Annotated in this window: 42 protein-coding genes and 1 pseudogene (2 of these 43 running past the window's edge); 21 read left to right on the top strand and 22 right to left on the bottom strand. The window is 54.3% G+C overall.

Going from position 1 to position 57,671, the window contains the following annotated elements; all coding sequences use genetic code 11:
• A protein-coding gene (locus ACUZ79_RS15450) for a sensor domain-containing diguanylate cyclase (RefSeq protein WP_449252131.1) crosses the window boundary here: on the bottom strand, nt 1-383 show its 5' end (the start). It extends 925 nt beyond the left edge of the window; only the first 383 of its 1,308 coding nucleotides appear in the window; it begins with the start codon at nt 381-383; its stop codon lies off the left edge, out of view.
• A 268-nt stretch (nt 384-651) separates the two neighbouring features.
• Between ACUZ79_RS15450 and ACUZ79_RS15445 the strand changes: the two genes are divergently transcribed.
• From ACUZ79_RS15445 to ACUZ79_RS15435, 3 genes are read left to right on the top strand one after another with little or no spacing between them, the layout of a single operon-like run.
• Nucleotides 652-1,908, top strand: coding sequence for an EAL and HDOD domain-containing protein (locus ACUZ79_RS15445; RefSeq protein WP_449252130.1), 1,257 nt, complete (start codon nt 652-654; stop codon nt 1,906-1,908).
• Nucleotides 1,854-2,822, top strand: coding sequence for an IS30 family transposase (locus ACUZ79_RS15440; protein WP_096152589.1), 969 nt, complete (start codon nt 1,854-1,856; stop codon nt 2,820-2,822). The genes ACUZ79_RS15445 and ACUZ79_RS15440 overlap by 55 nt, the downstream gene beginning before the upstream one ends.
• A gap of 32 nt (nt 2,823-2,854) precedes the next feature.
• Complete coding sequence (locus ACUZ79_RS15435; protein WP_449252129.1) at nt 2,855-4,294, top strand: sodium:proton antiporter; 1,440 nt, start codon at nt 2,855-2,857, stop codon at nt 4,292-4,294.
• A gap of 115 nt (nt 4,295-4,409) precedes the next feature.
• Here ACUZ79_RS15435 and ACUZ79_RS15430 read toward each other — a convergent pair whose 3' ends face one another.
• Entirely contained in the window at nt 4,410-5,801 is a 1,392-nt protein-coding gene (locus ACUZ79_RS15430; protein ID WP_449252128.1) for a radical SAM protein, read from the bottom strand.
• A gap of 482 nt (nt 5,802-6,283) precedes the next feature.
• Here ACUZ79_RS15430 and ACUZ79_RS15425 point away from each other — a divergent pair, with 482 nt between their 5' ends.
• From ACUZ79_RS15425 to ACUZ79_RS15400, 6 genes are all read left to right on the top strand, one after another.
• Nucleotides 6,284-7,369, top strand: coding sequence for a BMP family lipoprotein (locus ACUZ79_RS15425; protein ID WP_449252127.1), 1,086 nt, complete (start codon nt 6,284-6,286; stop codon nt 7,367-7,369).
• A 191-nt stretch (nt 7,370-7,560) separates the two neighbouring features.
• A complete protein-coding gene (gene ald, locus ACUZ79_RS15420; protein WP_449252126.1) occupies nt 7,561-8,679 on the top strand; it encodes an alanine dehydrogenase in 1,119 nt (372 codons plus the stop codon).
• A gap of 689 nt (nt 8,680-9,368) precedes the next feature.
• Complete coding sequence (locus ACUZ79_RS15415; protein WP_449252125.1) at nt 9,369-10,010, top strand: GTPase family protein; 642 nt, start codon at nt 9,369-9,371, stop codon at nt 10,008-10,010.
• Complete coding sequence (locus ACUZ79_RS15410) at nt 9,956-10,924, top strand: IS30 family transposase (protein ID WP_449252124.1); 969 nt, start codon at nt 9,956-9,958, stop codon at nt 10,922-10,924. Before ACUZ79_RS15415 ends, ACUZ79_RS15410 begins: the two co-directional genes overlap by 55 nt.
• Before the next feature lie 39 nt (nt 10,925-10,963).
• The gene (locus tag ACUZ79_RS15405; protein WP_449252123.1) at nt 10,964-11,443 is read left to right on the top strand and encodes a hypothetical protein; all 480 of its coding nucleotides are present in this window, start codon (nt 10,964-10,966) and stop codon (nt 11,441-11,443) included.
• 66 nt (nt 11,444-11,509) lie between these two features.
• The gene (locus ACUZ79_RS15400; protein WP_449252122.1) at nt 11,510-12,193 is read left to right on the top strand and encodes a GTPase family protein; all 684 of its coding nucleotides are present in this window, start codon (nt 11,510-11,512) and stop codon (nt 12,191-12,193) included.
• A 389-nt stretch (nt 12,194-12,582) separates the two neighbouring features.
• Here ACUZ79_RS15400 and ACUZ79_RS15395 read toward each other — a convergent pair whose 3' ends face one another.
• Entirely contained in the window at nt 12,583-14,760 is a 2,178-nt protein-coding gene (locus ACUZ79_RS15395) for a putative bifunctional diguanylate cyclase/phosphodiesterase (protein ID WP_449252121.1), read from the bottom strand.
• A 35-nt stretch (nt 14,761-14,795) separates the two neighbouring features.
• Here ACUZ79_RS15395 and ACUZ79_RS15390 point away from each other — a divergent pair.
• A protein-coding gene (locus ACUZ79_RS15390) for an IS3 family transposase (protein ID WP_449250966.1) occupies nt 14,796-15,928 on the top strand; the annotation gives its coding sequence in 2 pieces (ribosomal slippage) (nt 14,796-15,048 and nt 15,048-15,928; 1,134 coding nt in all).
• Nucleotides 15,929-16,306: 378 nt separating this feature from the next.
• Nucleotides 16,307-17,548: an ISL3 family transposase gene (locus ACUZ79_RS15385; RefSeq protein ID WP_449250523.1), complete on the top strand. Its 1,242-nt coding sequence runs from the start codon at nt 16,307-16,309 to the stop codon at nt 17,546-17,548.
• 361 nt (nt 17,549-17,909) lie between these two features.
• Here ACUZ79_RS15385 and ACUZ79_RS15380 read toward each other — a convergent pair whose 3' ends face one another.
• Together ACUZ79_RS15380 and ACUZ79_RS15375 are read right to left on the bottom strand one after the other, a co-directional pair.
• Nucleotides 17,910-18,872, bottom strand: a complete 963-nt coding sequence (locus ACUZ79_RS15380; RefSeq protein ID WP_449252120.1) for a hypothetical protein — start codon at nt 18,870-18,872, stop codon at nt 17,910-17,912.
• 191 nt (nt 18,873-19,063) lie between these two features.
• Nucleotides 19,064-20,284: a tyrosine-type recombinase/integrase gene (locus tag ACUZ79_RS15375; protein ID WP_297148120.1), complete on the bottom strand. Its 1,221-nt coding sequence runs from the start codon at nt 20,282-20,284 to the stop codon at nt 19,064-19,066.
• 512 nt (nt 20,285-20,796) lie between these two features.
• Between ACUZ79_RS15375 and ACUZ79_RS15370 the strand changes: the two genes are divergently transcribed.
• The 5 genes from ACUZ79_RS15370 to ACUZ79_RS15350 all read left to right on the top strand — a co-directional run bounded on the left by ACUZ79_RS15370 (nt 20,797) and on the right by ACUZ79_RS15350 (nt 30,375).
• A complete protein-coding gene (locus ACUZ79_RS15370; protein ID WP_449252119.1) occupies nt 20,797-22,350 on the top strand; it encodes a type I restriction-modification system subunit M in 1,554 nt (517 codons plus the stop codon).
• Entirely contained in the window at nt 22,347-23,594 is a 1,248-nt protein-coding gene (locus ACUZ79_RS15365; protein ID WP_449252118.1) for a restriction endonuclease subunit S, read from the top strand. Before ACUZ79_RS15370 ends, ACUZ79_RS15365 begins: the two co-directional genes overlap by 4 nt.
• On the top strand, nt 23,591-26,803 hold the full coding sequence (locus tag ACUZ79_RS15360; RefSeq protein ID WP_449252117.1) for a type I restriction endonuclease subunit R: 3,213 nt from the start codon (nt 23,591-23,593) through the stop codon (nt 26,801-26,803). Before ACUZ79_RS15365 ends, ACUZ79_RS15360 begins: the two co-directional genes overlap by 4 nt.
• A 279-nt stretch (nt 26,804-27,082) precedes the next feature.
• Entirely contained in the window at nt 27,083-28,366 is a 1,284-nt protein-coding gene (locus tag ACUZ79_RS15355; protein WP_449252116.1) for a molybdopterin molybdotransferase MoeA, read from the top strand.
• Nucleotides 28,367-28,404: 38 nt separating this feature from the next.
• The gene (locus ACUZ79_RS15350; protein ID WP_449252115.1) at nt 28,405-30,375 is read left to right on the top strand and encodes a molybdopterin biosynthesis protein; all 1,971 of its coding nucleotides are present in this window, start codon (nt 28,405-28,407) and stop codon (nt 30,373-30,375) included.
• Between the two features lie 4 nt (nt 30,376-30,379).
• Here the strand turns inward: ACUZ79_RS15350 and ACUZ79_RS15345 are convergent, their stop codons facing one another.
• From ACUZ79_RS15345 to ACUZ79_RS15315, 7 genes are all read right to left on the bottom strand, one after another.
• Complete coding sequence (locus ACUZ79_RS15345; protein WP_449252114.1) at nt 30,380-31,255, bottom strand: HesA/MoeB/ThiF family protein; 876 nt, start codon at nt 31,253-31,255, stop codon at nt 30,380-30,382.
• Between the two features lie 11 nt (nt 31,256-31,266).
• Nucleotides 31,267-31,506, bottom strand: coding sequence for a MoaD/ThiS family protein (locus ACUZ79_RS15340; protein WP_022657955.1), 240 nt, complete (start codon nt 31,504-31,506; stop codon nt 31,267-31,269).
• A gap of 154 nt (nt 31,507-31,660) precedes the next feature.
• Nucleotides 31,661-33,409, bottom strand: coding sequence for an aldehyde ferredoxin oxidoreductase C-terminal domain-containing protein (locus ACUZ79_RS15335; protein ID WP_240825753.1), 1,749 nt, complete (start codon nt 33,407-33,409; stop codon nt 31,661-31,663).
• Nucleotides 33,410-33,615: 206 nt separating this feature from the next.
• Nucleotides 33,616-34,269, bottom strand: coding sequence for an ABC transporter ATP-binding protein (locus ACUZ79_RS15330; protein ID WP_449252113.1), 654 nt, complete (start codon nt 34,267-34,269; stop codon nt 33,616-33,618).
• The gene (locus ACUZ79_RS15325) at nt 34,266-34,961 is read right to left on the bottom strand and encodes an ABC transporter permease (RefSeq protein WP_449252112.1); all 696 of its coding nucleotides are present in this window, start codon (nt 34,959-34,961) and stop codon (nt 34,266-34,268) included. The genes ACUZ79_RS15330 and ACUZ79_RS15325 overlap by 4 nt, the downstream gene beginning before the upstream one ends.
• A 103-nt stretch (nt 34,962-35,064) precedes the next feature.
• Nucleotides 35,065-35,892 carry a substrate-binding domain-containing protein gene (locus tag ACUZ79_RS15320; protein WP_240825757.1) on the bottom strand — a complete coding sequence of 276 codons (828 nt, stop codon included), beginning with the start codon at nt 35,890-35,892 and terminating at the stop codon, nt 35,065-35,067.
• Nucleotides 35,893-36,057: 165 nt separating this feature from the next.
• Nucleotides 36,058-37,065, bottom strand: a complete 1,008-nt coding sequence (locus ACUZ79_RS15315) for a TOBE domain-containing protein (protein WP_449252111.1) — start codon at nt 37,063-37,065, stop codon at nt 36,058-36,060.
• Between the two features lie 158 nt (nt 37,066-37,223).
• On the opposite strand from ACUZ79_RS15315, the pseudogene ACUZ79_RS15310 reads away from it, so the two are divergent.
• A pseudogene (locus ACUZ79_RS15310) lies at nt 37,224-37,450 on the top strand (IS1595 family transposase); the annotation flags it as partial.
• A 156-nt stretch (nt 37,451-37,606) separates the two neighbouring features.
• Here ACUZ79_RS15310 and ACUZ79_RS15305 read toward each other — a convergent pair.
• From ACUZ79_RS15305 to ACUZ79_RS15290, 4 genes are all read right to left on the bottom strand, one after another.
• The gene (locus ACUZ79_RS15305) at nt 37,607-38,428 is read right to left on the bottom strand and encodes a hypothetical protein (RefSeq protein ID WP_240825761.1); all 822 of its coding nucleotides are present in this window, start codon (nt 38,426-38,428) and stop codon (nt 37,607-37,609) included.
• A gap of 41 nt (nt 38,429-38,469) precedes the next feature.
• Nucleotides 38,470-39,570 (bottom strand): linear amide C-N hydrolase, encoded by a 1,101-nt coding sequence (locus ACUZ79_RS15300; RefSeq protein WP_449252110.1) that lies wholly within the window; start codon nt 39,568-39,570, stop codon nt 38,470-38,472.
• 142 nt (nt 39,571-39,712) lie between these two features.
• Nucleotides 39,713-41,908 (bottom strand): tetratricopeptide repeat protein, encoded by a 2,196-nt coding sequence (locus ACUZ79_RS15295; protein ID WP_449252108.1) that lies wholly within the window; start codon nt 41,906-41,908, stop codon nt 39,713-39,715.
• Nucleotides 41,909-41,910: 2 nt separating this feature from the next.
• Nucleotides 41,911-43,593, bottom strand: a complete 1,683-nt coding sequence (locus ACUZ79_RS15290) for a sulfatase-like hydrolase/transferase (RefSeq protein ID WP_240825767.1) — start codon at nt 43,591-43,593, stop codon at nt 41,911-41,913.
• Between the two features lie 756 nt (nt 43,594-44,349).
• Between ACUZ79_RS15290 and ACUZ79_RS15285 the strand changes: the two genes are divergently transcribed.
• Nucleotides 44,350-47,010: a bifunctional diguanylate cyclase/phosphodiesterase gene (locus ACUZ79_RS15285; protein WP_449252107.1), complete on the top strand. Its 2,661-nt coding sequence runs from the start codon at nt 44,350-44,352 to the stop codon at nt 47,008-47,010.
• 10 nt (nt 47,011-47,020) lie between these two features.
• On the opposite strand, the gene ACUZ79_RS15280 is transcribed toward ACUZ79_RS15285, so the two are convergent.
• The gene (locus ACUZ79_RS15280) at nt 47,021-48,223 is read right to left on the bottom strand and encodes a GGDEF domain-containing protein (RefSeq protein WP_449252106.1); all 1,203 of its coding nucleotides are present in this window, start codon (nt 48,221-48,223) and stop codon (nt 47,021-47,023) included.
• Nucleotides 48,224-48,493: 270 nt separating this feature from the next.
• Here ACUZ79_RS15280 and ACUZ79_RS15275 point away from each other — a divergent pair, with 270 nt between their 5' ends.
• Nucleotides 48,494-49,225, top strand: coding sequence for a sulfite exporter TauE/SafE family protein (locus ACUZ79_RS15275; protein WP_240825773.1), 732 nt, complete (start codon nt 48,494-48,496; stop codon nt 49,223-49,225).
• A gap of 256 nt (nt 49,226-49,481) precedes the next feature.
• Here ACUZ79_RS15275 and ACUZ79_RS15270 read toward each other — a convergent pair whose 3' ends face one another.
• From ACUZ79_RS15270 to ACUZ79_RS15250, 5 genes are all read right to left on the bottom strand, one after another.
• Nucleotides 49,482-50,084 carry a DJ-1/PfpI family protein gene (locus tag ACUZ79_RS15270; RefSeq protein WP_449252105.1) on the bottom strand — a complete coding sequence of 201 codons (603 nt, stop codon included), beginning with the start codon at nt 50,082-50,084 and terminating at the stop codon, nt 49,482-49,484.
• Between the two features lie 2 nt (nt 50,085-50,086).
• The gene (locus tag ACUZ79_RS15265; RefSeq protein ID WP_449252104.1) at nt 50,087-51,055 is read right to left on the bottom strand and encodes a GlxA family transcriptional regulator; all 969 of its coding nucleotides are present in this window, start codon (nt 51,053-51,055) and stop codon (nt 50,087-50,089) included.
• Nucleotides 51,056-51,249: 194 nt separating this feature from the next.
• On the bottom strand, nt 51,250-52,293 hold the full coding sequence (locus ACUZ79_RS15260; RefSeq protein WP_240825778.1) for a tetratricopeptide repeat protein: 1,044 nt from the start codon (nt 52,291-52,293) through the stop codon (nt 51,250-51,252).
• A gap of 3 nt (nt 52,294-52,296) precedes the next feature.
• Nucleotides 52,297-54,024, bottom strand: a complete 1,728-nt coding sequence (locus ACUZ79_RS15255) for an LIC12162 family transferase (RefSeq protein ID WP_449252103.1) — start codon at nt 54,022-54,024, stop codon at nt 52,297-52,299.
• 2 nt (nt 54,025-54,026) lie between these two features.
• Nucleotides 54,027-55,088 (bottom strand): N-acetylneuraminate synthase family protein, encoded by a 1,062-nt coding sequence (locus ACUZ79_RS15250; RefSeq protein ID WP_240825815.1) that lies wholly within the window; start codon nt 55,086-55,088, stop codon nt 54,027-54,029.
• A gap of 197 nt (nt 55,089-55,285) precedes the next feature.
• On the opposite strand from ACUZ79_RS15250, the gene rdgB reads away from it, so the two are divergent.
• Together rdgB and fliD are read left to right on the top strand one after the other, a co-directional pair.
• Nucleotides 55,286-55,915, top strand: a complete 630-nt coding sequence (gene rdgB, locus ACUZ79_RS15245; protein ID WP_240825780.1) for an RdgB/HAM1 family non-canonical purine NTP pyrophosphatase — start codon at nt 55,286-55,288, stop codon at nt 55,913-55,915.
• A 614-nt stretch (nt 55,916-56,529) separates the two neighbouring features.
• Nucleotides 56,530-57,671 carry the start of a flagellar filament capping protein FliD gene (gene fliD, locus ACUZ79_RS15240; RefSeq protein WP_449252102.1) on the top strand. 1,966 nt of this gene lie beyond the right edge of the window, so the window shows 1,142 of its 3,108 coding nt (coding positions 1-1,142); it begins with the start codon at nt 56,530-56,532; its stop codon lies beyond the right edge, outside the window.

The following is a 57,671-nucleotide window of genomic DNA, read 5'->3' as shown; positions in this document are numbered from 1 at the left end:
AAATATTCTCTGTCGGCAACATTTACATCTGTAGTAGGGGATGTGTTTTCCTTGACTCCGCCGTGCTTGTCAAAAAAAATGATACTTCTAATGCCATTGTGTGCTGCCAGAAATGCTTGAAAAATGCCCCGCATTGTTTCTGGCTGTTGCACGATATTGGGGCTTGATGCAACGAATTTAAGCAGATCTTCATGGTGGGTTAACCAGCCTGAAATCGCTGTTTGCTGATTGGTGACCTCATCGCTGATGTCAGTGTAAGCGTCTGCGATGACATCTTTTCTGAGGGAACAGAAATAGGATGTTAAAAATATTGAAGATGGTACTATCAAAAGTAAAAGAGTGTATTTGATGAATTTCCCGTGTATTGTATCCAACTTAAACATGTTTGGCCTCGATTGAACTGTAAAGGGAAAATCAGCATGATTTTTTACGCTATCGTGGGCTCTCAGTACTTATTTTTAAGCGCGGTTTTAAGTTAAAATGTTATGCCTGACAGAGCAGAACAGCAACCCAGAATGAATTGTGCATACAAAAAATATTATAAACTTGTTTAAGTTGTGCTAAAAAATATGATGCGATTGATTTATGTTGCCAATAATGATAATTATAACACATATCAAATTATTTCAAGATGAAGGAGCTAGGAAAAGCATGCCGCAGACATTTTTCATCGCCCGTCAGCCAATCTTTGATCAAAATGAGAATTTGTGGGGGTTCGAACTACTTTTTCGGAATGGTCTTTCCGCTAATTATGCTGAAATTGATGATCCGGAATCTGCTAGCGTGGCGGTTGCATCGTCTGGCTTTTTGCAGGCGACAACAGGAGGGGCTAGCTCTCTTAAAATATTCATTAATTTTACGCAAAGTCTAATCTTTGACCGATTTCCTCTTGCTCTTCCCTCCCCAACTACAGTGGTAGAAATTTTGGAAGATATTCCAGTTAGTGATGAGTTAATAGAGAGGCTTAAGGAACTGAAAGAGAGGGGGTATATTCTAGCTTTAGATGACTTTGCTGGGGAAGAAAAATACAGGCCACTATTTTCATTCATTGATATAATCAAGCTGGACTGCTACGGAAAGGCTATTAAAGATATTTTAGAAATTAAAAGAAAATTCTCCAATGTTCCATGTGTTTTTCTGGCGGAAAAAGTTGAATCTGAAGAAGTGTTTTCTGCATTGCGGAGCAACGGGTTTATGTTATTTCAAGGATATTACTTTGCAAAGCCTCAAATATTATCTGGTAATAAGATTAGTAGTGCAGTAGCTTCACGTTTAAATCTTGCTGCTGAAATTGAAAAGAAAGATTTAGATACGGAAGCTATCCTAAAAGCAATTCAGATCGATGCTTCCCTTACGTACAGGCTGCTTCGATATATTAATTCTTCTGCATTTTCTTTTCGCGAAAAAATTGTATCAGTGCGGCAGGCTATAACATTGCTTGGCTTTGAGCAGTTGCGCCATTGGCTGCGTCTAATACTTTATTCCGATGTGCTAGGTGGTCATTCTAACCCTGAAATGCTCCGAATGGCCCTCCAGCGAGCGCTTTTTTTAGATAAGCTGGGTTCTGTGGTAGCCGTTGACGGCAATCAAAAAGAAAGTCTTTTTTTAGTGGGTATGTTTTCTTTGTTGGAGGTAATTTTGAAGACCCCTATGGCTATTATTCTTAAGGATTTACCACTGAGCGAGAATCTAAAATCTGCTCTGCTCAAAGAAGAAGGAGAATATATTAACTATCTGTACCTTTCTGAAGCAAGGCGGATTCAACTTGCAAGTGCAACACCCTCAAAGTTGAATGAAAAGGCAAGGTGGTATAGCCCTTTAGCCTCTCCATCCAACCAAAGATTGAGGGGCGTATGGGCTATGCACACCTTGCCAGGGAAGAACGGTACTACATCTGCCAGGCAGTGAAAAGTGGAACGTCACTGAGGGCCATAGCCAAAGCGATAGGCCGTAGCGTCTCAACTGTAAGCCGCGAACTTGCGCGAAATACCGGGGCGCGTGGCTACCGCTACAGGCAGGCACACAAGCGCAGTCAGAAAAGGCAGACCAGTAAAGGGAAGAAGCGCATTGGCCTTGAGGTATGGACGTATGTTGAACAGTGTCTGCACCAGGACTTCAGTCCGGAGCAAATCTCTGGAGTTCTCAAACGCAAAGGTTTTGCCCTCAGTCATGAATGGATTTACCAGTACATTCTGGCGGACAAAAAACGAGGAGGAACGCTGCACAGCCATTTGCGCTGCCAGCGCAAACGCAAACGACGATATGGCAAACCCGACAGACGAGGTCAAATCAAGGGGCGTATCAGCATAGACATACGCCCGTCCATTGTTGCCGAGCGCTCACGCCTTGGTGATTGGGAGGCTGATACCGTTGAAGGCAGTAAAGGAGGCCCCGTTTTGGTGACACTTGCAGAGCGTAAAAGTCGTCTTTTCCTGTTTGGCAAGGCTCCCAACAAAAGCGCCAGCGAAGTAAGGCGGGTCATTGAAGGACTCTTGACACCCATTAAGGACTTTGTTCAGACTATTACCTATGATAACGGCAAGGAGTTCAGCTACCATGCCGATGTGTCAGCTACACTCGAGGCTCAGGGATTTTTTGCGCACCCCTACCATTCGTGGGAGCGTGGCTTGAACGAGAACTCCAATGGCCTTCTACGCCAATACTTCCCCAAGGGGGTAAGCTTGGCATCGGTCACGCAAGATGAGATCATAGCGGCAATGTGCCGCTTGAACTGGCGGCCTAGAAAATGCCTTGGGTTTAAGACACCCTATGAAGTTTTTTTAGAAGACGCCAATACCCAAGGACTGGGTGTTGCACTTTGAACTTGAAACCGCGACCTTTTTTCAGGAGCAACATGACTCTATTCCGCTTTCTTACCCTTATAATGAGCACCCTGCTGCTCGCTCCCAGTGCGGCCCTTGCCGCTGCCGACCATCTTTCTGTTCCAGGTTCCCTCTCCGTCTGGTGGATCATACCCTTTGGGGGCATGCTGCTTTCCATCGCGGTAATGCCGCTGACAGCCCACGTATTCTGGGAGCACCACCGGGGCAAGATATCCATTTTCTGGGCTCTGGCCTTTCTGATTCCCTGTTTGGCTGTCTACGGCCCTGGCGTGACCTTTTACGAATTCTGCCACAGCATCCTGCTGGATTACATACCTTTTCTAGTACTGCTGTTTTCGCTGTACACCGTGGCCGGTGGCGTGCGCCTCAAGGGTTCGCTTACTGGTACGCCGCCGGTGAACCTGGGAATTCTGGCGCTGGGCACGGTACTGGCAAGCTGGATGGGCACAACGGGTGCTGCCATGCTGCTGGTGCGCCCCATGCTGCGCGCCAACGCACACCGCAAATACCGTGTGCATTCTGTTGTTTTTTTCATTTTTCTGGTGGCCAACATCGGCGGCTCACTTTCACCCCTGGGCGACCCGCCGCTTTTTTTGGGATTCCTGAAAGGCGTGGATTTTTTCTGGACCACATCGCACCTCTTTCTGAAAACCCTTTGCCTTTCTGTAGCCCTGCTGGCGCTCTATTTTATTATTGATACGGTGCTCTACAACAAGGAGGGCCGCCCTGTGCCGCCCGCCCCCCCGGCTACCGGGGCCGACACCGCGCGGCAGGAAAAGCTGGGCCTTGACGGCAAGATCAATCTGCTGTTTTTGCTGGGCGTGGTGCTTGCAGTGCTGCTTTCTGGCCTGTTTCCCCTGGGAACAGTGGCAACCATTGGCGGCGTGCCCCTTGAGGCGCAAAACGTGCTGCGCGATGCGGCCCTGCTGGTTATTGCCGGGCTTTCACTGCGCCATACCAGCCGCCAGTGCCGGGAGCTCAACGGATTTTCGTGGGGCCCCATAGAGGAAGTGGCCCAGCTGTTCTTTGGCATTTTTGTCAGCATGATTCCGGCCATGGCCATCCTCAAGGCTGGCACATCTGGCGCGCTGGCCCCGCTGGTAGAGCTTGTTTCACGCGACGGGCAGCCGGTCAACGCCATGTACTTCTGGCTTACGGGTATTCTTACCAGCTTTCTGGACAACGCACCCACCTACATGGTTTTTTTCAACACTGCCGGTGGCAACGCGCAAAACCTCATGCACCAGACGCCCGAAACGCTGGCGGCCATCTCTGCCGGCGCGGTTTTCATGGGGGCGTGCAGCTACATTGGCAACGCGCCCAATTTCATGGTGCGCGCCATAGCTGAAGACCAGGGCGTGCGCATGCCCGGTTTTTTTGGCTACATTGCGTGGTCTGTGTGCATTCTTGTGCCGCTGTTTGCCCTGATGACCTGGATTTTCTTTATCTAGACTTACCGCAACAGCCATTCTCTGATCTGCAACGCAAAAAGGCGGGCTTTTGCCCGCCTTTTTGCGTTAATCACAGAACTCGCCTGCTGTTGAGGGTTTTAGCGCAAGCGGTCTGCTAGATGAATTCGTCGATACGGCCAGCGCGCACCTTGGAAAGCAGCCTCTTGGCCGCGCCCAGTTCAACGGTGGTCATTTTTTCCAGCTTTTCGGTCAGCAGCTGTTCGCCCATCATGCGGGTATAGGGCGTGGCATAGTGCAGCAAAAATTCCTGGAAGGACGCGGCAGAGTTTGGGCCGCACTGATTTTTCATGCCGCATTCGCGCACCATGGCCAAAAAGTCGTCACCCCGGCGGCCCAGGCGTGGGCAGGCCGCGCAAAAGGACGGCAGATGGTGGGCTTCTTCAAGCAGAAAGCGCACCACTTCATCCACATGGCAGTCTTCGCCAATGGGAAAGGCCACCTTTTGTTCATCATCGTCAATCCAGTTGCCGTAGGGATTGGCCACGCTGCCGGTAAGCAGCTGCGAACCACCGGCGCTGCACCCATCGCGCCACAGGCCCGCCGGTTCCTTGGTGGTCAAAATGATACCGGCATAGGGGACAGCCAGACGCGCAATGGCCACGCAACGCAGATAGTCCGAATCGCTCACGGGATACGGGGTCTGCATGTTGCTGCCCGGCGCGCAACGCATGCGGTGCAGGCTCAGGGTGCGGCAGCCAGCATTGTAGGCCCGCAGCAAATGCGCCTGATGCTGCACCACCCCAAGCAGATCGTACTGCCACGGGCCAAGGCCCAGCATCAGGCCGCCGCCCACGTCGGGCACGCCAGCCTGAAAGGCCACATCTGCCGCGTTGAGGCGTGCGTAAAAATCGCTCTTGGGGCCGGACACATGGGCTGCGCGGTAGCTGGCCTCGTGGTAGGTGTCCTGATAGATGAGCATGGTTCCCACATACGAATCAAGCAGGGCCGCGTATTCGTGTGATTCAAGCGCGCCCACATTGACGTTGACGCTGTGTACCTCGCCCACGCCGTCAAAGGCCGTGTACAGAATGCTTATGGCCTCGGCCAGATATTCAATATCCGCATTGGGCAGCTGCCCGCTCACAAGAAAGATGCGTTTGTGTCCCTGCCGGATCAGCTTGAGAGCGGCCTGACGCATTTCGGGCGGGGTCATGTACTTGCGCTCAATGGCCTTGTTGCTCTTGCGGTTGGCGCAGTACAGACACTCGCTGCCACAGTGGTTCGAAATGTGCAGCGGTGCGGAAAGCACAATGCGGTCACCGTACACCTTCTGCTTTACCTCGTCTGCCGCAGCCATGATGCGGCCAATACCCACGCCGTCCTGCACACGCATGAGCGCCACGGTTTCTTCCATCGACAGCGGTTGCAGCTCAAGCGACTTGTTGAGGATATCGCGCAGCTCGGCGCTGTCAGGAGCGCTATTTCTTTCCAATGCTTTTTCTATGGCCTGGGAATCAAACCAGCTGGGCTGTGCATGGGCTGACATGGGAACCTTCCTTGCAATAATTTTCAAGTATTTCAGGCAGAAATGCCGACACGGCAAAACCGCACATCATGTTATTTTGTTCACAAGTTGCACGTTATTTATTTCACATTTGCAAGTCAAGGTATGTACTCCTACTTGTTTGATTAATCAATGAACTTTTCAGACAGGTTTTAATACTCAAATTTATAATAATTTTAGCCAATTATATATAAATTTAAATTTGCTCCCATCAAATACTTATTAAAAAAAAGTTTTTTATTCCCTTTTTGCGTGTTCGTGCCGCAGCATACACAGCCAGCTTGCACCGCAATTTACGCGGCGCTATATTGCCCCTGCGCTTGCGGCTCGGCTGCACATACCGCGTAAAATCCATCGTTGATCCGCGCTGTGTCCCGGCCATGCAGTGCCCAGGCTGAAACATGGCAATGGACACAACTGCCCGCCGATGCAGGCAAACCATCTTGTGAATGTAAGGAAACACCATGCTTACCCAGCGCGTTGCCAGACACATAACGGCCCTTCTGCTTTTTGCCAGCCTTGCGGCATTATTACCCATAGCCTGTGGCGCCGCCCCCAACCCGGATGAAAGCAAGCCCCAGGGTTCGCTGCGCGTTGCACTGCTGCTTGAAACACCCACGGGCGATAACGACTGGAGCGACAGCCTGGTGGCTGGTCTGCGGCAAGCCGAACAGGAGCTGGGCGTGCGGGCCTCGGTCGTAGTGGCCCAGCAGGGTCGCGATGATGCGGCCCTTCAGGAGATGTTTCGCACGGCTGCGGCCAGCAATGATCTTGTACTGGTGGCCTCCAGCGGGCTGCACGAAGTGCTGCGCAACAACGCCGCCAACTTTCGACGCACCATGTTTGGCTGCATCGACGCTGGCGTGCGTGCGCCCAACATCATGTCCATAACCTTTGCCGACGAGCATGCGGCCTACCTTGCCGGAGCCGCCGCAGCCATGGTAGCCCGCCAGACATCCCTGCCCGGCATGCGCGGCAGCAAGGTCATGGGCTGGATAACCGGCGAGGACTGCCCCTCCATGCGTTCGCTGCTGGGTGGCTTTACCGAGGGCGTACGGGTTATCGACCCCGAAATTCGCGTGGTTAATGTGGTCACCGGTTCGTTTGCCGATGCGGAAGCTGGCCGCGTTGCGGCGCGCAAATTACTGGATCAAGGTGCCGACGTGCTGGTGCTGGCAAGTGGCGCGGGCAACGGCCCGGCCCTTCAGGAAGTAAAGGCGCGCAACGCCTACGCCGTGGGCCTTGATACCAACAAGGACGCCCAGCTGCCCGGCCACGTTATCACCTCCATTCTCAAGCACCCCAACAAGGCCGTTTACGACATTGTGGCCGCTGCTGCTTCCGGCAAGTTTGCGGGCAAGGAGATTCTGGTGCGCGATCTGCAAAACGGCGGTGTTGATATCACCGACATGGCCACATTCAAGGCGGCGGCTGGCAAAAACACCCCCCAGGATCTCGACCGCCGCCTGCGCGAACTGCGGGGTGAAATTCTCAACGGCGGCGTGCGGCTTAAATCACTGCGCGAGCGCACACTTTGCGATTGCCTATAAAAGCTGCCCCAATGAATAATCAATTTTATTGCCGATAAACGTAAAAAAATATACGGTTTCCCATCGGGTGGCTCAGGCCAGCCCGTAAAGGCGTCATCCCCCCTACGCCCCAGACCATGGACAAATGCATGCAACCTGCGTGACCACACAACACTGGTCGCGCGCCAACCATAAGCTTGCGAGGATTATCCATGATTATTGGCGTCACCAAGGAGATCAAGGCCGATGAATACCGTGTGGGCATTACCCCTGCGGGTGTGAAGGCTTTAACCGATCACGGGCACAAGGTTCTGGTGGAAAGCGGTGCGGGGCTTGGCAGCCGCATAGGTGATGACGAATTTGCCAAGGCCGGAGCAAGTATGCTGCCGGTGGCAGATGTTTGGGCCAAGGCCGAAATGATCATGAAGGTCAAGGAGCCCCTGCCCAGCGAATACAAATACTTCCGTCCCGGCCTGCTGCTGTTTACCTATCTGCATCTGGCCGCCGACAAGGAACTCACAGACGCTCTGCTCAAATCCGGCGTTGTGGGCCTTGCCTACGAAACTGTGCAGCCGCAAGACCGCAGCCTGCCCCTGCTGGCTCCCATGTCTGAAGTGGCTGGCCGCATGGCCGTGCAGATGGGCTCGTACATCTTGACCAAGCAGGCTGGCGGCGCTGGCATGCTGCTGGGCGGTGTGGCTGGCGTGCAACGTGCCAGGGTTGCCATTGTGGGCGGCGGCACGGTGGGTACAGAATCTGCCAAGATGGCCATTGGCCTTGGGGCCGAAGTAACCATTCTGGACAACAATCTGAACCGCCTGCGCTATCTTGGCGATATTTTCTCCTCGCGGGTGCAGACGCTTGCTTCCAACGAATACAACATCGCCGCAGCCGTCAAGGAATCCGACCTTGTCATCGGTTCTGTGCTTATTCCCGGCGCTATGGCCCCCAAGCTGGTGACCGAAGCCATGATCAAAACCATGCGCCCCGGTAGCGTGGTGGTGGACGTGGCCATTGACCAGGGCGGCTCTTTTGAAACCACGGCGGGCAGGCCCACCACCCACCACGAACCCACGTTTGAAAAGCACGGCGTCATCCATTACTCCGTTGCCAACATTCCCGGGGCCGTGCCGGTTACCTCTACCTACGCCCTGACCAACGCCACCCTGCCTTTTGCCATGGAGCTGGCAGACAAGGGTTGGAAAAACGCCTGCCGTGACAACATCGCTCTTGAGCGCGGCCTCAATACGGTCAACGGCCAGTGCACCTTTGCCGGTGTGGCCGAGGCCTTTGGCCTGCCCTGCGTTTCTACGGCGCAGATACTGCGCTAACGGCTGATTAACGTAATAAAAGCCCCCGGTATATGGTATGCCCCCCCATCAGGTAGACAAAGCAAAAAAACCCCACAGGGCTTAAACTTTGAAAACATGATGGGGGCATACCACTAGCGGTGGGGGCTTCATACAAGTATCGGGTTACATCTTCCGATGTAACCCGATACTTCTTAATTGGCGTCCTTAAGGGGCGACGATGTTTATGTTAAGGCGTCAATATTATTGTAAAGTTTTTCTGTAAAGATGTAGATACCCACATATATACCTACAAAATGAAATAATGTAAAAATTTTTGCAATTATGCTTTATGCAAGTTGCAATATGCTTTTATCACAGAATCAATGCAATAATCTTTTATAATTATCCTTGCCTGTCGTCATCCAGGCCTGCCGCGCACAGTCACCGTCTGAACATCAGTTACCACACAAACAACCGTAAAAACACACTTTCCAACTGAAGTCTTTCATGCTAGGAAATTACGAATATATAACATTCACTTTATTTATTTGACAGCACAGCATTGTGCTGACTTAGGTCAACATTGTACTAGTCATGAAACATATTGCCTTTATCTTAAAAGGCATAAATATTGATATTAAATATCAAGCTTAAACAAAAAAATGTGGTATCAAAAATATAAATTTGCAAGCATCATTTTTCTTGCAAATAAATAAATGGAGATTCTGATGGAAAACAAGAATGATATTTACTCAGCAATGGAACACGATGTTTCTAATTCTGATTTGTCAGAAGAACAAAAAAAGAGATTTTTTAAAAACATTCTTCAGCTAAAAAATCAAGAAATCAACTTAATGATTACTGGTGCAACAGGGTGCGGAAAAAGTTCTACGATCAATGCACTGTTCGGTACAGAAGTTGCAAGGGTTGGAGTCGGAGTTGATCCAGAAACAATGGATATCAGCCGTTATGAACTAAAAAATTTAATACTTTGGGATAGCCCTGGATTAGGAGACGGAAAAGAAGCTGACACGCGCCACGCTAAAAACATAACACAAAAATTACACGAGCGAGATAAAAACGGAAAAGCACTCATAGATTTTGTGCTTGTCATTCTTGATGGTGGTTCTCGTGATCTTGGAACATCATATGAACTTATCAATTCAGTCATAATTCCAAATTTGGGAAAAGAGCGTGAAGGACGCATTTTAGTTGGGCGGATTCAACTTGCAAGTGCAACACCCTCAAGGTTGAATGAAAAGGCAAGGTGGTATAGCACTTTAGCCTCTCCATCCAACCAAAGATTGAGGGGCGTATGGGCTATGCACACCTTGCCAGGGAAGAACGGTACTACATCTGCCAGGCAGTGAAAAGTGGAACGTCACTGAGGGCCATAGCCAAAGCGATAGGCCGTAGCGTCTCAACTGTAAGCCGCGAACTTGCGCGAAATACCGGGGCGCGTGGCTACCGCTACAGGCAGGCACACAAGCGCAGTCAGAAAAGGCAGACCAGTAAAGGGAAGAAGCGCATTAGCCTTGAGGTATGGACGTATGTTGAACAGTGTCTGCACCAGGACTTCAGTCCGGAGCAAATCTCTGGAGTTCTCAAACGCAAAGGTTTTGCCCTCAGTCATGAATGGATTTACCAGTACATTCTGGCGGACAAAAGGCGAGGAGGGACGCTGCACAGCCATTTGCGCTGCCAGCGCAAACGCAAACGACGATATGGCAAACCTGACAGACGAGGTCAAATCAAGGGGCGTATCAGCATAGACACACGGCCGCCTATTGTTGACGAGCGTTCGCGCCTTGGTGACTGGGAGGCTGATACCGTTGAAGGGAGTAAAGGAGGCCCCGTTTTGGTAACACTAGCAGAGCGTAAAAGCCGTCTTTTCCTGTTTGGCAAGGCTCCCAACAAAAGCGCCAGCGAAGTAAGGCGGGTCATTGAAGGACTCTTGACACCCATTAAGGACTTTGTTCAGACTATTACCTATGATAACGGCAAGGAGTTCAGCTACCATGCCGATGTGTCAGCTACACTCGAGGCTCAGGGATTTTTTGCGCACCCCTACCATTCGTGGGAGCGTGGCTTGAACGAGAACTCCAATGGCCTTCTACGCCAATACTTCCCCAAGGGGGTAAGCTTGGCATCGGTCACGCAAGATGAGATCATAGCGGCAATGTGCCGCTTGAACTGGCGGCCTAGAAAATGCCTTGGGTTTAAGACACCCTATGAAGTTTTTTTAGAAGACGCCAATACCCAAGGACTGGGTGTTGCACTTTGAACTTGAAACCGCGTTGCAATAAATCAATGCGACATAGCTATGAAAGGAAAATATTGGAATGATATTGAAAATAAACCTGAACTTCCGCTTATTAAGTTTCTCGATGAGAAAGTAGCGTCAGTTAAGAGAAGAATTAAAGAAGGAACCGGGGTTGATACAACTCCCATCTATTACAGTGCTGGATATAAAGAGGGAGATCAAAAGCAAAATCCATATAATCTCTCAAAGCTTTTTTACTATATTGTGAAAAATACTCCAACTAAAAAGAGATTAGGATACATTGAAAATCTTAATAAGTCTTGTGAAGTTTGGAGCGACAATGACGAACTCAAAGATTATCAAGAAGAGATAAAAAAATCATTTGCTCAAACAGTATGCGAATATGCGGCAGACGGAGCAGAAATTGGTGGTAACATAGGTAAGATATTTGGTAAGACAGGCGAATTTATTGGCAAGACAGTAGGGACTGTTGCGGGGGCAGTTGTTGGTGCAATAAAAAGCTTTTTCTCTTTTTGGTAGAGTTAGATCCACTGTAATTTTACATCAATAACATACAAGTAATATCTATCACGACAAGAGGCCGATATGTTTTCACCATATAGAAAGAATGACATTAAAAAAAAACTTGAATCTATGTCTATCTATCCTCTTGACGTGATGATAACTGGTGTGACAGGTGCTGGTAAATCTACTACTATCAACGTACTGTTTGGTGAAACGGTAGCAACTGTCGGTTGTGGTGTTGACCCAGAAACAATGGATTTAACAAGTTATGAATTAAGTGATGTGGCGCGCTTTTGGGATACACCAGGCTTAGGTGACGGTGTTGAAGCCGATCGTATTCATTCAAAAAAGATTATAGATTTACTTTATAGAACTTATACCAGAGATAATATAACTCATGGCTTCATTGACTTGGCTCTAGTTGTTATTGAAGGGTCTCATAGAGACTTGGGAACCACAAACAAACTCTTATGTGACGTAATTATTCCTAACATCCAAGCAGATCGAATTTTAGTTGCGATTAATCAAGCTGATATGGCTATGAAAGGTAGATTTTGGGATAAACAACGTAATGAGCCTGAAGAACCGTTAAAAGATTTTTTGGAAAATATGTCTCTTCGCTTTCAGATTAGAATCCAAGAAAGTACCGGAGTAAAAATTAATTTGCCAGTCTATTATTCTGCTGCACATAATTATAATATCGAGCAGCTTATGGACATGGTCATAGATAATATCCCTACTCAACGTAGGCAATTGGTAAAGTAACCCCAAACTACAGGTTGTAGTTAACCTCCAACGGTCTTCCAACAAATCGACTACCTTTGATAGTGTACTTACAAATATGGATTGCAAATTAATTTTTGTATAAATTCATCATCTAATATATAATTAAATCTCTAAACTACAATCAATTTTAATAAGCGGTCTCTCAGAAGTGGGTTCACTTCTTATACCTACAAAATGTGCGGATACAAGGTGACTTGGGCGCACTTTGGGAAACGATACTGGAACAAAAAAGTAATAACTCCAAAGCAGTTACGCATTTTGGAGTTCTTCTTGATACCTACATTTGGCGTCCTTAAGGGGATTTGAACCCCTGTCGACGGCGTGAAAGGACAGACTCTAACCTTCTGAATTCAATAATTCCTGTGGTGTCACACAACTCCACAGCGAACCAGCGCTTGAAACGCATCAAGGGGCATTGGCCGCCCGAAAAGGTACCCTTGAAAGGATTTGCAGCCCAAGCTGGTGAGGAAGCCCTTCTGGGCTTCGGTTTCCACGCCCTCGGCGATAACCGACAGCCCCATGGCCTGTCCCAGGGCGACAATGGTTCGGGCGATGGCCGCGTCATTGGCATCCGTCAGCAGATCCTTGACGAACGACCTGTCGATCTTCACCTGGTCCAGGGGCAGGCGTTTCAGGTAGGACAGCGACGAGTAGCCGGTCCCGAAGTCGTCCAGCGAGAACGTCACGCCACGTGACCGCAGAGCCAACATCTTGGTGATGACGTCCTCGACGTTATCCACCAGCATGCTTTCCGTTAGCTCGAGCTTGAGGTGCTGAGGGTCGGCCCCAGTTTGCTCCAGCGTCGTAACCGTCTGTTCGATGAAGTTCGGCTGCCGGAACTGAAGGGCGCTGACATTGACCGCGAGCGTGAGATGGGCCATGTCCGGCTGGTCACTCCAGGCCGCAATCTGTCGGCAGGCGGTTTGCAACACCCACTGCCCCAATGGCTGGATCAACCCGGTTTCTTCGGCCAAGGGAATGAAGTCTCCCGGCACCACCACGCCCCGCTCCGGATGATTCCAACGTATCAGCGCCTCGGCACTTACAAGGCTGCCATTATCCCATTGCGGTTGGTAATGAAGAGAGAACTGTTCTCTTTCGATGGCCAGATGCAAGTCATTCTCCGTCTCCACACGGGAATCAAGGGTGTTCTGGAGGTCAGGCGAAAAGAAGCGTATCACATTGCGTCCTGCCGCCTTAGCCTGATACATCGCCATATCGGCCTGCATCAGAAGCTTGTCAGGATTCTCATGCTGCCCCCCGAACATGGCTATGCCGATGCTGGTCGTGCCTCGGTATTCTCTGTCGGCAAGCTGATAAGGGTGATTGATGGCGGCAAGGATTTTCTCGCCGACTCCCTCGGCCTGTTTTGCCGCTTCTTCAATAGATTTACTCAACTGTTCGAGGAGCACAATAAATTCGTCTCCGCCCAGTCGGGCCACGGTGTCGGCCTCGCGCACACTGGCGACAAGACGCTCGGCAACTTCTTGCAAAAAGAGGTCGCCGATGGCATGGCCACTGCTGTCGTTGAGGGTCTTGAAGTTATCGAGATCAATGAACAACAAGGCGCCCTTGCACATGTCTCTGGTGGAAAGGGCGAGAGCTTGCTGCAAGCGGTCCATCAGAAGCCGCCGGTTGGGCAGATGCGTTAACGGGTCGTAAAATGCGAGGGTCTTGATCTCCTCCTCGGCCTTCTTGATATCGGTAATATCCCGTGTGACGGAAAGAATGCAGCGTACACCATCGAGTTCAATGACCGACGCAGACATCAAACCCCAAAGTAGTTCCCCGTTCTTTTTCCTGAATTGGGTCTCGATGTTCTGGCAGATGGAATTCTGCTTCAGTCGTTCAACCAGATACACACGACTTTCGGGATCGCCCCAGATATCGATGTCGAAGGACGTGCGTCCCCGGACATCATCTTGGCCAAAGCCCGTCATGCCGGTAAATCCGTCGTTGATCTCTACATAAGCCCCATCGTCCAGACGGTTGATGGCGATGGCGTTCGGGCTGGTCTTGAAAACGAGACGATAGCGCGCTTCGCTGGCGCACAGCGCCTTTGCCGAATGCAGTCGCTCGGCCTCCCGGGCGAAATTGCCCAGCGCGAAACTGATGTCCATCGCCATTTCGATCAAAAGCTTGCGGGCCTCCTCATCGAAGGCATCGACCGTGTCGGCGTAGATGACAAGGCACCCGACCGCAGAACCAGCGCGATGCAACGGGAGGGAAGCCAGCCCGTGAATGCCGGCATTCGCCGCGCGTTCATGCCAAGATTGCGAGGTGGGACCGATCTCTAGATCATGGGCGAAATCCTGATACCATATTGCCTGATCCTTGCGGATCGAGGTGGTGGCAGGTGCCCTTGAAAGCGGGTTCCCCTCATCCATTGGAATCAAGAGATCATCCAGATACCCCGTGTCGTCGCCATACGAGGCGACCGGTTCGAGCAGCGAGCCCTCCTCGTTGACAAAGCCGATCCAGGCCATTTTCGCAAAGCCGTAATCGACCGCACAGCGACATGACCCTCCCCCCGAAAAGTATGCCATTGAAAAGTTAGTGTTCCTGGCATAGGAGCACAAGAATGAAACGTAGCAGATTCACCGAAGAACAGATTATTGGGATATTGCGGCAAGCCGAGGCTGGCGTTCGCGTTGTCGATCTTTGCCGTCAGCATGGCATTTCGGATGCGACCTTTTACAAATGGCGCAGCAAGTTCGGTGGGATGAACATCTCTGACGCCAAGCGTTTGCGCCAGTTGGAGGAAGAGAACGCCCGGCTGAAAAGACTTGTGGGCGAACAAGCGCTTGATATCGTCGTCCTGAAGGACGTGATCTCAAAAAACTTTTGAGGCCCGCAGCCAACAGGGAAGCCGTGCATCACATTCAGACTGCGCATGGCTACTCAGAGCGGCGGGCTTGCCGAGTGATTCAGTTTAATCGCTGTTCAGCCAGACGGCCACCATCTGAGGACCGTGATCTTCTTTTGCGGACTCGGATGCTGGAACTGGCAAATGACAGGCGGCGTTTCGGTTCTCCGCGCTTGCACGAATTATTGCGTCGGGAAGAGCTGGTGCAGAACCATAAGCGGACAGAAAGGATTTACCAGGAAGAAAACCTTTCACTGCGTACCCGCAAGCGAGTGAAGCGTCCAAGCCATGCCCGTATTGTCCAGGCTGGCCCTGCTGGCCCAGATGAACAATGGGCGATGGATTTCGTAAGCGACTCCCTTATGGGTGGGCGACGCATCCGGATTTTGACAATTGCCGATCTGTGGGATCGTTCAAGCCCCGCACTCGAAGTGGATATGTCGTTGCCTGGAGTACGAGTTGTGCGCGTCCTTGAAAGACTACGCCTTCAAGGTCGGTTGCCACAGCGAATCAAGGTTGATAATGGGCCGGAATTTAGCGGTAAGGCCCTGGATACATGGGCTTTTGAGCATGGTGTGCAGATTGAGTTCTCTCGTCCGGGGAAGCCCACAGATAATGGGCACATTGAAAGCTTTAACGGAAAATTCCGGGATGAGTGTTTAAATCAGAACGTGTTTCTGTCCCTGCACGATGCCCGCAGGACAGTTGAAGCCTGGCGGCAGGATTACAACCAGCAGCGACCGCACAGCTCATTGGGCTGGCTGACGCCGGAAGAGTTCCGTGAAAAGAATATAACCTGCAACCCAGTGGGAACCACTAACTTACAAGTGGTATGCGCAGTGGGGTAAGGTCAAAACGAGCTGTTTTTTGACTCCATTTCGCGGATCACGCAGACGAGACAAGATTTGCAACATTGGGCCGCTAAATTGGACGTAACCGGGCACTAATACACAAGATGGGTTGGAGGCATTGGACTGACACGGCTGAACAACACAATGGATGTCAAATCCTGCATGGAAGCCCTAGAAGGGCCAGAGTAGTTAGGGGCTAGCACAACCATGAAACACGGACAAAGGGTTGCAACTTACCAGACTATGATAGGCGCAACGACTCAATGATGACGGACTGACTATCGCCAGAGACTGCAAAATAGTGGTTCTTCGTCGTTTGATGTGGAATTGACCGACCTCAATCAGTTTGGATAGCCCTCCTTTAGGAGGACTGCCATGCAAGCTGAAGAAATCTTTGCCTTGGGCCTCGGCCTCACGCCGCCCTGGAAAGTTATGAGCCAACGTCTTGATACCGACCATACGCCAACCAAGCTCCACCTGGAGATCGGTGCCGACCGCGGAGCGCTGTATCCGTGTCCCGAGTGCGGAGCCGCGTGCAAGGCTCACGACTTCAAGGAATTCACGTGGCGGCATCTCAACTTCTTCCAGCATCACTGTTACCTCACAGCCCGACTGCCGAGGATCAATTGCCCGGAACATGGAATCCGACGCGTCGAAGCCCCATGGGCCAGGGAAGGCAGCCGGTTTACCCTGCTTTTTGAGCAGGTTGTCATGAGCCTCGTTCGAGAGATGCCGGTCAATGCCGTAGCGCGTCATGTCGAGGTCACGGATACCCGCCTGTGGCGCATCGTCCATCACTATGTGGCCAAAGCCATCAATGCGCTGAACTTGAAAGACATCAAGGCCATCGGTCTGGATGAGACCGCGTCCAAGCGTGGGCACAATTACATCACCGTCTTCATTGACCTGGATCGTTCCGACAGGCCCGTGATCTTCGCGACTCCAGGTAAGGGCAAGGAATGCCTGACTCAGTTCTGCGCGTTCATTGAAGCCCATGAAGGCTGTCCTGAAAACATCGTCGAGGTAGTTTGCGACATGTCGCCTGCGTTCCTCTCCGCCGTCGAACAGAAGTTCAAGTCTGCCTCGGTGACAGTCGACTGGTTTCATGTCGTCCAACTCTTCACCAAGGCCGTCGATGACGTCAGAAAGCTTGAGGCCAGGCAGTCAAAGCTGCCGGACCACACCCGTTGGGCCGTACTCAAGGGCGCCGAGACAATACGCACGCAGAATCAGGAGAGTGCTCTCCTGGAACTCGTCGAGCAGGGCTTCGCTACCGCCAAGGCCTACCGTGTCAAAGAACTTCTGCGCTGGGTTCGACGGGCCGAATCGAAGCAGGCCGCCAAGTGGCGCATAACCCATTTTCTCAAGCATGCCGCCGAGTACGCGGCCGACTGCCCGCTATTGGAACCCGTGCGCGGAGCATTGGCCAGCTTTGAGAGGCATTTGCCGCGAATCCTTCATCGTTGGCATTCCTTGCACACCAATGCGAGGCTCGAAGGCTTCAATGGCCTGTTCCAGGCGGCAAGGGCCAGGGCCCGAGGATACCGGAACGTGGAGAACTTCATCACCATGGTCTACCTGATTGCGGCCCCGATTCAGGTCGTAGTGGCTTCATGAATTCCACATCAAACGACGAAGAACCAAAATAGTTGGATTGACAACGTTTATAGCGATGCTGCAGAGATTGGTTGAAATGGGAAGACCTTATTTGCAAAAACTGGAGACAGGCCGCTAGGCCCTCGAGGTACTTGGAGGTTGGCGTCGCTTCAATTATAAGCAGTAGTCGCATACCGCTTAGCCGATCACCTAAAGGACGTTTATTCTTGCCAGTTATACATTCTGCTGGTGGAAACTGTCTGAGAGCGTGGCCGTTAGTGACTCACTCATAATAAAAAAATTGAAGTTTAAGCAAAAATATAACTCAAAAAAATATTAGTGTTGAATAACTGCAGTATAAATACTTAAATTAACAATTTCCTTATTCATGAAGCCGATCAAGTCCATATTTACTATACAACTCATCCTCTATAGCTTTTTTAGCAGCCCTTTCTATCGTTTTATATGAATATTCAATGCCATACTTTTCTTTAAGATACTTTTCTCTCATTTTTTGTGAAAGATCCTTACCGTAGCATACATAGTAGCAACAAAGCCTTGTTTGATCTTGACCATGAGCACCACAGATCCCCCGCTCCCATTTTTCATGAATGGTTGCAGTATCTCCACAACGGCGCTCATCAAACCTTCTAATAATATCAGCATTCAAATTAATGCTATTATTTATATTAACACTCTCTATTTCAAATTTATTACTCTGAAAATTTAATATATTCATAGTGACATTACAACGATCACTTTTTATAATTTCAGGGAAACAATTTGAAATTTTTACCATATCAAGTGGAACTGGAAAAGTCAGCCCAGGGCCGTTATACTTATTTACTATCGTATTCATGATAGAATATGGGCTATTATTTTTTTTGACAATTGAATTAACCAATGAAAATTCATCAATACAGTGTGATTTCTTAGATTCATACATACTACTATCAATGGGATGCCATGGGCCATACCACAACAGTTTACATGTTAATTCTGTCGTCCACGTTTCGTACTGGAGCCAAGATTGCCATTTTTCCATAGCATCAAAATTTCTAAATGGTATTCCATTCTTTGAGAATCTAAATTTGCAAAAAAATCTTGAATCAATGCATGTTGTGGCAGCATTCCAACGTTCTTCTATTTCAAAATAATTTTTTGATGGGTATATCTGGGGAATATCATCTGGAATAACACCCATTCCAATTTTTTTTAATTTTACATCAGATGTAGTCACAAACATATATATATCATTCAAGCGTTCAGTATCCCATCCTGGCAATATATTTGTATGATTTATGCAACTATCATCATAGCAATAAATAACATCATCAGTGTTCATTGCCCTCCCCCCCTTAAATACCCACTTATTTTTAAAATCTGTGAAAATGTATTTTACGACTTAATGCCCAACCCTTTAACCAGGCATTCAAATAAATCATATTAAAGGTGTGACATCCTCCGTTGAGATTTCGCTCCAAGCAAAAAAATAACCTGTGCCATTTCTTATCCCAGTCATTTTTGCGCTATACGTTATCCCAGCACACCCTGCAGCACTAACGTGGCTGCTTGCATATTGTCGGGAGTAAGATGACTATAACGCTGCGTCATCTTCATATCGCGATGCCCCATAAGCTGTGCCAACGTAAACATGGGTGTGCCTGCTTGGGCAAGCCAAGATGCAAATGTATGCCTAAGCGTATGAAATACCACACGCTGCCGGGCATCATCTATCTCAATGGCTTTGCCTTCAGCGTCAACCTCTCCAGTATCATTCAAGCCTAATTCACGCACCGCATTCTGAAAAGAATCTGATACTTGTACTCTTCGCTTACCCGTCACAGAAGGAAATACAAGAGCTGTTTTATGTTGACCTTTATTTCTACTGCATAGCATTTCTCGGACTTCTTGTGTCATATAAGCATGGCGACTATTAGTATTTTTAGGGTCACGGATGTACAAATTTCCGTGTTCAAAATCCACATCGCCCCATGTCAAAGCATGAATTTCCCCTGCCCTTAATCCAGCGAACAGAGACAGCAACGCAGTGTCGTGCACATCTTGAGAACGCGACTTTAAGCCATCAAGTAGCATACGAGCTTCCTCTCGCGTCAGGAATCGAACACGCCGGTTATCCACTTTGGGTTTCTTAATTCGGCGAGTGGGACTATCCCCTTGAACAAAACCGCGCACCGAAGCATAGTTCCATACTTGAGAAACAACAGCTAACGCATAGCGGATACTAGCGGCACTTTTACCCATCTGTTGCATGTTCATGGCTATCTTCTCCACCAGTGCACTTGTAACCCGCTGCAAAGGGATCTCGCCCAATATTGGACGAATCCAATTTTTAAAGAGATGCTTTTCGCTGTGTATGCTCATGCTTTTTTTGGTTGCCTCGGCATACGGTAAATATTCCGCATCCCAAAACTCCAAAAAGGTTGTTGCAGCCAAGGAAGCTGCATGCGCAGATTCCCTCTCTTGCATTATTTTTGCTTCATTGGAAATTTTCATTTCTGCCAAGGTCTGCGGCCCCCTTCCAGTGCGAATGGCTTCGCGCAATTCAGATAGCAAACCGAACGCTTTTTCAGCAGTCATCTTTTCAGAGGCCCACCCCGCGACCTCCTCTTTGTCCTTGCCATTCAACTTGTATCGAATGGAGAAACAGCGATCGAGACGAACACCATGCTTGCGTGTTGCATGTTCCCGATAGCGCACTCCGAGGAAATTTGTTTTATGCCAAGCAACTGCCATAGACGCCTCCTGCTTATCCCGCCCTTATCCCGCTATCACAGCAGAAGTAACGGTATAACTTAGTATAAAGTGGTAAGCAAATAATTGCAAATTAGCCTGTATTGTCAGCCTGTTCAGTAAACTTTAGTAAGTCCTGGTAACTATTTACTGATGGACTGTTAATCACTAGGTTGGCGGTTCAAGTCCGTCTCGGGGAGCCAAAAGAAAGTAAGCCCTTGCAGCTAATAGCCGCGAGGGCTTTTTCTGTTTCTATGTGTTTTATCCCGCTATTTCAGGTTATGGAGGAGTATGAAGGGGTAATATGTGAAGCGCCAAACTGTAGCCGCATGTCGTCTATTGTCGGTGCTGGCGAATATCGCGCCATACCAATTCAGGCATACCACGCCACGCCCTCGCCAGTTTGGGGTCAATTTTATCAACTGATTGGCTTGCCCCGCCCCCCTCCTCACTGCTAGGCTCCTTGGTAACCTATTGACGCATCTAACCACTTTTACAAATTTGCAGACCATCAAATGACTATCGACTTCAATCAAATTGAATCCCGCCTCTGGGCTGCTGCCGACCAGTTGTGGGCCAACACCGGGCTGAAGCCCGCCGAATTTTCCAATCCAGTGCTTGGGTTGATCTTTTTGCGCTACGCGGAAAAAAAATTTCTGGAAGCTGAAGCCGCATTGGTCGAGAAGGGGCTGGACGCTTCCGAGATCGAGAAATTCGACTATCAGGCGGAGGGAGCGCTTTACCTGTCTGACAATGCCCGCTTCTCCTACCTGCTGGCATTGGCAGAAGGGCAAGACGTTGGCAAAGCCGTTAATGAAGCCATGGCGGCTGTGGAGCTGGAGAACGAAGAACTGAAGGGCGTGCTGCCCCGCTCCTACGCCAAGCTCCCCAATACCGTTCTGATCGAGTTGTTGCGCCTGATGGACAGCCTCGGGGAAATCGAAGGTGACGCCTTCGGGACAATTTACGAATACTTCCTCGGCAAGTTCGCAATGGCTGAAGGGCAAAAGGGCGGCGTATTCTACACGCCCACCAGCATCGTCAAACTGATCGTCGAGATCATTGAACCCTTCCACGGCAAAATTTTTGATCCGGCCTGCGGTTCCGGGGGTATGTTTGTTCAGAGTGCCGCCTTCGTACAGCGCCGCAACAAGCGCGCCAGCGAAGAACTCACCGTCTTTGGCACCGAAAAGGCCAACGACACGGTGAAACTCGCCAAAATGAACCTTGCGGTGCATGGCATCTCTGGGGACATCCGGGAAGCCAACACCTACTACGAAGACCCGCACAAGGCGCTTGGCAAGTTCGACTTTGTGATGGCGAACCCGCCCTTCAACGTCTCGGGTGTCGATAAAGAGCGCGTGAAGGATGACCCAAGGTTCCCCTTTGGCATCCCGACCACGGACAACGCCAACTACCTCTGGATTCAGCACTTCTACACCGCCCTGAACAAAACGGGCCGCGCTGGCTTTGTTATGGCGAACTCGGCGGGGGATGCGCGGGGAGCGGAACTGGAAATCCGCAAAAAGCTGATCCAGAGCGGCGGCGTGGATGTGATCGTTTCGGTCGGTCCCAACTTCTTCTACACCGTGACCCTGCCATGCACCCTGTGGTTCTTCGACAAGGCGAAAGCCAAGGGCGAGCGCAAGGATCAGGTGCTGTTCATTGATGCGCGGAGCATCTATCGGCAGGTCAGCCGGGCAATCCGCGACTTCCTGCCGGAGCAGATCGAATTTCTCTCCAACATCGTGCGGCTGTGGCGTGGTGAGACGGTCCAAACTGGTGCAGGCAGTCAGGAGATGCTCCAACAGCATTTCCCGGAGGGGGCCTATCGGGACATCGCTGGTATGTGCAAGGTGGCGACGCGGGCGGACATTGAAGGCCAAGGATGGAGCCTGAATCCGGGGCGGTATGTTGGGGTTGCAAATCTTACGGCTGATGACTTTGACTTTGCAGAGCGTTTGGGAACTTTGACTGAAGAGCTCGAAGTTCTCAATACCGAGGCAATACAGCTTCAAGAGGTTATTTCTGATGCCGTCTCAAAATTGATTGATGGTGTAGCGCCATGAGTATGCAGGAGCTCTCTCTTGGCAAAATATGTGATCAAGGTGGCGGTATTGTCCGTACTGGCCCTTTTGGCTCTCAATTGCACGAATCCGATTACTCTGACAGCGGAACCCCAGTTGTGATGCCCAAAGACATCATCGAAGGCAAAGTTTCCGAGAAATCGATTGCCCGAGTTGGGCAAGAGCATGTAGATCGCCTGATCCAGCATAGATTGCTGCCAGGCGACATCGTGTACGGACGAAGAGGCGATATAGGAAGACAAGCCCTTATTCGTGATCGAGAATCAGGCTGGCTCTGTGGGACAGGATGCCTTCGCATTACGCTGGGCAAAGGCCAAGTCGATCCCAAATGGCTACATTACTACCTGAGGGATCAGGGAGTAATTGCCTTCATTGCCCAACAAGCCATTGGCGCAACAATGCCCAACTTGAATACTTCAATACTTCGTAACATCCCAATCCGATTTCCAGAACGCTCTACCCAACGTCGCATCGCCTCCATCCTGTCTGCCTACGACGACCTGATCGAAAACAACACGCGGCGGATCGCCATCCTTGAAGAAATGGCCCGGCGAATCTATGAGGAATGGTTTGTCCGCTTCCGTTTTCCGGGACATGAGCAGGTAAAGATGGTGGAGTCGGAACTGGGAATGATCCCGGAGGGATGGACTGTTCATCCTCTACAGAATATCGCAACGGTCACGATGGGCCTGTCGCCAAAAGGAGAGAGCTACAACACGAATGGTGATGGGATTCCGTTAATTAACGGCCCGGTGGAATTTGGTGATCGCTTCACTATGTGTGTTAAATGGACCACTGCACCGACAAAGCTTTGCTCCGCCGGAGATTTTATTATTTGCGTGAGAGGCTCAACCACAGGCAAATATGTGAAGAGTGACGGTGTGTATTGCCTGGGTAGGGGCGTCTGCGCGATCAAGAGCACTTGGCAGTGCTTTGTGGATCAGATGTTCATGCATCAGCTACCCATACTTTTGGCTCAAACAGGTGGATCGACATTCCCAAGCTGGAATGGGCCGCAACTCAAGCTTCATCCTGTTCTTCTTCCAAGTATTGACCTACTATCTCGTTTCGAGAGCCTTGTTCAGCCAATGAATGCGACGGTACTGAACTATTCCCGGAAAAACGCCAACCTCCGCGCCACCCGCGACCTCCTGCTCCCAAAGCTTATCTCCGGCGAACTCGACGTTTCTTCCCTGCCCGAACCCGAGGAGGTCATCACGGCATGACTCACACTCTCACAGCCAAGGAAGTATTAGCCACTTACGGGGAACTCCCCCTGGTCGAGCTACACGCAATCACCTGCTTTGCATCCCTTGGCTGGGAGACGGCCAACCTCTACAACGAGGCCTTCGGGCCGAACGGCACGGAAGGCCGCACGTCTGCCGCCGAGGTCATCCTTGTGCCTCGTCTTCGCAAGACGCTGGAGCGCATCAATCCCGGCTATCCGGCTACTGCCTATGATCAGGCCATCGAGCAACTGACAGAGGATCGCTCCACGCAGATTCCGGTCAATGCCAATCAGGCTTTTTACAAGCTGCTGCGGGACCGGGTGAAGGTTGAGATTGCAGACGACGATGGCAACCCGCAGACGGTTGAACTTTCTGTCATTGACTGGAGCAACCCAGAGAACAACGACTTCTTCCTTGCCCAGCAGATGTGGGTGTCTGGGGAGATGTACAAGCGCCGCTGCGACCTGCTCGGCTTTGTCAACGGGATGCCCCTGATCTTCATCGAACTGAAGGGCCCGCATGTTCCCCTGAAGTCCGCCTATGACGACAACCTGAAGGACTACAAGGGGCAGAGCATCCCGCAGCTCTTCCATCCCAATGCATTCATTCTGCTGTCCAACGGCACGCAAACCCGTGTGGGCACCCTGACCAGCCCCTGGGAACATTTTTTTGAATGGCGGCGGATTGATGATGAAACCGAGGCGGGTTCAACTGGTCTGGAGACCGCCATTCGCGGGCTCTGCCACAAGCGGCGACTGCTTGACATTGTGGAGAACTTCACCCTGTTCGAGTTGGCGCGCGGTGGCCTGATCAAAAAGGTAGCCAAAAACCACCAGTACCTGGGTGTGAACAAGGCCATTGCCCAGATGATCATGCTGCGGGAAGCCGGGGATGCGGAAGCCGCCAAAAAGCTCGGCGTATTCTGGCACACGCAGGGGAGCGGAAAGAGCCTTTCCATGGTGTTCTTCACCCAGAAGATTCTTCGCACCCTGCCCGGCAAGTGGACCTTTGTGATCGTCACTGACCGCGCCGAACTGGACGATCAAATCTACAAGACCTTCACGGCAACCGGGGCAATCACGGGGGCGGAAGTACAGGCCAGCAGCGGGGACAACCTGAAACTGCTGCTGTCGCAGGATCACCGCTACGTCTTCAGCCTGATCCAGAAGTTCCACACGGACAAAGGCGTGGCCTACCCGCAGATTTCGGACCGCAGCGACATCATCGTAATCACGGACGAAGCCCACCGCAGCCAGTACGACATCTTCGCGCTGAACATGCGCAATGCCCTGCCCAACGCCGCCTTTCTCGGCTTTACCGGGACACCGCTGATTGCCGGGGAGGAAGAACGTACCCGCGAAGTATTCGGCGACTACGTTTCGGTCTATGACTTTGCCCGATCCATCGAGGATGGGGCCACGGTGCCGCTCTACTACGAAAACCGCACGCCGGAACTTCAGATCACCAACGAAAACCTGAACAGGGATATCGAAAATCTCCTTGAAAAGGCTGAACTGGACGAAGCTCAGGAAAAGAAGCTGGAGCGGGAATTTGCCCGCGAGTACCACCTGATTACCCGCAATGAGCGGCTGGAGACCATCGCCGCCGATCTGGTGAAGCATTTTCTCGGTCGAGGCTATCGTGGCAAGGCTATGATGATCTGCATCGACAAGGCCACGGCTGTGCGGATGTACGACAAGGTGCAAGCCCTCTGGAAGCAACAGATGGCTGATCTGCAAAAGCAGATGAAAACAGCCGCCGGGGATGCCAGAGAAGTGCTCGCCGAAAAAATCATGGTCATGCAGAGCACCGATATGGCCGTGATTGTGTCGCAAGGCCAGAACGAAGTTGAAGACCTCAAGGCCAAGGGGCTGGATATCGTTCCGCACCGGCAGCGTATGCTGCGCGAGGACCTGGACGAAAAATTCAAAGACCCCGACAGTTCCCTGCGTCTGGTCTTCGTCTGTGCCATGTGGATTACAGGTTTTGATGTGCCGACCTGCTCGACCCTGTACCTCGACAAGCCGATGCGGAACCACTCCCTGATGCAGACCATCGCTCGGGCCAACCGCGTGGCGCCGGGCAAGAGTGCCGGTTTGATCGTCGATTATGTGGGCATCTTCCGTAACCTTCAGGATGCCCTGCGCATCTACGCCAAACCCAATCAGCCGGGGCAGATGCCCATCAAGGACAAGGCGGCTCTGGTGGCACAACTGAAGGAGCTGCTGAAAAAAACGGAAACTTTCTGCGCGGGTATGGGCATTGACCTGATGGCGATTGTAAGCACCCCGCTGGAAAATCGCCTGGAAGCCCTGCAAAAAGCCATGGATGTGATCCTTGAAGCCGGGGAAGACAAGGTCAAGGCATACCTGCTCCTGGCTGGTCAGGTGGCCAGAACCTTCAAGGCGATCCTTCCCGATGCCGAGGCCAACGCTTACGCCCCCATGTCTGTTCTGGTGGCTTACCTCGGGGCAATGATCAAGGCGCTGCGTCCTACCCCTGACATCTCCGGGGTGATGAGCGACCTGGATGCTCTGCTGGATGACTCCATTGCAACCGAGGGATACCGCATCGGGGACCGCCCGGCGGCTGAAGCCCTGATCGACCTCTCGCAGATCGATTTTGCCGCTCTCCAACAAAAGTTCGCGATGGGTAAGAAAGCTACCGAGACCGAAAAACTGAAGGGGCAGATCGAGAAAAAACTGGAGAAGATGGTTCGGGAGAACAAGGGACGGATCGACTTCATGGAGACGTTCAAAAAGCTGATCGACAGCTACAATGCTTCCAGCCATAACCTTGAGGCATTCTTCAAGGATCTGATGGATTTTGCCCAGAACCTGACGGACGAGGAACAACGGTCACACCGGGAGAACCTCACCGAGGAGGAACTGGCCATTTTCGACCTGCTGACACAGCCAGAGCCGGAACTGAGCGACAAAGAAAAAGGCGAGGTCAAAAAGGTTGCCAAGGATCTTCTCGCCAAGCTGAAAGCCGAAAAACTGGTGCTGGACTGGCGGCTGAAGACCCAGACCAAGGCAGATGTGGAACGAACCATCCGGGACTTCTACATCAAGCTGCCGATGGCCTACACGCCCGACCTGAAAAAGGACAAACGGGTGAAGACATACGCCCATATCTACGAAAACTACTTTGGGGCGGGACAGAGCATCTACCAGCAAGCCCCAGGCACCGTGTCTTGTGCGTGACGGTATTTTTTTAGATCGCGTTACCCAATGGCCAGTGGATGCTGATCGCCGGGAAGCGGCTCTTGTTTCTGAGGTGACGGGGTATTGCGGCAAGTCAAATCCGTACCCGGACTTCCGCACCGAACGATAGAAGCATCAGGCTTTTCTTATTTTTTACATTCACACCAGCGGGTGCCCAACCCGACAATTTCATTTCACCCGTCCGTATTGCCCTTTACTCTGGTTTGGGCCAATATCCAGACAGTTATACACCGTCGCGCACATGAACCGGAGGGCCGGGTGAAGCCTTTTTTGACCTTGCAATCAGTTGAAGCGGTGCTTGAGCATATTCGGGCATTTCCCCTTTTGAGTGAAGAGCGCGTCCCGTTGGACGATGCCCTTGGTCGCGGCCTTGCCCAATGCTTTTCGGCAACAGAAGACCTGCCCGGATTTGATCGCTCCACCGTTGACGGTTTCGCCTGCCGCGCCCGCGATGTTTTTGGCGCGCAGGAGGGCAACCCTGCTCTGGTGGAATGCGTGGCCGACTGCCGCATGGGCGAGGTGCCGGACATCAATCTTGAAGAAGGACAGACCGCGCGCATTCTCACCGGGGGCATGCTGCCGCAGGGCGCGGATTGCGTGGTGATGGTTGAATACTCCCGCCCGGCGGGCGGCAATCTCATTGAAATTACCCGCAGTCAGGCCCCGGGCGACAATGTTATTTTTCGCGATGATGACGCAACCGCTGGGGCTTTGCTGCTGCAAGCCGGGCACCGCCTGCGCCCTCAGGACATTGGCCTGCTGGCGGCTTTTGGCGTGGTGGATGTGGACGTACGCCGCAAACCGCTGGTTGCCGTGCTCTCTACGGGCGACGAGGTTGTGCCCAGTTCCGCGACTCCGCCGCCGGGCAAAATCCGCGACATCAACGCCCACAGCATTGCAGCCCTTTGCCGCGAGGCTGGCGCGCAGGCCGTGAGAGCCGGGATTGTCAACGATGACGCCGCCAAACTCAAAGCAGCAGTAACCCAGCTTGCAGAAACACATGACGTGGTGGTGGTTTCCGGCGGTTCCTCAGCGGGCATGCGCGACCACACCGTGGAAATTTTTGAGTCTCTGCCTCAGGCTCAGTTGCTGGTGCACGGGGTCGCCATCAGCCCCGGCAAACCCTTTATTCTGGCTAGGGCCGTAGTCAACGGGCGCACAGTCTGCCTTGTGGGCCTGCCCGGTCACGTCACCAGCGCGCTTGTCTGCGCCCGCGTATTTCTTGCCCCCTTGCTGGAGCACCTTCAAGGGCATGCCAGTTCCGCAAAGCTGCCGCAGGTTCCCGCTGTGCTTGCACGTTCTGTAGCTTCCGCACAGGGCAGACGCGACTATCTGCGCGTAAAACTGTGCCCCCTGCCCTGCCAGCCCCCCACGCGGGCACCGTCAGATAAAAATCTGCAACCGCTGTACGAGGCGGAACCCATCATGGGCGCATCGGGCCTTATTTCTGGCATTGCTGCGGCAGACGGCCTCATGGTCTGCCCTGAAAACCGCGAAGGCTACGATGCGGGCGATACCGTTATGGTGGAACTTTTTCGCTAGACCAGCCCGCGTCTGGCACTATTGCTGGGAGAATTATCTTGAAGCGCAACACATATCTGACTCTGCTTCCCCCGGAAGAAGCCCGCGCCAACTGGTTTTCATGCCTTGACGCCAAAGCCTTCGCCCTTGGCGAGGAACGCATCCCTCTGGCGCAGGCCCTGCGCCGCGTGCTCAGCAGGCCCGTGGCGGCCCTGCGTTCATCCCCGGCCTTTCACGGCGCGGCAATGGACGGCATCGCCGTACATGCGGAGGATACCTTCACCGCCTCGGCCCGTACCCCATTGCGTCTCAAAATTGGCGAACAGGCCCACTGGATCAACACAGGGCACCCCTTGCCGCTGGGCTGCAACGCCGTGGTGATGATGGAGAATATCAATACCGAGACTGAAAAGGATTCTCAGGGCGAATCGCAGTGGGCCGTTATAGAAAAGGCCGCCTTTCCCTGGCAGCACGTGCGCAAAATGGGTGAAGACATGGTGGCTACAGAGATCATCCTGCCGCCTGGAACGTGCATTGGTCCCTACGACCTTGGCGCGCTGGCGGCAGGCGGCGCGCTTGAAGTACCGGTATTCCGCCGCCCCCGCGTTTCCATCATCCCCAGCGGGTCGGAAATTGTGCCGCTGGTGGATGCGCGGGAGGAAGATCTGCGCGCAGGCCGCGTGCTGCCAGAATTCAATTCACTGATTTTTTCGGCCATGATTACGGAGGCCGGGGGTGAAGCCGCCACCCTGCCTGTGGTTCCTGACGACCCAGAGGCTATCCGCGCGGCCATTGTCAGCGCCATTGCAACTGCCGACATGGTTATTCTCAACGCCGGGTCTTCGGCTGGCAGCCACGATTTTACGGCCCATGTGCTTGGGCAGATGGGTACAGTGGTGACGCACGGGATTTCAGTCATGCCGGGCAAACCCACGGTGCTGGCGGTAGTCAACGGCAAGCCCGTGGTAGGTGTGCCTGGGTATCCCGTTTCTGCGGGCATATCCATGGAAGAATTTGTTCTGCCCCTGTTGGCCCTGTGGCAAAAACGGGCCATGAGCGAGCGGCAGAAGATCACGGCGGTACCCTGCAATCCCCTGCCCTCGCGCCCCGGTATGGAAGAACGGTTGCGGGTCAAACTGGGCTGCGTAGGCGATACGGTTGTTGCCGTGCCCCTGCCGCGCGGCGCTGGCACCATAACCAGCCTCAGCCGGGCTGACGGCATCATTCGCATTCCGCGCGACAGCGAAGGCTGCAATGCAGGGGAACCCGTTACTGTCGAGCTGCTGCGCCCCGCCACGGCCCTTGCGGGCGCACTGCTTGCCATTGGCAGTCACGACAACACGCTTGACCTGCTGGACAGCATGCTGCGCAAGGCGCATCCGCAGTTCCGGCTCACCTCGGCCCATGTGGGTTCGCTGGGCGGCATCATGGCGCTCAAGCGCGGGCAATGCCATCTGGCGGGCAGTCATCTGCTCGACCCGGCAAGTGGCGTATATAACCGCAAGGCCATTGAAGATAACCTGGAAGAACCCACTGTGTTGCTGCGTCTGGTGGACAGGGAACAGGGCATTCTGACCGCGCCCGGTAACCCCCTTGGCATCAACAGCATTGAAGACCTCGCCAAGCCGGGGGTGCGCTTCATCAACCGCCAGCGCGGCAGCGGAACCCGCGTGTTGCTCGACTACCGCCTGAGTCGCCTTGGCATCGCGCACACAAGCATCAACGGATACCGCGACGAGGAATATACGCACATGAACGTTGCTGCCGCAGTGCTTTCTGGCCGGGTGGATGCAGGCCTTGCCGTGCGTGCTGCGGCCAATGCGTTGGGCCTGCCATTCACGCCCATCGGTGTTGAAGAATATGATCTGGTCATTCCCCGCCGTTTTTTTGATGGGGATGCGGTTCAGGCCCTGCTGGATGTTATCCGCAGCAAGGCCTTCCGCCAGACAGTGGAAGGCATGGGCGGTTACGGCACGGAAAAAACCGGGCAGATTATCTGGGAATACGCCGGGAAACAGGGCGTGGAATGAACGGTTAGGCCTTACCCGCCCAATCAAAACGCTCCATTTCCGGCACCGAGAGGTCGAGATGGTACAGGGCGCTGCTGGCTTTGCGGCTCAAAATGGCCTGCAGAGCCAGCTTGGCCATGAGGCAGGCAACCGAAGCCGGGGCCAGCGCGCCAACGCCTTCGCGCCGTGCATGCTCAAGCTCGTTGTCGCTCTGCCCTTGCGGGTAAAGCTCCTCAAGCCGCGCCTGCGGGCCTGAGTTGGCGTAGCAAAAGCCTTCTTCGCGCAGTACGGAACCGTGGATGAATGGCACGCCAGCAGCAAGAGCTGCCCTTTCCAGGGCTGTTTTGGCGCTGATGTTGTCCAGACAATCCAGGGCCACGTCCATACCAGCCACAAGATCGGACAGATTGCCCGCATCTGCCACTAATCCAAGAGCTTCAGTCTCCACGTGGCTGGCAATATCCGCCAGGGCATTGCGCACAACGCAGACCTTGCGCTGCCCCAGCACACGCTCTGTACAGAACCGCTGGCGGTTGAGATTGCTTTCGTCAAACACGTCGTTATCCACAAGCCGTATGCCGCCTACGCCGGAGCGGGCCAGCAGTTCGGCCACGTGCCCCCCCAGACCGCCGCAGCCCAGCACAAGCACGCGGCTTTGCAGCAGCCGCGTCATTTCTTCCGCTGTGACCAGCCCGAAATTCCGGCGAAAGCGCTCCGGCCAGATGCTCCGCCCCAACAGGTAAATCATGGCGGCGCGTAGCGTCAGAGCCTGGGACGCGGCCCAAAGGCGCAAGCCCTCAAGGCTCACGAACAGTGTTTCCTGCGTATTGCCAGCAGATTTTGTCTGGTATCTTGCCCGGATATAAGGGCTGAAGAACTGGTGCAGATCAGATATTGTCATGGTCAACTGGCCTAGCCTCCTCCGACAGCCGGAAAATAGGCAATACGGTCTCCGTCGCGCATGAGATCACTCACCTTCTGCTGGCGTCCGTTGACCATGACAATTTTTATGTCTTGCGGCGGCAATCCCAGATGTTGCGCCAACTGGGCCACGGTGCTGCCCTCCGGCATTTCCACCTGCAAACCTGTTTCCGGCACGTAGTCCGGCACATAGTCACGTAGGGTGGTGCTCAGCTTAACGGTCAGTTTCATGGACGCTCCTTGACCTCATAAGGTCTTGTCCAGTTATGCCCGCCCTGTCCGAAAACAGTCAAGCCAGCCGGGGCGCACGCCATGGCGCCGCCGTAAAACAAAATCTCTAGCCCCCGCTCCGAACCAGCCGGAGCGGAGGCCAATAAGGGCAACCCTACTTCTTTTCCTCAATCCAGTTGAAGACCGTCTTGAGTTCCTCGTGGGTAATGTCGAAAGTGGTGTTGTGCGGGGGCAGCTTTTCGTCAGTGAAGAAATCGGGCAGCACGTCCGCAGCCTGGGTGATGCCCGCGCGGCGGTTGAAGTCGATTTCCGTGGAAAGAATACGCTGGCCCAACGTTACAACGTCGTCGCCGGTGAGCTTCCAGCCAAACTTGGCATTGAGCATGTCCACAATGGCGGGCAGGGCATCCGGCACGTCAAGAATGGCAAAAGCCGTAAACAGGCACAGGCCCACGGAATCCACTGAGGCGGTAGCCACCTGGAGATTGCGCGAAAGCTCGATCTGCCCGTCCTTCTTGAGGGGGTCAACCGTACCGCCGCAGTTAAGGATGTTGGCCGTCACCGCGTAGCCGGCGGTGTGGTCCGCGCCCATGGGCGAGGTGGCGTAGGTGACGCCCTGGCCCTTGACTGCACGGGGATCATAGGCGGGCAGGCTCTGGCCCTTGACCGCAGGCACGCGCCGCACGCCAAACACCCGGCCCGTGGTGGCCGCGCCGCAACCAACAATACGACCAAGCGGAGAGCCTTCGCTGATGCCGTTCATGACATCAAGCACAGCCTTGGTATCCCCGTAGGGAATGGCGCCGCCAGCCATGGCAACGCCCACGGCAACGCCCACATCAATGGTGTCCACGCCGATGTCGTCGCACATGTAATCGTACTTTGAGATGGCATCAAGATCGCCGATGCCGGAATGGGGGCCAAAGCACCACAGGGTTTCGTATTCGGGCCACTTGCTCTGGAACTTGCCCTTTTTATCGGGCAAAATGCCGCTGCAACGGATCATGCAGCCGCTCATGCAGCCGTGGGCAACCTTGCCCTCGCCGCCGCGTTCCTTGGTGAGCTGGTTCAAAAGTTCGCCCGAAACAGCCTCATGCTTGTCAAACTGTCCAACAGTAAAGTTGGCGGTGGGCAGGCCGCCCGCCTCGTGCAGGATGTTGACGAGCACGGCGGTGCCGTATTCGGCAAGTCCCTTGCTGGTGATGGGGTGTTCGGAAAGCGCCGTGGCGAAGCGCTTGGAAGCCTCGCGAAAAGCCTTTTCATCAGCCAGAGGCTGGCTCTTGCCGCCTTCGGGATTCACAATGATGGCCTTGAGCCCCTTGGAACCCATTACCGCGCCAACGCCGCCGCGCCCGGCATGGCGCATGGGCCGCAGTTCGCGGTCGGTGCAGGCAATGGAAGCCGCCGTGAGCTTGAATTCACCCGCACGGCCAATGGTGATGTAGCTGCAATCCTTGCCGTACTTTTCCACCAGCTTGGCCACGGCATCAAAGTTGTTCATCCCGGCCACTTCGGCGGGAATCAGCTTGGCGTGGTCCTTGCTCACTTCAAGCTGCCACCACTCGCCTTCCTTGGCCATGTCTTCCACAATAACAGCCAGAATGCCCAAACGGGCCAGGTGACCGCCGGGCTGACCGCCCGCGTTGGATTCCTTGATGCCTTCGGTCAGCGGGCTTTTGCAGCCCACGGAAATACGGTTGGCGTTGGGGCTGTTGGTGGCACCCAGCAGGCCGGGAGCAAAAACAAGCTTGTTGTGGGGGCCAATGGGCGTACAGGTGGGCGGCACCTCACGCGCAACGATGGTAGAAGTCAACGCACGGCCGCCAAGGCCAGCGTATTCTTGAGGGATTTCTTCAAAAACACAGGTCTTGGTTGCCATATTGACGCGCAAAAAACGGAACATGGAGCCTCCTTAAACAAGGCGCAGTTACGCCCGTTTGTGTTTATCCTTCGATACCATTGCGAGAAAAAAAAGTGCAAGCGGGTAAAAAAAATGTCTCGCTTTTCTCCTGTTAGGGGAAAAGAAGGGGAGGAAAAGGGAGTTTTTGTGCAAGAAGGAGGAAAAGGAGAATTTGCTGTAAGGGGAAACCGGGATAATGCAGGCAGTATCTATAATGGTGAGGCGCAGGCGTCCATGTCCCACGAGGTGCCAAGCTTGATTTCACGGGCATCAATGGCACGCAGCAAGGCAGGATCGTGTGTGGCGCAGACAACAGTCATGCCTTCTGCCGTGCTGTTCCTTACGGCCAGAGCAATGGCCCGTGCGCTTGCGGCATCCACATTGGCTGTTGGCTCGTCAAGCAGCAGCACCCTTGGCCGCAGGGCCAGGCGCGATGCCAGGGCAACCCGCTGGCGTTCGCCGCCAGAAAGCTCGTGCGGGCCGCGATCCGCAAAATTCCAGGGATCGTCAAAACCTGCGGCCTGCATGCAGCAGTCAAATGTCTGCCGCAGATCTGCCCCTTGGTGGCGGAGTTTCAACCCAAGCACCACGTTATTGAAAACGCTCATGTGCAGCAGATAGGGATCCTGCAAAAGCAGGGTTGCCTCCTTGCGGCCCTCTGCCCCGCCAGCATACCGCAGCTCGCCAGAAGCAGGGTGCTCCAGAAAGGCCAGCAGCCGCAACAAGGTTGATTTGCCGCAACCATTGGGGCCGGTGAGGAATACTGCCCCGCCTTCTTCAATAGCAAGGTGCTGAACATTGAGCGCTTCGCGCCCATTATAGCGCTGTACAAGGTTGCGGGCTTCATACAGCTTGCCGCTCATGCCCGCCCCCTGCGACGGAAAAATGCAAGCGCCAGATTGACCACAAAGGCCATGAGCAACAGCACAAGGCCAAGGGCAATACCCTGAGCAAAATCGCCCTTGCTGGTTTCAAGGGCAATGGCCGTTGTCATGGTGCGGGTGGCGTAACGAATGTTGCCCCCAAGCATCATGGCCACGCCCACTTCTGTAATCACGCGGCCAAAGGCCGTAACGCAGACCATGCCCACGGCGTAACGGCACTCCCACAGTGCGTACATGGCAAGCTGCCTGCCGTTGGCCCCAAGCGTGAGCAGGGTCTCGCGGCAGCGGGGATCGAGGTCTTCAAGCGCCTGCGCTGTCCATGAAACTACAATGGGCAAGGCCAGCACCGCCTGGCCGATGGCCATGCCCGGCAGGGTAAACAACAGTCCATATTCGCCAAGGGGGCCGCGCGCGGTAATGAAGGCATAGACCAGCAGACCGATCAACACGGTGGGAAAGGCCAGCAAGGTATCTGAAACCAGCCGCAGCGCCCTTTTGCCGGGAAAAGAGCAATGGCCAAGCAGAAAACCCAGCGGCACCCCCAGCAGCAGAGCTGCCGCCATGGCGTAGCAGGTAGACGCAATGGTTGCGTAAATAGCCGAAAGCGTGGCCTCATCCATGTGCGTGAGCAGATAAAGCGCGTTGCTGAATCCGCTGAGGAGATAATCCATTACTGCCGCTCGCTGCTCTGGTCAAAATAGCATTCGCCCGAAGCCGGGGCACACCACCGGCCCCGGGCGAATGCGTGTTGCATGCCTGCGCTACCGGGATGCGCTACTTGTTGGCATTGGGGAAGAAAAGCTGTTTTCCCTTGAGCATGTACCCAGCGATCTTCTGCTGTGTGGTCGGGGCAACCCACCAGTCTTCAAACTTCTTGGCAAGGTCGGTCTTGACCTTGGGGCACTGGGCCGGATTGACCGTGATGACGCTGTACTGGTTGAAAAGGGCCTTGTCGCCCTCAACCACAATAGCCAGCGGGTTTTTGTCGCCCATCTTGTCGGCAAAGGTGATCCAGGTTCCACGGTCGGTGAGGGCGTATGCCTGCTTTTCGGCAGCCATGTTCAAGGTAGAGATCATGCCCTGCCCGGCAGAAAAATATTTGGGATCCTTGTCGGGCACAATGTTGCTCTGCTGCCACAGCTTCTGCTCCGCCTTGTGCGTGCCGGACTGATCGCCACGGCTCACAAAGCCCGATTTGGTATCCAGAATACGCTTGAGCGCCTCGGCAGTGGTCTGCCCTTTCACGCCAGCGGGGTCAGCCACGGGGCCAACGATCACAAAGTCATTGTACATGACCTGACGGCGGTCCACGCCATGCCCGGCCTTGACAAATTCAAGCTCAGCCGAAGGCGCATGCACCAGCAACACATCGGCATCACAATTTTTGGCGATTTCAAGGGCCTTGCCTGTGCCCACGGCAACCCATTTCAGCTCAATGCCGGTTTCCTGTTTGAAGACAGGCTCCAGATATTCGAGCAGGCCGGAATCCTGCGTACTGGTGGTGGTTGCCATCATGAGAGTATCAGCGGCCAGAACTGGCGCGGCGCAGGCCATGTAGCCAGCAGCGCAAGCCAGAAGCAGAAAACGGGGGAAACGGAACATGGATCAGACTCCTTTTGAAGAGGTAATCTTAAAAGACCAACTCAGTTCAGCGCGACTTTAATCACGCTATCATGAAAAAACGGGACATAAAAGATTGCAAAAGGAGGCGCAAAACAGGGAGGCAACAAACCAGCTTCATGCGGGCCGCAGCAATATCAGAAAAAACTACTCAGCCACCAGCCGAACAGCGCTGGAGGCAAAATGGGCGTACACCTTTTTGCCGTCACGCAGATGCATGGTGTCCAGCGTGCATGTGTCGACAGTTGCCCGAAGGGTTGTGCCGTCTGACAGACCGACGCAAACAAAGGTTTCCACCATGTCAGAGTGCAGACTTTCCACCACGCCCTTGACGCAGTTGGCAAGACTCATGGACGAGTTTTCAGGGCTCAGGACTATGCGTTCCGGGTCTACCCTCACGCTCAGCACCTGATTTTCGTGCACTTCATGCAGGGCGGCTTCTTCCGGCGTGCAGGCCACCGCGAGCCTGAAATCAGAAAAAGTGGTTATCTCCACATATACCTTGCGCATGCCGGTAAATATGCGGGTAACAATGCCCCAAAAAAGATTGGTTCCATCATCGGCCTCGCCGCCGTGGCAGGCACTTGCAGAGGTGCCATTTGCCTGGGCCTGCGAGGTGAGCAGCTTACGCGCTTCGCCGTCAGAAAAGTTCAGGAATGCCAGCAGTTGGTCAGCATCCTGTTGCCCGAGGAATTTGAGCACCAACGGCATGGGCACATGCAGTTCCAGCAACTCAAGCCCGCGTGAATAACGTATGGCACGTGGCCCAACGCAGGCAGACGGCAGATCCATCAAGCTGCCCACGGCATAAAATTTCTTGCGCAGAAAGCTCTGGTCAAACTGTAAAAAATCAGGCTCCGCCGCCTGCGGCAGACCAAGAATGCGCCGGATATTGCGCATGGCGCTTACGGGCAGCAATATTTCGCGCGCATTGGAGCCAGAAACACGCAGCATGCCCGTGACGGTGTCTATGGATGAACGAAGCTCCAGCCCCAGTACCTCGCCCAGCCGCAAGCCGCCGTAGCGCATCAGTAAAAAAATCAGATGCAGACGCGCCCGCATGGTTTTTTGCGTGCGTGTTGCGGCCTCGGCCTCCCACTGCTCCCAGCACAGGGTCAGGCCTTCGAGTTGTTGGCGGGTCAAGTGATTGCGCATGTTTTTTCTCAACGCCACAGTAGCAGGTTGTGCCGCCGCTGTCAGCTTTCCCAATTCCTCTGTTGCGCTTGCGCCTCAAACGCACTGAAGGATGGTGCAAAACTCCGGGAATACGCGTGCCATACCCTACTCATACTACAATTTCAAAGAACCTGCCAAGAGTGCAACATGGAAACAATGAATTTGCAATAAACACTCATATATTAATGGCATTGAAAACTTCTGGGCCTTCGCCAAGATGCGCCTTGTGCGCTTTAGTGGGCTGGCAAAACACACATTTTACTTTCATTTGAAATAATACGAATTCCGCTTTAATCACAGAAACGAGGATCTTTACAAGTTCGTCCTCAAAATGCTCAGAAAAAGACCTCTCTGCTTGGCATGAAACTTTGATATTGTAGCATATTAATTGGAATTTTTTTTCGCTTAACGGGTCACGATCAAGCCCTTCGTTCCCCATGCAAAAAGCCGCCCCTGATCTTCAGCAAAAAAGATCAGGGGCGGCTACCTTCCCTTCAGGCTGTGCCAAAAGAGCTTTTATCTAGAATGTCAGCGCCAACCCCACAACAGGGCCATGCTGAACAGCGTTGACCTTGAAGTTATCCCTGCCGCTGCCGGATTCATAGTTCAGCCCAACGGCGCGATAGCCCAGGATGGCGGTGGCATTTTTCCAAAAATTATAGCCCACTACGCCCATGGCGTCCCACGTGTTGGTTGAGGCAGCCCCAAAGCCGCCCACCCCGCCACGCAAATCCATGAACCAGTGTTTATCCAGATGAATGGTCGTTCGCGCGCCCACGATCGGGTCTACCCAGCTTCTGTATATGCGGCTGGATGCTTCCAGTTGCTGATATTCCGCGCTCAAGCCCATTTCCATAGTCCAGATTCTCACGCCACCCAGAATATCGAAGCTTATCTTGCCGCCATTGTCGTTGAGCGGCACGGTGCCCAAGCGGTAAAATGCAGCAACGTCAGACATTGTGGACGTCATCTGCCCGTCAAGCGAAACACCCTTACGCGAAGTCTGCTCGCCCATGCGCGCATAATTGACCTCGGCAATCAAGCCCACCTTATCCCGGTAGTACATTTCCATGTGGGCCATGGCAGCAAAATTCAGGTACTTTTCCAACTGCCCAAAGCTGTTTGATACGTGGGTTTCATGTCCCCTGGCCCCCAGGGTGCCGGTAAAGCCCGTAAGCCAGCCGTATGGAATCAGCACCAGCTTGAAGTCGCTTTGAGCGCTTTCATCCGCCTCTGCCGGGGCAGGCTCGACAGCCAGAGCACCACAGACAGGCGCACATACCATAAAGACCAAAACTGACAGAGACAAAACCAGTGAGGCCGCACGCTGTTTCATATTCATAGTGCTTCCCTTTTGTGTACGCTACCAACGGCGGCTTGTGGCTACGGGGCTGGCTTGGCCGAATCTGTCACGTCCTTGTAATCGGGCTGGGTCATTATGGGAATGACTTTAGGCCCTGAGGCATTTGACAGGGCCTTGAGCACATCGACCATCGACCAGTTTTTATTGTAGTAGGTGCGGAAGTAGTAGCGCAGGCGTTCGGTGTCGCCCACCACAGACCAGATGGTCATGTCATACTTGTCACCTTCGGGAGTTTTCTGGCGCACGGCCCCCTTGGGAATATCGGCGTTATCAATAAGCGTCATGGCCAGATTCACGCCGGCATCGGGGCCGCTGACAGGCAGGGCGGTCTGCGTCAGAGCCACAAAGCGCACAAATCGGCTGGGAGGAGTGTAATCACCGGGCAAGCCCAGCATGCCGGAGCCCTGCCCCGTGGGGTAGATGGAGAAACCTTTCAGATCAAGTTTGGGAACGCCGTTGGCGGAGAGATTCACGTAGTTGGAAAGGTTGATGACCATCCAGTCAAAGGGCGGCGAATTGGTCATGACTCCCAGAGGGTTGTCATAAACATTAAGGCGGCCTTCCATGTATTCAATAACAATGCAATTCCCCCCGGCGTCGTGCACCACGTAATGCATGGGCAGACTGATCGGCACGATCGAGGGAGCTTCGCAAACTCGTATGTTTTTGAGGCCTTCACGCACTTCATCTGCCGTGGCAAAATTGGAAAGCAGCCAGTTGGCCACTTCAAAATTGGCAATGGTCTTGGTTGAAAAGGCGGGATCATAAGGCTGATACCCGGCATACCCGGAAAAGAACAGCATGCCGACTACCAGGCCTTTTTCATTCATGCCATCGCTGACCAGGGGCGGGCCGTAATCACGCATGCCGACAAAGCCATATTTTGACGTCCACGTGGCGCCCTCCTGCCTGCCATCGGGCAATGTGCCCCTCATGACAGTGCCCTTGGGCATCACGGCAACCTGAGGCTGGTCAGATGTGGAGAACTCCATTGTTCGGGCATAAAAAACGTGCCCTTCCGTGGATTTCACCCTGAGGCTGGTGCAGGCCTGCGACTGCATAACCGCACCAACTGTAACCGCCGCCACCAGAGCTAACCCCAATAAGATTCTTGGCGCCATACCTACCCACCTTGCTGATTATTCATCCTACATGGACAATTGCCCCTCTCCACTTTTGAACTTCACAAACCATTACCGTCAAATTACTGCTGCCCGCAAATACGGCAGCGTACATTGCAGATCGCAGCCAGCATACCCGCACTCACTGCGCCTGCTGGGCAGAACTTTTTGCGCACGCGTTCTCGATATCTGTATCGCCGCTGATCTGGCGGATGGCCTGGGCGTAACGCTGATTGCCGCCTTGCATGCCAGCGGCCTGACACAGATACCCCAGAGCCTTGGCGCGGTCAGTTCTGGCAGCAAGAAGACCAAGATTATAGGCGGCGTCAGACATGGTCGGGGCAAGGCGTAAAGCCTTGAGCAGCATTTGCTCTGCCTCCGCCCGGAAGCCTCTCTCTGCCAGTATCAGGCCAAGATTATAGGCAATGGCTGCATTGTCGGGATCAATATCGTACGCTTTGCGCAAGGAAGCTTCCGCCCCGGCCATGCTGCCCAGACGGGCCAGAGCCATGGCGGAATTAACATGGGCGGCGCTGGCGTCCGGGCGCAGACGCAAAGCGGCCTCATAAGCCGAAAGGGCCGCTGCGGGTTCGCCCGAGCGCAACAGGTAGTTGCCGCGATTATAACTGCCCGCCCAGTCATCGGCTCTGGCAGAAAAGGATTGCTCCAGTTCCTCTCTGGCCTTGGCAACAGCTTGTCGCGAGGATTCAGGGATATTCTGGCTCTGCACGCCAGCCAATGCCTCGGCGGCCCGAACCCGCACAAGCCGGGAGGGATCAACGCAAGCCTTGGCAAGGGCGTTCACGGTGACTGCTTCGCGATTTTCGGCCAGCGAGGCAGCGGCACTGGCGCGGACCAGTTCGGATTCATCGTTCAGGGCAGCGCGAACCATCGGCCACTTGGCGCTGTCCGGGCAGGCGCGCAGCAGGCGCAACATGGATGCTGCGTAGACAGCATCCCGCCCCGGCTCCGTCAGGGAGGCAAGCATGGCTGGCAACTGGCTGAAATTACGCTGCCGCGCATCCAGAATATGCCGGGCGCGGGCCAGCACAGGGGCCTGATAATCCCTGGGCCGCCATTGGCGCACAAGGGCATCTGCCCATGCGGCGTCCTTGTCCGGATGGCAACCAAGGCAGGCGTTTGGCGAGCCAAAACTGGCAGTTGCGGCAGGCGTGGGCGGGCGCATGGAGTGGTCGCTCCGGCTCATGCGGGCAAAGTCCGTCTTGGGCATATGACATGAAATGCAGCGGGAGCCGGGGCTTTCCGGCTTGTGCCGGGTGTGTTTGTCCAGCCCGGCCTCCTTGTCCTTATGGCAAGGCAGGCATGCCTGATCTGGATCCTTGGCCTGACGGAAACGCCCGCTGGAGGTATGGCAAAATATGCATTCCAGTTTACCCGCGCGCACGCAGGGGGCAGAAAGCCATGATGTGAAGGTGAAGTTTTCCCCCAGGTCGCGCCCGTCTGGATAGTAATCCTCATTTTCCAGCAGGATCAGATCAAAGTGGTCAAAAAAGCGTTCGCCAGGGCGGAATGAATCCGTGATGGGCGACATCTTCGCATGACACGAGGCACAGGAATCGTCGCGCTGCTGGCGATCCAGATCTTTTTTTATACGGATGATTTTCAGATCCGCAGGCGGCTTTCCCGGTTGCGCGGCAAGGCAAACGTCATTGTGGGCCTGCGACGGCCCGTGACATGTTTCGCAGTTGATGCCCGGCTCACGCCATGTGGTGCGGTAGCTGTCGCTTGCCGCATCATAATTGGTGGTCAGCTGGCTGACATGGCAGGCGTGGCAGGAGGTATTGAAGGTGTAGGCGCGGTCGCGCCAGTTGAGGCCCTCGTGCCCGCCAGCCCGAAAGTGGGGGCTGTGCCGCGTTGCACTGTCTGCAACTGCAAACCACTGGCGACTGCGCACGTCAAAAGCCAGAGGCAGGGTCTGCAAGCGCCCGCGCTCAAGGGTTGTAAGAAAATAATAAACGTTTTTGCCGCCGAGCACCTGCGCGATGGCGTAGTCGTGTTCGCCGTCCGGGCCCGTCTCGCGCACAAAACCCTGCCCCGGCCCGCAATAGGCGCGGTACACCCGCCCGCCGGATTCAATGCCTTTACCCTGCGGGGCCAGCTGCGCCCCAACCGTGGCATCTGCATACGGCTGCATGGCCAGCCCGTGACGGGATGTGGACCAGAGGGAATAAAATTTTTCGTGGCAGCTCTTGCAGCTTTGCGAACCGGCAAATCCCTCGGCGGCATCGGCGGCAAGAGTCGCGTCCGGCCCGCAGACAAGGGCAAGCCCCAGCAACAGGGCCTGCCCGCATCTGCATATATTCTCGGCTATGTTCAAGCCTAGTACCCTGGCAGGCGGAAATTGGGCGGATACTTTTGCAACACGCCACGGTAGCGGCCAAATTCCGAATTGATGACATTCCCCACCGGTATGTGGCGAATACCCACGGAATCGTCTTCCTGCGGATTTGTGTACAGGTTGAACATCACAAGGCCGCCGGTTTTTTCAACGATGCCGCCGGTAAAGCCGCCATTGTAACCCTTGCGGGTGATCATGTCGGTGATCTGCACAGCCTTGTGCAACTTGAACTCGTCAATGCGCACAGCCGCAAAGGTGGTGCCCAGCCAGTACAGGATGCTGCGCCTGTTGGAATTGCCCTTGTCCGCCAGCAGGAAGGAAAGCTGGTCGATGCCGTCCACATAACGGTCTGGGGGCAGCAGCTTGGCAAGCTCTGCTCCGGGCTTGCCAGCGAGGGAAAGCGCTGTAGGCAAAATGTCCGCAAGGTCAAAGAGACCTTCTGTCTTGCGGGGGGAGATCACGCCCTTGAAATAGGCAAACGTGGGCACGCGGGTGCCGCCTTCCCAGGTAGTGCCCTTGTATCCACGGAACGGCGAACGGCCATAGGGCGAGACTTCACCTTCCGGCCCGTTATCCGAGGTAAAAATAACCAGCGTGTTGTCAATCTGGCCGGAATCCTCAAGGGCCTTCATCAGGCGGGCGAAGACATCGTCCATCTCAACCATGCAGTCGGAATACGGCGTGCAGGCGCGGGATCTGCCCAGATACTTGTCGCTGGGATAGTTATCAAAATGACATCCGCGCGTGCCAAAATACAGAAAGAAAGGCTTGGGATTTTTTGCCTGAGCCTTGATGAAATTTTCACCGTAGGTCGTCAGGTCGTCATCCAGATGCTTGATGCTGTCGAGGTCAATAACCCGCAGATCCTTGCAACCTTTTTCGCCTTTCTTGCACTGCACTTCGCTGTGGCTGAAGGGGGCGTTTTCAAAAGCGGCAAACCGGGGGGGATTAAGGGCAATCTCTGGGTTGGCATTGATGTCGCGCCACTCCGTGTATTCGTCAGAAACCGAAAGGAATCCACGAAAATCGTCAAAGCCGACATTGTTGGGCAGGGAGCCTTCGTTTTCACCCATGTGCCACTTCCCTATGCCCTGGGTCACATAGCCCTGATCGGAAAGCAGTTTTGCAATGGTGATGGCCCCGTCCAGACCGCCCGCCTGCCCGTACATGGGCGGGTACTGCAAGCCGTGATGCACCGGAAGCTGCCCGGTCATGATGGTGGCGCGGGTTGGCGTGCAGCTTGGCTGCGAATACGCGGAGGTCATGATAAGCCCTTCGGAAGCGAATTTGTCCAGCGAGGGAGTATCGTTGCCCACGGCTATGCCGCCGCCGTTAAAGCCCACATCCATCCAGCCAACGTCATCAAGCACAAAAACCAGGATGTTGGGTTTTTTACCGAACTTTTTTTCCAGAGCAGCCAGTTTTTCCCGAACGGCCTTGTCCTGATCTGGATGGGGAATGACAGGCTCCAGATTGTCGGCGATTTTAACGCCGGGGACAGTCAGATACTGGTCGGGGTGGGGATACCCCTTGGCTTGAACGGGGCCTGATGACGTCCCCCTGTCGTTTTGCGCAAGGGAGGTTCCTGAAACAAGCGCCATTGCCCCCAGCTGCATGAGGGTCAGGGCAGAACACAAACAGATAAAACGCAAGAATTTATCCATGCTTCCTCCGAACAACAGTGCTTAGCTGAAGATGTTCAAAAAAATAGCATTGTAAATACTGCTTGACTAGATAAAAAATTACTATTTCGCGATATTCGTAACCATAATGATTCTATAACTTTTATTTTTACATCATATTATTATGGCATATTTTCAGTACAAAATTGTTATCCCGGCTTGAAATATAAAACATTCATGTCCGATAATTTTTACTTTTATATAAACTGTCTACAATATTGTTTTTATGATTTTTATAAACTTCAAAGAGACACGCTTCACCAACAACAAACTACAAACACGATATATTAATAAAATAAATTTTATCATACATCACCTTTGTGAACCTTGGTCATAACTTTAAGAAATAAAAAATATATACATAGAGCAATTAATATATCATCCCACACCATATTTTCTATGCGCGTCAAAGAATGGTACGTGCATGAAACGCTTCTCTCCAGTTATGGCATAAGGCCCGAACCAGCAGATACTTGATCAATATTAACCTGTGCGCAGAGCAGCAGCCCCCTTTGTGTGCCTTAAATATCGGTAGATATTTTTACCCTGCCACCCAAGCCAACAAAAAGTTCCATTATTTTAGATTGTTATATTTTATCTAACTATTTTTATTCAAAAAACATACGGCATCATGTAAACTTGGAGCCACAGCGAGTAGGTGGTGCAGCACCCCACTGCAGGCGGGCAAATCAGCTTCCACTGTACCCGACTGAATTCCTTTCAAATGATGGTGAGATCATGCCCACAGCAGAGCAAAGCACCAGAGAAAAGAAAGGCGCGTTATGCAACTGCAACAGGCGCATGCTTGCCATCACGGCGGCGTCCCTTCTTTTTCTGCTGACGATCATCTGGTCGGCAACCCTGTGGGACATTGCACGCTCAGAAAGAGAAGTTCAGTCAACTGTTGAAATTACCACGCGCACTCTGGCCCGCGCCCTGAGCGAGCACATGATGTCCACAATCAAGCGCCTTGAGCTTGCCATCAAGGAGCTGGATGCCACATGGGCTCCCGACCAAAAGGATATTCGCGCAGAAGCGGAGGGGCTGAAAAAAATCATCGGCGATCTTGCCCTGCAAATTTCCATAGTCGAACCTGACGGACTTGTTTCCTATTCAACCCTGCCACACACAACAGGCATAAGCATAGCCGACAGAGAGCACTTCAGCGTACACCTCACCCCGCCGTGGCGGGAAATTTATGTTGGCAAGCCGGTTTTGGGCCGTGTTTCCGGCAAATGGACCATCCAGTTTTCCAGCCCAATTGTCCGACAAGACAAACTTGTCGGCGTCATTGTTGTTTCTGTTGAGCCAGACTACTTTGCCTCATTCTTTCGCAGCCTTGGCCTTGATGCGCAAGACTCCATCGATGTCATCCGCTCCGACGGCGCACTGCTTGTGCGCTCCACGGGAGCAGGCCTCATTTACGGGCACATCATCAGCGGCACAACCTATCTGAAAGCAAACTCCCCCATCAGCGGCAACTTTCGCCGCCCATCGCAGATTGACGGTATTGAACGGATATTCGGCTATTACAAAATTGGCCAGTATGGGCTGACCTTTGTGGTGGGCAGCGCTGTGGGCAACGCCTTTGCGCCCTTTGAGCAGATACGTACCGCCACGTTGTGCGCGGCGGCGCTGGTATCTGCCCTGCTGGTGGCTCTGGCCTTTCTTGCCTACGACAGCCTGCGCCGCCGCGATGAAGCCGAAAAACAGCTGGAGCTTACGGGGCAGGTATTTGATTTCACTGGTGAAGCCATCTGCATAACAGACAGCGAAACAAACATCCTGGCAGTCAACGAATCCTTTTGCCGCCTCACGGGTTTTTCGCAGCAGGAGATTATCGGCAAGACGCCGCGTGTGCTGGCCTCAGGCCGTCACGGTCCGGAATTTTACAAGCATATGTGGGATCAGCTGTTTTCAAACGGCTGGTGGGAAGGCGAAATCTGGAACAAAAAAAAGGACGGCACCTTTTACCTTGAATGGTTGAACATCAAGGCTGTGCGCAATCTGCGCGGGGCCATAACCAACTATATCGGCGTGTTTGCCGACATCAAAAAAATCGCCGTAACCCAAAGGCGCATTGAGTTTCTGGCCACGCACGATGAACTGACCCAGTTGCCCAACCGCGCCGTGTTTTGCGACCGCCTGCAAAAAGCGCTGGATTGCTACCCGCCCACCAGTTGCCAGTTTGCTGTTGCCTTTATCGACATTGATGATTTTAAGATAGTCAATGATTCCATAGGGCATGCGGCGGGCGACAGTCTGCTTAAAAAAATGGCCCTCCGCCTCACCACCGCAGCTGGCGCGGATGCCGTTGTTTCACGCTTTGGCGGCGATGAATTTACCCTGCTGCTGGAAAATGTGGACGATGCCAAGGCTGCAGCCACTGCGCAACGCATCATTGAGTCTTTACGCCAGCCCATTTCTGTATGCGGCTTTGAAATCTACGCAGGGGTCAGCATTGGCATAGCCGTGTACCCGCAGCACGGCAGCGACATAAGCAGTCTTTTGCAAAATGCCGATATTGCCATGTACCATGCCAAGGGACAGGGCAAAAACACTTTCAGCTTCTTTAATGACGAGCTGCAGATCAAGGCAGCCATCCAGCTGCAGATAGAAAGCGGATTGCCGCGCGCCATTACAGAAAACGAGCTGGTTTTGCACTACCAGCCGCAGGTGGAACTGGATTCCGGACGCATAATCGGGCTTGAAGCCCTTGTGCGTTGGCAGCATCCCAATGACGGGCTGCTGTTCCCTGGCAAGTTCATTCCCCAGGCGGAAAAAACACGCCTTATTGACAAACTGGGCGAATGGGTTGCCGACAACGCCGCCGCGCAGATCGAGCAATGGCGCGCCGCAGGGCTCAACCCGCCCAAGGTTTCCATAAATATTTCACCATCGCAATTTTTGCGTGGCGCGGCCTTGCCCATGATTGAGCGTATCCTCAACAAATATTCCATTCCGCCGTATCTGCTTGCCATTGAGCTGACGGAAAGCGCCCTTATGACCGACCCCAAGGAGGCCCGCCGCGCTCTGGGCAAATTTCGCGATATGGGGCTGGAAATTTCCATTGACGATTTTGGCACCGGTTTTTCTTCGCTGTCGTCCCTGCGCCACTACCCCATCAACAGGCTCAAGATCGATCAGTCTTTTGTGCGGGATATGGACGAAGCCCCGGATGCCTGCGCCATCACGCAGACGGTCATTGATCTGGCAAAATACCTGGGCATAGCCTCCATTGCGGAAGGCATTGAGAACGAAGGGCAATTCACCAAAATCAAAATGATGGGCTGCAATATCGGGCAGGGATTCTTTTTCGCAAAAGCGCTTTCAGTGGAAGAACTGGAAAAAAGAGGATTCGTCAGCACCGGGCCAGCAATTATCACGCGCGACCAGTAGCACCCTCCGCTCAGGCGGAGTGCACCACGGTATTCTTGCCCTTAGCCTTTGCGGCGTACAGGGCCGCATCTGCCGCGCGCAGCAATTCCCGCCTGTTTTTCTTTCCCGTGGGCTCCAGCACCGCAACTCCGGCGCTCACGGTAACAACATTGCCGTGCCTGCCAGTTGCATGCTCAATGCACATCTGTGCAAAAGCCCGCACCACATCCTCCGCCAGTGCAAGCGCCTCTGTGGCGCCCATGCCGGGCAGGATCAGAGCAAACTCCTCCCCGCCATATCGGGCGGCCACATCTGTGGTGCGCCGGGCATGCGCTTGCAGAACCTGCGCCAGTTTGCGCAGGCATTCGTCGCCTTCCTGATGGCCGTACTGGTCATTGAAGTTTTTAAAGTCGTCAACATCCAGAATCACAATGGCCATACCAAGCCGCCCACGCACGGCCCGCTTCCATTCGCTCTCATACGCGGCATCAAACTTGCGCCTGTTGGCAAGGCTGGTGAGGGCGTCTGTCTCCGACATATCCTGAAGTTCTTCGTTGGCGACCCGCAGTTCCGCTTCCATTCTTGCAAATGTCATGGCGATAATGCTGAAAGTCAAAATCGAGGCAATGAACATTGCCATGAGCAGCAGGGCCTTGGCCATGTCATCCGGCCCGGAGGGAAGGCACTGCACGGAGTTGAAGGCCTTGTACGCGCGCAGCACAAACACCGCCCCAAGGACAACAAACATCGCCGACAGCAGAGATTGCGTCGCATGCCGTTTCCAGCCCTTGACCACATACGGCTCAAAACCGATGCGGAGAAACATGAAAGCCATGCCAAGGGAAAATATGGCAACCCTTGTGCACGTGTTGAAATCAACAAACATATAATAGGCGATTACGGCTGAAGCTACCGCAAAAACACCATAATTTATTGCCATGCGACGCTTCGGCCTGACACCGCCATACAGCAGCAGGCCACGGAACAGGAAAACTCCGGAGAGCAGCATCAGCACGCCGCCAGAGTAGAGGGAAAGCAATAAATCAAAAGGACGGAAATAGTTAAGAAACAGCCCTACAGACCAGCAAACTAGCCCAAGTGTCATACTCCCGAACCCAGGATAGGTGCGGCGGTACAAGTACGTGTACACAAGCACGGAAGACAGCGAGAAATAGAGAGCCGCCACGAGAACTGCCATGGTAAAGGCATCAAAGTTGCTCAAAAGATCAATCATTGGCAACAATCCGTAACGGTTGGGAACAAGCCAAAATTTCAGAATGCCTCAGAAACCTTGAGCAAGATTAGCATGTTGATCCATACCTGAAAAGGCGCAAATACTCCCCCGGCCTGCCAGGCACGAACACTCCTTTTACGCCACCGCCCCTTTCCGCCAGGTTGACCTGCTCCGTGCTTCACGCGTAAGGCCAAGAGGTGGCTGCAACCTGCCGTGTTGCCTGTTGAATACGTTCCACCCCGGCCCTGATGCCGGATCAGCGAAGGCCCTATGGATATTCCCGTTCTTGTAGTTGTGATCGCCTGGTTTGTGGGCGGTTTTGTTTCAGGTGCAAGCGGCATCGGCGGCGCCATGATCGCCCTGCCCCTTGCGGCCCTGTTTATTCCCATTCAGGTTGTCATCGCCCTGAGCTGCATACTTAATCTTGTTATGGACGGCATGATCGCCGCCATGCATTTTCGGTTCTGCAAGGTTCGCGCGCTGTACCCCCTGTTTGCCGGGGCCATCCCCGGCTCCATCATCGGCCTTTTCATTCTCCAGATGGTTCCTGGCAGCATGCTCCAGGGCATGACCGGCATACTCCTGCTGGCATTTGTGCTTTGGCAGAGCCGCTCGCGCCTAAGCCAGACCGGGCAGGAATCCTGGCTCAAGGGCGGGCTTGCGGGCTTTGCCTCGGGCGTGCTTGGGTCGGCCATCTCTTTTGATGGCCCTCCAGTGGGAGCTTACGGCCTCTATGCCGGGTGGACTCCACGTATATTTCTCGGCACGCTGGGCGTATTTTTTATCATCAGGGCTTCACTGACCTGCGTTCTCCAGGCCGGAGCGGGATTATACACGCCCGAGGTGCTGCGCTACGCCGCATACGGCTTGCCAGCCACTGTGCTGGGTACGCTGTGCGCCTTCCCCGTAGCGAAAAGGATCAATCCAGAACGCTTCCGCACCGTGCTGCGCGGCATCATTGCCGTTGCGGCTCTCGTCTGCATCTGGCGGGCGTGGCTGTAGCGCTCAACCATTTGTAACTTTCCATCAGTATTGGCCTCCTCGCGGAGGCCTTTTCTTTGCGGCAAAGGCGCAGGGCCGGAGCTGACCACGGCCTGCGGTAACGCAGTTTACAACTGAAATGAATTAACTACCCTCAACAATCTGACAATATTTCAGCAGGTTGCCATCACACACGCGGCGCAGCCCTGTTACCCTCACAGAGCTGCGCCGTTATATTTTCAACCAGACAATTCAGGCTGGCAGGGGTTGAAGCCGCCTAAACTTCGGCGGTATACGGCGGGGCCGGATCGTACTGCAAAATTTTGCGCACAAGGCGGGCGTGATCAGGGTCATGTATCTGGCCCACGAGCCACAGGGCCATATCCATCCCCGCAGAGACGCCCTGCGAGGTGACGATCTTGCCGTCGCGCACATAGCGCGCATCCGGCAGAGCTGTTATTTCTGGGTCTCTTTCAAAGGCGGCCATAAGCTGCCAGTGCGTTGTGGCCCGGCGCCCCTTGAGCAAGCCGGCCCTTTGCAGAATCAACCCACCGGTGCATACGGCGGCAAGGTATTCCACCTTTTCGTACTGCTGCCGCACCCACTCCAGAATGCCGGGGTCGCTCCAGGCGTATTCGGAAACTTCCGCCGTGCCGGGCAACAGCAGCACATCCAGCGGCGGGACGTTTTGCAGGCTGTAGTCCGGGGTAATACGCAAGCCGCTCAACCCGCAGAGGGGTTGCCCCGTGCAGCTCAGCGTCACCACCCTGCCGCCCCCGGCAAACTGGTTAGATGCCGCAAAAACCTGCATGGGCGCTACAAAATCCAGCTCCGCCACCTGTTCATAAATATATATTCCGTATGTGAGGCCTTTTTTCATCTTTATTCTCCTTTAAAAAAAAGTCGGCTGTACTGGTGGGGGCTGAGGCCAAGACGGCGAATAAAGGCCTTGCGCAGGCGATCTTCGCTGCCAAAACCCGCCGACTGCGCCACCGAGGCAAAGGAATCAGCCCCGGCTTCAATAAGCTCCCGCGCCCGGGTGATGCGCAAGCCTTCCACAAAGCGGGCCGGGCTGCTGCCGGTTTCTGCGGGGAATACCCGCGCGAACGAGCGGGGGCTCATGTTCGCCACCTCGGCCAGGCGCTCAACAGTCAGGCTTTTGCCAAGATTCGCCTCCAGCCAGCGCACCAGAGGGGCAAACCTGCCCGCATTGACCTGCGCGGCCAGCGCGGAGCTGTACTGGCTCTGGTTGCCGGGGCGGCGGCGGTACAAAAGCAAGACGCGGGCGACTTCCATTGCCAGTCTGTCGCCGTAGTCTTCCTCAACCATATCCAGCGCCAGATCTATGCCCGCCGTAACGCCGCCGCTTGTGGACGTGTTGCCGTCGCGTACAAAAATGGCGTCAGGCTCCACGGTAATCAGCGGATACAGTTCGGCCAGGCGACCAGCCACCAGCCAGTGGGTTGCCGCCCTTTTGCCATGCAGCAGACCACAGGCCGCCAGAATGAACGCCCCGCTGCACACGCTTGCTATGCGCGCAGATCGGGCCGCCGCCGCACTTACCTGCTGTATGATCTGCGGATTCTCCGATATGGCTTCCGCATTCACTGCGCCGGGAACAACGAGAATATCCGGCGAAAGATATTCAAGTGTTGTTTGCGCCGTCAGCACAAGACCGGATGACGTTCGCACAGGGCCTGGGGTGCAGGCGGCGAACACGGGGGCATAGCCCTGATCCTTTTTGTTGGTGTGCGCCAGGATATCCGTAGCCGCCGCAAAAACCTCCAGCGGGCCGGATACATCCAACGAGACAATGCCGGGATAAAGAAAGAAAACAACGCGCTGTTTCATGTGTGCAGAATAGAAAACGACCGCACTGGCAGCAATGACAAAAAATAGTCTTTTTCTGCCACAATGGCGGATACAGGGATGCCGCAGGAACAGACGGTGCCGATTGGCAGAAAGGCAAAGGCCGTCCGGCATACTCGCAGGTATGCCGGACGGCCTTTATATTTTTGGATGTCGGGTCTTCTGGCCCGTCTGGTTTACTGTTTCTTTTTATCGCGGGTCTGTTTGGTGGGGCTGCTGGGAGCTGCGGCCTTGGCAGGAGCCTTGGTGGACATGCTGCGCAGGGCGGCCTTGGCATCTGGATCCCCGTTCTTGGCGGCAAGCTGATACCAGCGGTTGGCTTCGGTCAGGTTGCGGGGAACGCCCGTACCCTGTTCGTACATGAGGCCAAGGCTGTACTGAGCGGCAGCTTCATTCTGCTCCGCAGCCTTGCGGTACCAATCCACAGCCTGGGTATAATCCTGCGCCGCGCCGCGCCCCTGCTCATACATATAGCCGAGGTTGTACTGCGCTTCAGCATAGCCCTGCTCCGCCGCGCGTGTATACCACTGCACGGCCTTGGCGGGATCCTGGGCATAGCCGCGCCCTTCAGCGTACATGTAGGCCAGGTTGTTCTGGGCTTTGGCGTGATCCTGCTCTGCAGCCTTTTCAAACCAATGGGCCGCCTTGGTGTCGCTCTGGTTTTCGCCCTTGCCGTTCATGTAGGTCCAGCCCAGCGAATACTGTGCCGAAGCCAGCCCCTGATTGGCGGCCCGGGTGTACCAGTCAATGGCGGCGGCTTCATCCTTGGCCACGCCCTTGCCATAGGCATAGAGGTAGCCAAGATTGTACTGGGCCATGGCCAACCCCTGATCGGCGGCCTTGCGGAACCAGCGGGCGGCCTCGTGGTAATTGCGTGGAACGCCATCCCCGGTAACCAGCGATGTTGCCCACGAATTCATGGCGCTGACGTCGCCCTTTTCTGCCGCCAGACGGAAAAATTCCGCAGCGCGCGTATTGTTTTTCTTCACGCCCTTGCCTTCAAGGATCAGGCGACCCATAACATAGAGGGCTTCGGCATTGCCGCTGTCCACCAGCGGCTTGAGCACGCGCACGGCCTGATCGTAATCGGCCTTGTCCAGCGCGGCCTGAGCCTCGCGCAGGGTCGAGGCATCATCAGCCAGAACAGTGCCGCCCATGAGCAGAACAGAACAAAATACCGCAGCCACCAACAGCGACAACGAAAAGACACGAACTTGCATGTGTTACAGACTCTTCAGCATTTTCAGCCAGTAAGGGTTAGGACCGCCCGGAACGGTCAGGGCCTGCTGCGCGCAGTAGGCCTTGCGCGCCTGCTGCACCTTATCGCTCATCCACCATGCCAGCGGATCACTCCAGACCTCGGCGGCCTTGGCGGCGGCCTTCTGGGGTGTTTCGTGCCATATACCGGCTTCGGCCAGCATGTCCAGCAGGGCCGTGGCATCGCTTGTCAGCGCCCAGGCCTCGCGCCGCCAGAACAGCACCATGGGGATATTGGCAACCAGCGATTCCAGCAGTGTTGTGCCGTTGTGGTCCAGCACCAGCAAACGGCAGGCATAGAGGTGGTTTGACAACATGCCTGTAGCCATTCGCACAGCGGGGAAACGCTCCAGCACCCAATCCGCATCGCGCAGGGAGCCGGGAACCGGGAAATAGGGGCGGTACAGCGAACAAGCCTGCACATCGCGCCCCAGAGCTTCAAAAAATCGACTTTTATCCTTGCGGTATTCCACTACCTGCAAGGGCGAGGGATGCGCGTCAAGCCGATAGGGAAAGGCGGGCATTTCGGTGCCGACATACAGCAGGTTTTCGCCCTTCTGCCCCTGCCAGCGCCCTTCAAGGCCATCAAGCTGCGGGTACGGCAAGGGAACAAAATTGCCCGCACTGCCCTGATGCTGCTTCCAGCCCCAGGTGCCAAAGGCATGCTGGCTGTATTCCACCATCTCCACATCTGAAACGCAACGCACCTGCCCGTAGTCGCTGCCATGCTGCACATACATGAGGCGGTTGCCGCGCCCCCGCCACTTGGCCAGCGACTGGCGGTAATCCGCATCTTCATAGGCCAGCACGCTGGCAACGCGCAGACGCGGCCCCAGCGGATCAGGTGTAAGACGGGCCGGATGCTTGTGACTTGCCAGCAGTTGCGGCAAGGAAGCCATAAACAGCGTCACCAGCGTACTGGCGAAATTTTCTGGCAGATCCGCCGCAATACCGGTGGCGGCGCTGCTGTACTCCGCCTGCGGGCGCGACTTGTCCGGCCCATGGCTGCGGTGCAGCAAGGCCAGCGAAAAACGCAAAGTCTGGGCAATGCTCATGCCCTTGAGCCGGGGGCAAGGCAGGCGCAGCATCAGCTTGCGCAGCACCTCACGCACCTGCTCCTTGCCGGAGAGCTTTTCCTGCTCGCCATACTTTTTTTGCACCGAGGGCAGATATTCCATGCTCCAGGCAGCGGGAAAGACCTCTTCCAGCAGGCGCGAGAACAGCCAGTGGTTGTAGGTATGCCCCAACGCCCCGTGCATCACAAAATCCGGCCCGGTGGCAAAACTGAACGAGCAGTCACGCGGCAGCAGCGGCACATGCAGCGGCTCCTGCCCCCAGGCCTGCACCATGGCCTTGACCCGCCACCAGCGCTCCACAACCTGCTTGGAAACATTCATTGCCCACGGCGTGAGCAGGGTCTCCCAATAGGCAGGCGGCAAATTGCGGGCATGCGGGCATATACGCTCGGCAACATGAGGCAGCATGTCGGCGCAGAGAGCCTTTACCTCCTGACAGGCCCGCTCCTGCAAGGGAATCTCGACCAGCGGCTCAGGAGCAAAGGTGAATTTTTTATCCCAGTCGGGAAAAAATTCTTCCTGCTCTGCAAAGCACCAAGGCCCGGCCGCGCGAAAAACCGCAGGGTCGGCCTTGTGGGGCATGCGCCCAAGAACAAGGGTTACGCGCCCGTTGCTCATAATCAGGCCCTGTCAAGATCGGCCCAGGAAAGCACGGTATCTTCCGGCAGATCGCGGCGGGCGCGCATACCGAGCACCTCGTCGTAATTACGGGGGGAGATGCCGTGCGCGGGGCGCTTCCAGGTAAGATCGGCAGCGGTCAGCGGCTGACCAGCAGGCACAGCCCGCGCCGTCACCAGGGAGCGGCGGGCATGCTGCCGTGCTGGTTCTTCTTCCGGCAGGGCGCGCAGCTCCATGCCGCCCACGCTGGTCAGCGTGGCGTTGAGGCGCTTGTAGAAATGCTTGAGGTCTTCCTTGTCCATGGCATGATAATGGTCATTGCCGGGCAAGGTTTTGTCGTGCGAAAAATGCTTTTCAAGAATGCGCGCGCCCAGCAGGGTGGCGGTTTCAAGAATATGCATGTCGTTGGGCAGAGTGTGGTCGGAATAACCAATGACATGCTGGGGGAAATGCCGCTTGAGCGCGGGAATCATACCCAGAGCCGCGTTTTCATCAGCAGTCGGATAGTTGAGCACGCAGTGCAGCAGGGCCAGCTTGTTGCCCTTTTCTTCAATCCATTCCACGGCTTCTGCAATTTCGTGCAGATGCGCCGCGCCGGTGGAGAGAATAATGGGCTTTTTGAAATCGCAGAGAATGCGGATAAAGGGCTTGTTGGTAATGTCGGACGAGGAAATCTTGAACACGTCCATGAGGTCGTTGAGAAAGTGCGCCGACTCCACGTCAAAGGGCGTGGACATGAAGGCAATGCCCGCAGCGTCGCAATGCTTCTTGAGGGCTTCAAATTCGTTCTTCCAAAAAGAATCGTGCTTTTTGAAGAGCTCGTACTGGCTGGAGGTGGGTTCCTTGGAGGTATCCCAGTAGGCAGGAGAATCCTTGGAGGCCAGGGTTCCTGCCTTGTAGGTCTGGAACTTGATGGCATTGGCCCCGCCCTCGGCGGCCTCGTCAACCAGACGGCGGGCAATTTCCATGCTGCCCTCGTGGTTCACGCCAGCCTCGGCAATAACATAGGGAACGGGGATGTGGGTTTCCTGAGTGGGGACATCGAATATTTCCATGAGTTTCATGCTCATTTCCTCTCTGATGAATGATGGGGGAAAACTATACTCCCGCAAGATGCAAAAGAAAAGCACACGCTGTGCCCATTCACATAACATTTTACAATAACAGTATATTTAAACTATTCGGGCGTTTTACCCAACGCTCTTTACCTGCGGCCCGCCTGCGGATATGTTCTTTGCCCAAACCCATAAAGGATGCAGACATGGCGCACAGCAAGACACTTCGTATCGTTCTGGCCACGCAAAATGCGGGCAAGGTTCGCGAACTGGCCGACCCGCTGACCGAATTCGGCGTGGAAGTTCTGGGGCTTTCCTCCTTTCCTGAAATTGGCGACATCGAAGAGACCGGCACCACCTTTGAAGAAAACGCTCTCATCAAGGCCCGGGCCGTGGCGGCCCTGACCGGCCTTGTGAGCGTTGCCGATGATTCCGGCCTGGAAGTGGACGCACTGGACGGCGCACCGGGCGTGTACTCTGCCCGCTATTCCGATGACTGGGAGAGCCTGCCCGGCGAAAGCCGCGATGCCCGCAACATCCGCAAACTGCTGCACGCCATGGCCGCAGTTCCCGCTGAAAAACGCGGCTGCCGCTTTGTCAGCTGTATGGCCGCCGCCAAGCCCAATGGCGATGAACTGGTGGTGCGCGGCACATGGGAAGGCACCCTGCTGGAAAGCCCGCACGGGGACAACGGTTTTGGCTACGACCCTATTTTCTTTGATCCAACAGCGAACAAATCCGGCGCGGAACTGACGCGGGATGAAAAAAACGCCCGCAGCCACCGGGGCAATGCCCTGCGCACCCTGCTGGCCCGCTGGGCCGAATTTATGCGTTAAGACGCGACACGCACCAATGATGCGGACGGAACAAACCGCCCGCAAAGATCGCATGGCTACAAAGCCAAGAAATCAGGAGCAGGCGGGGCAACCCGCCACTTCTTTTTTACCCCGGCTGCAAGGCCGCGGGCTGCGCCCTCCTGCCGATGCGCAGAACGCCCCACGAGTTCCGGAGGAACAGACCGTCATTTTTATGCCAGTCAGGGCAACCGGCAAGCGGATATGCTCATTTTCCACGCGCCGCCAGTCTCTAAACTTTTTCGCCTTTGCTCCGTTAAAATAACTGAGGTGCAAGACCTTCGGCATTTTTGCATGGAGGCAAAAAATGCCTTTGGGGCAGCCCGGAGCAAAACAAATGCTCCGCGCGCGCAAACGAAAAAATACGGCCAAGACGGGTATCCGCGCTATCTGCTGATTTTTTTTCAGTATTTCTGGCATCGCGCCCGCCCCGCCCCGCCGTATCCACCAATTTGCACGTATCTTGCAAATTTTTGAGTGTCCGTCATGTCTCCGGCACGTATTGCCGCCATTTGCATGCATGGCGGCTGGCGGTTCCCCGGGGTTTGCGCATGATGCCCGCACCGGGAACGGCACATCTTTTTTGTGAGGCACCTATGGCCAGCACCATATCCGGCTCCAACGCCATATCCAACCTCAGTGGTTCGGATACTGACTTTGATACGGTTCTCGCGAACCTCAAAAAGGTTGAGTCCACGCAACTCAATCGTCTTACTGCGTGGAAAAGCGACTGGAAACTGCGCTATGATGCTTTTGACAAAGTTATTGAGCAGGTCAGCACCGCCAGCAATGTGCTTGCAAACCTTGCCAACAAAAACAGCTTTGTTACCAAAAATGTAACCAGCAGCGACAGCAATATTATTTCTGCTGTTGCCAGTGCCTCAGCAGATGACGTTCAGCATACCATCAATGTCAGCCAGGTGGCGAGCAACGCCATCTGGGCCAACACCGGGCACATCTTTAGCAGCAAGACAGACATTATTAACACATCCGGCACATCGCAGACATTTTCATACAGCTATGCCGGCAAGGAATACAGCATGGCCGTTCCGGCCAATACCACGCTCGATTCCTTCGTAAGCATGGTCAACAATTCTTCCGACAACCCCGGCATCAAGGTCAGCATTGTTCAGGCCAGTTCCGGCTATGTTTTTCAGGTTGCCGGCAAGAGCACCGGGGTGGCCAACGATCTGGTCATTCACAGCTCCGGCCTTGTGGGCATGAGCGCATCAGGCGCAACTTCCACATGGTCTACCAATAGTGCGCTGGATGTGAGCAGCGTGCTTACCAATCCCACAAAGTATGCATATGACCTCATCATGGAGGACGGCAACACATTTTCCGTTAAAATCAACGGCGACAAAACCAACCAGGATCTTGCAAGCGCCATCAATGCGCAGGTAGGGCGCAGCATTGCCAGCATTGACGGCTCCGGCAACCTGCAGCTTGCTGACGTCAAGGCCATGTACCGGCGCGACACAAGTACGCAGACATCCTTCAGCACCCCGGTCACAAAATTTTCCCTGGGCTCAACGCCCACAACAACCAAGCTAACGGGCGCCCTGACGGTTGATCTGAACATCAACGATGGCGTCACCACTGGCACCCGCACCCTGACCATTGCCGCCGGCACCACCATGAAGGATGCCGCACTGCAGATCGCCCAGGCTTCCGGCGCGAGCACGGCTGAAATGACCTACAACAGCACCACTGGCGGCTGGGAGCTGAACCTCTCCAA

The sequence above is a fragment of the Desulfovibrio faecalis genome (genome assembly GCF_053570625.1).
Note: the sequence above shows the minus strand (reverse complement) of the source record. Positions and strands in the feature narration are given on the sequence as shown.

What these genes read in the sequence shown, in the direction of transcription:
- ACUZ79_RS15430 (WP_449252128.1), bottom strand. Translation starts at nt 5,801, where the DNA reads ATGTCAGCCCATGCACAGCCCAGCTGGTTTGATTCCCAGGCCATAGAA.
- ACUZ79_RS15445 (WP_449252130.1), top strand. Translation starts at nt 652, where the DNA reads ATGCCGCAGACATTTTTCATCGCCCGTCAGCCAATCTTTGATCAAAAT.
- ACUZ79_RS15285 (WP_449252107.1), top strand. Translation starts at nt 44,350, where the DNA reads ATGCCCACAGCAGAGCAAAGCACCAGAGAAAAGAAAGGCGCGTTATGC.
- ACUZ79_RS15375 (WP_297148120.1), bottom strand. Translation starts at nt 20,284, where the DNA reads ATGGCAGTTGCTTGGCATAAAACAAATTTCCTCGGAGTGCGCTATCGG.
- ACUZ79_RS15265 (WP_449252104.1), bottom strand. Translation starts at nt 51,055, where the DNA reads ATGAAACAGCGCGTTGTTTTCTTTCTTTATCCCGGCATTGTCTCGTTG.
- ACUZ79_RS15270 (WP_449252105.1), bottom strand. Translation starts at nt 50,084, where the DNA reads ATGAAAAAAGGCCTCACATACGGAATATATATTTATGAACAGGTGGCG.
- ACUZ79_RS15400 (WP_449252122.1), top strand. Translation starts at nt 11,510, where the DNA reads ATGTTTTCACCATATAGAAAGAATGACATTAAAAAAAAACTTGAATCT.
- ACUZ79_RS15335 (WP_240825753.1), bottom strand. Translation starts at nt 33,409, where the DNA reads ATGTTCCGTTTTTTGCGCGTCAATATGGCAACCAAGACCTGTGTTTTT.
- ACUZ79_RS15280 (WP_449252106.1), bottom strand. Translation starts at nt 48,223, where the DNA reads ATGATTGATCTTTTGAGCAACTTTGATGCCTTTACCATGGCAGTTCTC.
- ACUZ79_RS15315 (WP_449252111.1), bottom strand. Translation starts at nt 37,065, where the DNA reads ATGCGCAATCACTTGACCCGCCAACAACTCGAAGGCCTGACCCTGTGC.
- ACUZ79_RS15275 (WP_240825773.1), top strand. Translation starts at nt 48,494, where the DNA reads ATGGATATTCCCGTTCTTGTAGTTGTGATCGCCTGGTTTGTGGGCGGT.
- ACUZ79_RS15250 (WP_240825815.1), bottom strand. Translation starts at nt 55,088, where the DNA reads ATGAAACTCATGGAAATATTCGATGTCCCCACTCAGGAAACCCACATC.
- ACUZ79_RS15435 (WP_449252129.1), top strand. Translation starts at nt 2,855, where the DNA reads ATGACTCTATTCCGCTTTCTTACCCTTATAATGAGCACCCTGCTGCTC.
- ACUZ79_RS15410 (WP_449252124.1), top strand. Translation starts at nt 9,956, where the DNA reads ATGGGCTATGCACACCTTGCCAGGGAAGAACGGTACTACATCTGCCAG.
- ACUZ79_RS15415 (WP_449252125.1), top strand. Translation starts at nt 9,369, where the DNA reads ATGGAAAACAAGAATGATATTTACTCAGCAATGGAACACGATGTTTCT.
- ACUZ79_RS15330 (WP_449252113.1), bottom strand. Translation starts at nt 34,269, where the DNA reads ATGAGCGGCAAGCTGTATGAAGCCCGCAACCTTGTACAGCGCTATAAT.
- ACUZ79_RS15360 (WP_449252117.1), top strand. Translation starts at nt 23,591, where the DNA reads ATGACTCACACTCTCACAGCCAAGGAAGTATTAGCCACTTACGGGGAA.
- ACUZ79_RS15300 (WP_449252110.1), bottom strand. Translation starts at nt 39,570, where the DNA reads ATGGCGCCAAGAATCTTATTGGGGTTAGCTCTGGTGGCGGCGGTTACA.
- ACUZ79_RS15425 (WP_449252127.1), top strand. Translation starts at nt 6,284, where the DNA reads ATGCTTACCCAGCGCGTTGCCAGACACATAACGGCCCTTCTGCTTTTT.
- ACUZ79_RS15320 (WP_240825757.1), bottom strand. Translation starts at nt 35,892, where the DNA reads ATGTTCCGTTTCCCCCGTTTTCTGCTTCTGGCTTGCGCTGCTGGCTAC.
- ACUZ79_RS15440 (WP_096152589.1), top strand. Translation starts at nt 1,854, where the DNA reads ATGGGCTATGCACACCTTGCCAGGGAAGAACGGTACTACATCTGCCAG.
- ACUZ79_RS15260 (WP_240825778.1), bottom strand. Translation starts at nt 52,293, where the DNA reads ATGCAAGTTCGTGTCTTTTCGTTGTCGCTGTTGGTGGCTGCGGTATTT.
- ACUZ79_RS15405 (WP_449252123.1), top strand. Translation starts at nt 10,964, where the DNA reads ATGAAAGGAAAATATTGGAATGATATTGAAAATAAACCTGAACTTCCG.
- ACUZ79_RS15345 (WP_449252114.1), bottom strand. Translation starts at nt 31,255, where the DNA reads ATGACAATATCTGATCTGCACCAGTTCTTCAGCCCTTATATCCGGGCA.
- ACUZ79_RS15385 (WP_449250523.1), top strand. Translation starts at nt 16,307, where the DNA reads ATGCAAGCTGAAGAAATCTTTGCCTTGGGCCTCGGCCTCACGCCGCCC.
- ACUZ79_RS15325 (WP_449252112.1), bottom strand. Translation starts at nt 34,961, where the DNA reads ATGGATTATCTCCTCAGCGGATTCAGCAACGCGCTTTATCTGCTCACG.
- ACUZ79_RS15395 (WP_449252121.1), bottom strand. Translation starts at nt 14,760, where the DNA reads ATGGCATACTTTTCGGGGGGAGGGTCATGTCGCTGTGCGGTCGATTAC.
- rdgB (WP_240825780.1), top strand. Translation starts at nt 55,286, where the DNA reads ATGGCGCACAGCAAGACACTTCGTATCGTTCTGGCCACGCAAAATGCG.
- ald (WP_449252126.1), top strand. Translation starts at nt 7,561, where the DNA reads ATGATTATTGGCGTCACCAAGGAGATCAAGGCCGATGAATACCGTGTG.
- ACUZ79_RS15370 (WP_449252119.1), top strand. Translation starts at nt 20,797, where the DNA reads ATGACTATCGACTTCAATCAAATTGAATCCCGCCTCTGGGCTGCTGCC.
- ACUZ79_RS15340 (WP_022657955.1), bottom strand. Translation starts at nt 31,506, where the DNA reads ATGAAACTGACCGTTAAGCTGAGCACCACCCTACGTGACTATGTGCCG.
- ACUZ79_RS15290 (WP_240825767.1), bottom strand. Translation starts at nt 43,593, where the DNA reads ATGGATAAATTCTTGCGTTTTATCTGTTTGTGTTCTGCCCTGACCCTC.
- ACUZ79_RS15380 (WP_449252120.1), bottom strand. Translation starts at nt 18,872, where the DNA reads ATGAACACTGATGATGTTATTTATTGCTATGATGATAGTTGCATAAAT.
- ACUZ79_RS15255 (WP_449252103.1), bottom strand. Translation starts at nt 54,024, where the DNA reads ATGAGCAACGGGCGCGTAACCCTTGTTCTTGGGCGCATGCCCCACAAG.
- ACUZ79_RS15365 (WP_449252118.1), top strand. Translation starts at nt 22,347, where the DNA reads ATGAGTATGCAGGAGCTCTCTCTTGGCAAAATATGTGATCAAGGTGGC.
- ACUZ79_RS15305 (WP_240825761.1), bottom strand. Translation starts at nt 38,428, where the DNA reads ATGAATATGAAACAGCGTGCGGCCTCACTGGTTTTGTCTCTGTCAGTT.